Origin of the sequence: Parabacteroides sp. PH5-46 (assembly GCF_029892785.1) — a bacterium.
Classification (GTDB): Bacteria; Bacteroidota; Bacteroidia; order Bacteroidales; family Tannerellaceae; genus DFXE01.
Window position 1 is genome coordinate 57,672 of record NZ_JARXXA010000007.1, and the last position, 57,671, is coordinate 115,342.

45 protein-coding genes and 2 pseudogenes (2 of these 47 cut by a window edge) are annotated in these 57,671 nt (G+C 42.4%); 22 read left to right on the forward strand and 25 right to left on the reverse strand.

The genetic code is table 11. The features are described from left to right. Positions 1-1,094: the 3' portion of a penicillin-binding protein 2 gene (gene mrdA / locus M2470_RS09155; RefSeq protein WP_280744796.1), read on the forward strand. 763 nt of this gene lie to the left of the window's left edge; 1,094 of the gene's 1,857 nt are visible here — the last part of the coding sequence; its start codon lies off the left edge, out of view; it ends in the stop codon at positions 1,092-1,094. Then, positions 1,084-2,541 carry a rod shape-determining protein RodA gene (gene rodA / locus M2470_RS09160; protein ID WP_280744795.1) on the forward strand — a complete coding sequence of 486 codons (1,458 nt, stop codon included), beginning with the start codon at positions 1,084-1,086 and terminating at the stop codon, positions 2,539-2,541. The genes mrdA and rodA overlap by 11 nt, the downstream gene beginning before the upstream one ends. Here rodA and gldH read toward each other — a convergent pair. The 3 genes and pseudogenes from gldH to M2470_RS09175 form a co-directional block, all read right to left on the reverse strand. After that, the gene (gene gldH / locus M2470_RS09165; protein ID WP_280744794.1) at positions 2,538-3,008 is read right to left on the reverse strand and encodes a gliding motility lipoprotein GldH; all 471 of its coding nucleotides are present in this window, start codon (positions 3,006-3,008) and stop codon (positions 2,538-2,540) included. The two genes, rodA and gldH, sit on opposite strands and share 4 nt — an antisense overlap. Positions 3,009-3,078: 70 nt before the next feature. Continuing rightward, positions 3,079-4,203: pseudogene (gene ricT, locus M2470_RS09170) on the reverse strand (regulatory iron-sulfur-containing complex subunit RicT); the annotation flags it as partial. 128 nt (positions 4,204-4,331) lie between these two features. Continuing rightward, positions 4,332-5,519 carry a pyridoxal phosphate-dependent aminotransferase family protein gene (locus M2470_RS09175; RefSeq protein ID WP_280744844.1) on the reverse strand — a complete coding sequence of 396 codons (1,188 nt, stop codon included), beginning with the start codon at positions 5,517-5,519 and terminating at the stop codon, positions 4,332-4,334. 211 nt (positions 5,520-5,730) lie between these two features. Between M2470_RS09175 and M2470_RS09180 the strand changes: the two genes are divergently transcribed. Continuing rightward, on the forward strand, positions 5,731-6,699 hold the full coding sequence (locus M2470_RS09180) for a diacylglycerol kinase family protein (protein ID WP_280744793.1): 969 nt from the start codon (positions 5,731-5,733) through the stop codon (positions 6,697-6,699). 13 nt (positions 6,700-6,712) lie between these two features. Here M2470_RS09180 and M2470_RS09185 read toward each other — a convergent pair whose 3' ends face one another. Continuing rightward, positions 6,713-7,432 carry a methyltransferase gene (locus M2470_RS09185; RefSeq protein ID WP_280744792.1) on the reverse strand — a complete coding sequence of 240 codons (720 nt, stop codon included), beginning with the start codon at positions 7,430-7,432 and terminating at the stop codon, positions 6,713-6,715. 91 nt (positions 7,433-7,523) lie between these two features. Between M2470_RS09185 and lon the strand changes: the two genes are divergently transcribed. Next, a complete protein-coding gene (gene lon, locus M2470_RS09190; protein WP_280744791.1) occupies positions 7,524-9,983 on the forward strand; it encodes an endopeptidase La in 2,460 nt (819 codons plus the stop codon). A 94-nt stretch (positions 9,984-10,077) separates the two neighbouring features. Here lon and M2470_RS09195 read toward each other — a convergent pair whose 3' ends face one another. The 4 genes from M2470_RS09195 to M2470_RS09210 form a co-directional block, all read right to left on the reverse strand. Further along, positions 10,078-10,521 (reverse strand): DUF5606 domain-containing protein, encoded by a 444-nt coding sequence (locus M2470_RS09195; protein WP_280744790.1) that lies wholly within the window; start codon positions 10,519-10,521, stop codon positions 10,078-10,080. A gap of 92 nt (positions 10,522-10,613) precedes the next feature. Next, positions 10,614-10,961 carry a 50S ribosomal protein L19 gene (gene rplS / locus M2470_RS09200; RefSeq protein ID WP_280744789.1) on the reverse strand — a complete coding sequence of 116 codons (348 nt, stop codon included), beginning with the start codon at positions 10,959-10,961 and terminating at the stop codon, positions 10,614-10,616. 138 nt (positions 10,962-11,099) lie between these two features. Beyond that, positions 11,100-12,323, reverse strand: coding sequence for an acetylxylan esterase (locus M2470_RS09205; RefSeq protein WP_280744788.1), 1,224 nt, complete (start codon positions 12,321-12,323; stop codon positions 11,100-11,102). Further along, entirely contained in the window at positions 12,320-13,084 is a 765-nt protein-coding gene (locus M2470_RS09210) for an NIPSNAP family protein (protein ID WP_280744787.1), read from the reverse strand. Before M2470_RS09210 ends, M2470_RS09205 begins: the two co-directional genes overlap by 4 nt. A 92-nt stretch (positions 13,085-13,176) precedes the next feature. On the opposite strand from M2470_RS09210, the gene M2470_RS09215 reads away from it, so the two are divergent. Both M2470_RS09215 and M2470_RS09220 read left to right on the forward strand, forming a co-directional pair. Next, complete coding sequence (locus M2470_RS09215) at positions 13,177-16,080, forward strand: glycoside hydrolase family 3 N-terminal domain-containing protein (RefSeq protein WP_280744786.1); 2,904 nt, start codon at positions 13,177-13,179, stop codon at positions 16,078-16,080. A gap of 36 nt (positions 16,081-16,116) precedes the next feature. After that, positions 16,117-17,145 (forward strand): aminotransferase class I/II-fold pyridoxal phosphate-dependent enzyme, encoded by a 1,029-nt coding sequence (locus M2470_RS09220; RefSeq protein WP_280744785.1) that lies wholly within the window; start codon positions 16,117-16,119, stop codon positions 17,143-17,145. A 102-nt stretch (positions 17,146-17,247) separates the two neighbouring features. Here M2470_RS09220 and M2470_RS09225 read toward each other — a convergent pair whose 3' ends face one another. The 12 genes from M2470_RS09225 to M2470_RS09280 all read right to left on the reverse strand — a co-directional run bounded on the left by M2470_RS09225 (position 17,248) and on the right by M2470_RS09280 (position 33,491). Then, positions 17,248-19,230, reverse strand: a complete 1,983-nt coding sequence (locus M2470_RS09225) for a hypothetical protein (RefSeq protein WP_280744784.1) — start codon at positions 19,228-19,230, stop codon at positions 17,248-17,250. Between the two features lie 66 nt (positions 19,231-19,296). Next, a complete protein-coding gene (locus tag M2470_RS09230) occupies positions 19,297-19,947 on the reverse strand; it encodes a zeta toxin family protein (protein WP_280744783.1) in 651 nt (216 codons plus the stop codon). 277 nt (positions 19,948-20,224) lie between these two features. After that, positions 20,225-20,788 carry a hypothetical protein gene (locus tag M2470_RS09235; RefSeq protein ID WP_280744782.1) on the reverse strand — a complete coding sequence of 188 codons (564 nt, stop codon included), beginning with the start codon at positions 20,786-20,788 and terminating at the stop codon, positions 20,225-20,227. Then, a complete protein-coding gene (locus tag M2470_RS09240; protein WP_280744781.1) occupies positions 20,785-21,459 on the reverse strand; it encodes a Gfo/Idh/MocA family oxidoreductase in 675 nt (224 codons plus the stop codon). Before M2470_RS09240 ends, M2470_RS09235 begins: the two co-directional genes overlap by 4 nt. Beyond that, a complete protein-coding gene (locus tag M2470_RS09245) occupies positions 21,438-21,635 on the reverse strand; it encodes a hypothetical protein (protein ID WP_280744780.1) in 198 nt (65 codons plus the stop codon). The genes M2470_RS09240 and M2470_RS09245 overlap by 22 nt, the downstream gene beginning before the upstream one ends. A 1-nt stretch (position 21,636) precedes the next feature. Beyond that, complete coding sequence (locus tag M2470_RS09250) at positions 21,637-22,944, reverse strand: Gfo/Idh/MocA family oxidoreductase (RefSeq protein WP_280744779.1); 1,308 nt, start codon at positions 22,942-22,944, stop codon at positions 21,637-21,639. A gap of 6 nt (positions 22,945-22,950) precedes the next feature. Next, positions 22,951-23,736: a DUF1080 domain-containing protein gene (locus tag M2470_RS09255; protein WP_280744778.1), complete on the reverse strand. Its 786-nt coding sequence runs from the start codon at positions 23,734-23,736 to the stop codon at positions 22,951-22,953. A gap of 81 nt (positions 23,737-23,817) precedes the next feature. Beyond that, complete coding sequence (locus tag M2470_RS09260) at positions 23,818-25,485, reverse strand: DUF5597 domain-containing protein (protein ID WP_280744777.1); 1,668 nt, start codon at positions 25,483-25,485, stop codon at positions 23,818-23,820. Positions 25,486-25,508: 23 nt separating this feature from the next. Then, entirely contained in the window at positions 25,509-27,140 is a 1,632-nt protein-coding gene (locus tag M2470_RS09265; protein WP_280744776.1) for a DUF5597 domain-containing protein, read from the reverse strand. Positions 27,141-27,179: 39 nt separating this feature from the next. Continuing rightward, positions 27,180-28,784 (reverse strand): RagB/SusD family nutrient uptake outer membrane protein, encoded by a 1,605-nt coding sequence (locus M2470_RS09270; protein ID WP_280744775.1) that lies wholly within the window; start codon positions 28,782-28,784, stop codon positions 27,180-27,182. 11 nt (positions 28,785-28,795) lie between these two features. Beyond that, a complete protein-coding gene (locus M2470_RS09275; protein WP_280744774.1) occupies positions 28,796-32,167 on the reverse strand; it encodes a TonB-dependent receptor in 3,372 nt (1,123 codons plus the stop codon). 265 nt (positions 32,168-32,432) lie between these two features. After that, positions 32,433-33,491 (reverse strand): FecR domain-containing protein, encoded by a 1,059-nt coding sequence (locus tag M2470_RS09280; RefSeq protein ID WP_280744773.1) that lies wholly within the window; start codon positions 33,489-33,491, stop codon positions 32,433-32,435. Between the two features lie 418 nt (positions 33,492-33,909). Between M2470_RS09280 and M2470_RS09285 the strand changes: the two genes are divergently transcribed. Then, complete coding sequence (locus M2470_RS09285; protein ID WP_280744772.1) at positions 33,910-34,455, forward strand: RNA polymerase sigma-70 factor; 546 nt, start codon at positions 33,910-33,912, stop codon at positions 34,453-34,455. 1 nt (position 34,456) lies between these two features. Here M2470_RS09285 and M2470_RS09290 read toward each other — a convergent pair whose 3' ends face one another. Further along, the gene (locus M2470_RS09290) at positions 34,457-34,912 is read right to left on the reverse strand and encodes a hypothetical protein (protein WP_280744771.1); all 456 of its coding nucleotides are present in this window, start codon (positions 34,910-34,912) and stop codon (positions 34,457-34,459) included. 196 nt (positions 34,913-35,108) lie between these two features. Between M2470_RS09290 and M2470_RS09295 the strand changes: the two genes are divergently transcribed. The 12 genes and pseudogenes from M2470_RS09295 (at position 35,109) to M2470_RS09350 (ending at position 49,475) form a co-directional block, all read left to right on the forward strand. Beyond that, on the forward strand, positions 35,109-35,771 hold the full coding sequence (locus tag M2470_RS09295; protein ID WP_280744770.1) for a vitamin B12 dependent-methionine synthase activation domain-containing protein: 663 nt from the start codon (positions 35,109-35,111) through the stop codon (positions 35,769-35,771). Positions 35,772-35,800: 29 nt separating this feature from the next. After that, entirely contained in the window at positions 35,801-36,397 is a 597-nt protein-coding gene (locus M2470_RS09300; protein WP_280744769.1) for an RNA polymerase sigma-70 factor, read from the forward strand. A 73-nt stretch (positions 36,398-36,470) separates the two neighbouring features. Then, entirely contained in the window at positions 36,471-37,397 is a 927-nt protein-coding gene (locus M2470_RS09305) for a FecR domain-containing protein (protein ID WP_280744768.1), read from the forward strand. A 203-nt stretch (positions 37,398-37,600) separates the two neighbouring features. After that, positions 37,601-40,762: a TonB-dependent receptor gene (locus M2470_RS09310; RefSeq protein ID WP_280744767.1), complete on the forward strand. Its 3,162-nt coding sequence runs from the start codon at positions 37,601-37,603 to the stop codon at positions 40,760-40,762. Between the two features lie 19 nt (positions 40,763-40,781). After that, positions 40,782-42,332 carry a RagB/SusD family nutrient uptake outer membrane protein gene (locus tag M2470_RS09315; RefSeq protein ID WP_280744766.1) on the forward strand — a complete coding sequence of 517 codons (1,551 nt, stop codon included), beginning with the start codon at positions 40,782-40,784 and terminating at the stop codon, positions 42,330-42,332. 36 nt (positions 42,333-42,368) lie between these two features. Continuing rightward, complete coding sequence (locus M2470_RS09320) at positions 42,369-43,532, forward strand: Gfo/Idh/MocA family oxidoreductase (RefSeq protein ID WP_280746474.1); 1,164 nt, start codon at positions 42,369-42,371, stop codon at positions 43,530-43,532. Between the two features lie 9 nt (positions 43,533-43,541). Further along, positions 43,542-44,759, forward strand: coding sequence for an MFS transporter (locus M2470_RS09325; protein WP_280744764.1), 1,218 nt, complete (start codon positions 43,542-43,544; stop codon positions 44,757-44,759). A gap of 10 nt (positions 44,760-44,769) precedes the next feature. Then, a complete protein-coding gene (locus M2470_RS09330) occupies positions 44,770-45,645 on the forward strand; it encodes an ROK family protein (protein WP_280744763.1) in 876 nt (291 codons plus the stop codon). 20 nt (positions 45,646-45,665) lie between these two features. Next, positions 45,666-46,403, forward strand: a complete 738-nt coding sequence (locus M2470_RS09335) for a glucosamine-6-phosphate deaminase (protein WP_280744762.1) — start codon at positions 45,666-45,668, stop codon at positions 46,401-46,403. A gap of 2 nt (positions 46,404-46,405) precedes the next feature. Further along, positions 46,406-47,809, forward strand: coding sequence for a trimethylamine methyltransferase family protein (locus tag M2470_RS09340; protein ID WP_280764365.1), 1,404 nt, complete (start codon positions 46,406-46,408; stop codon positions 47,807-47,809). Between the two features lie 45 nt (positions 47,810-47,854). Beyond that, a pseudogene (locus M2470_RS09345) lies at positions 47,855-48,475 on the forward strand (corrinoid protein); the annotation flags it as partial. Position 48,476: 1 nt separating this feature from the next. Beyond that, positions 48,477-49,475: a uroporphyrinogen decarboxylase family protein gene (locus M2470_RS09350; protein WP_280744759.1), complete on the forward strand. Its 999-nt coding sequence runs from the start codon at positions 48,477-48,479 to the stop codon at positions 49,473-49,475. Positions 49,476-49,573: 98 nt separating this feature from the next. On the opposite strand, the gene M2470_RS09355 is transcribed toward M2470_RS09350, so the two are convergent. From M2470_RS09355 to M2470_RS09370, 4 genes are read right to left on the reverse strand one after another with little or no spacing between them, the layout of a single operon-like run. Next, positions 49,574-51,544, reverse strand: a complete 1,971-nt coding sequence (locus M2470_RS09355; RefSeq protein ID WP_280744758.1) for a glycoside hydrolase family 97 protein — start codon at positions 51,542-51,544, stop codon at positions 49,574-49,576. A gap of 12 nt (positions 51,545-51,556) precedes the next feature. Continuing rightward, positions 51,557-52,396 (reverse strand): sugar phosphate isomerase/epimerase, encoded by an 840-nt coding sequence (locus M2470_RS09360; protein ID WP_280744757.1) that lies wholly within the window; start codon positions 52,394-52,396, stop codon positions 51,557-51,559. A gap of 28 nt (positions 52,397-52,424) precedes the next feature. Then, the gene (locus M2470_RS09365; RefSeq protein WP_280744756.1) at positions 52,425-53,903 is read right to left on the reverse strand and encodes a Gfo/Idh/MocA family oxidoreductase; all 1,479 of its coding nucleotides are present in this window, start codon (positions 53,901-53,903) and stop codon (positions 52,425-52,427) included. A gap of 13 nt (positions 53,904-53,916) precedes the next feature. Further along, positions 53,917-54,693 (reverse strand): DUF1080 domain-containing protein, encoded by a 777-nt coding sequence (locus M2470_RS09370; RefSeq protein ID WP_280744755.1) that lies wholly within the window; start codon positions 54,691-54,693, stop codon positions 53,917-53,919. 137 nt (positions 54,694-54,830) lie between these two features. On the opposite strand from M2470_RS09370, the gene M2470_RS09375 reads away from it, so the two are divergent. The 3 genes from M2470_RS09375 to M2470_RS09385 form a co-directional block, all read left to right on the forward strand. Beyond that, positions 54,831-55,730, forward strand: coding sequence for a helix-turn-helix domain-containing protein (locus M2470_RS09375; RefSeq protein ID WP_280744754.1), 900 nt, complete (start codon positions 54,831-54,833; stop codon positions 55,728-55,730). 214 nt (positions 55,731-55,944) lie between these two features. After that, positions 55,945-56,772 (forward strand): endonuclease/exonuclease/phosphatase family protein, encoded by an 828-nt coding sequence (locus M2470_RS09380; RefSeq protein WP_280744753.1) that lies wholly within the window; start codon positions 55,945-55,947, stop codon positions 56,770-56,772. Between the two features lie 122 nt (positions 56,773-56,894). Next, positions 56,895-57,671, forward strand: the 5' portion of a protein-coding gene (locus M2470_RS09385) for a SusC/RagA family TonB-linked outer membrane protein (RefSeq protein ID WP_280744752.1). The gene runs 2,427 nt beyond the window's last position; 777 of the gene's 3,204 nt are visible here — the first part of the coding sequence; it begins with the start codon at positions 56,895-56,897; its stop codon lies off the right edge, out of view.

The following is a 57,671-nucleotide window of genomic DNA, read 5'->3' on the forward strand; positions in this document are numbered from 1 at the left end:
AGTTATTATTACATAACAAAATAGGTTGTATAGTGATGACTGAACCCTCCACCGGAGAAATCCTCTGCATGGTATCGACTCCAACATATGATCCCAATATGCTTGTAGGCCGCCAACGGGGCAAGAACCATGCCATGCTGGAAAGTGATCCGCTTAAGCCTCTGTTTGATCGCGCAATTATGGCTGGTTATCCGCCCGGTTCAACTTTCAAGCCCGCAATGGGACTTATCTTTCTGCAAGAAGATGTTATTACACCCGAGACATCTTACTCCTGTGGACATGGTTATCCGCCACTGGGAGGAAAGCCAGCCTGCCATTCCCACTTCTCACCCATCAGCCTGGTTCCGGCTATTGCGACTTCGTGTAATGCCTTTTTCTGCTGGGGGTTACGTGATATGATTGACAGTCGTAAACGCTATCCGAAAGTACAGGAAGGCTTTGATATATGGAGAGATCATATGCTGAGCATGGGATACGGAAGACCCTTAGGAATTGACCTTCCTTCAGAAAAAGGAGGTTCCATCCCCACCAGTAAAATGTATGACAAATTCTATAAAGGCAGATGGTCGTCCAGTACCATTATCTCCATCGCTATCGGACAGGGAGAAGTATTGGCTACTCCTTTGCAAATCTGCAATCTGGCTACAACAATAGCTAATAGAGGATTCTTCTACACACCACATATTGTAAAGGAAGTACATGGTGGAGAAATGGACCCTCGATTCTCTGTCAAACATTATCCGACAATCGATAAAAAGAATTATGAATATATTGCTGAAGGAATGCGGAATGCCGTAACGGGAGGTACATGTCGTAGAGCCGCTTTGCCGGGTATTGCCGTTTGTGGTAAAACAGGTACATCCGAGAATCCACACGGAAAAGACCATTCTATTTTTATGGGATTTGCTCCGTACGAAAATCCGCAGGTAGCTATCTCTGTATTTGTTGAAAATGCGGGCTTCGGGGCAACATACGCAGTTCCTATAGCTAAACTGATGCTTCAAAAATACCTGAAAGGAGCTATTCAAGAAAGCGATAAATACCTGGAAGATTATATTATAAATACAGCTATATTACCAAGAGATGCCTTATAAGAAAATAAGCATATGGAGAAGCATTGACTGGATAACAATTCTATTATACGTTATCATGATTGTGGCCGGATGGTTCAGCATCTGTGGTGCCAGCTATGAATACGACAATGTAGGCTTGTTTGATCCGTCAGGCCGTCCTGGCTCTCAGCTGATCTGGATCGGGCTTTCTTTTGTACTGATCTTTATCATCCTGATGCTGGATGCCGATTTTTACAGTGTCTTTTCTTATCTTATATACGGAATGATCATTCTGTTGCTGATTGCTACAGTTTTCCTGGCACCGGAGATTAAAGGTTCGCGCTCCTGGTTAGTCATTGGACCTCTGCGATTACAACCAGCAGAATTTGCCAAATTTGCCACAGCTTTGGCATTGGCTAAGTGCATGAGTTCCTATGGCTTTAAGCTGGTTTCGTTTAAGAACTTTATGCTCTGTATGCTGATTATATTCCTGCCGATGGTCTGCATTTTGTTGCAAAAAGAAACAGGCTCAGCATTGGTCTATTTAGCATTCTTTTTGGTACTGTATCGTGAAGGTATGTCAGGCTATGTTTTATTGGCGGGGATTTGTGCAGTTACCTTCTTTGTCCTTAACATGAAATTTACCGGTATATTGGTAGGAGCAACGCCTATGGGAGAGTTGATAGTCTTAGTAATTATCCAACTCATACTAACCGGATTGACATTTCTTGTACAACATAAGAACAATACTTTGCCGGCCAAAATAATAGTAGTAGCTACTGCTGCTGTTTATTTGGTAGCATATCTTGTGCTTTTACTATTCTCAATTCCGATCAATTTTGTACATATCTCCTTAGGTATAATAGCTGCGAGTTGCTGTTTTCTGATTTTCTTAGCTATTAAAAATTGGGTTTGGCATTATCTTCTGATAATCCTTTTTGCTCTGTTATCTGTGGGTTTCCTGTTCTCTGTAGATTATGTTTTCAACGAAGTATTGGAACCTCACCAGCAAGTACGTATCAAGGTTTCTTTAGGCTTGGAAGATGACCCCAGCGGAGCCGGATATAACGTAAACCAATCCAAAATAGCTATCGGATCAGGAGGATTGTTGGGCAAAGGGTTTCTGAATGGAACACAAACCAAGCTGAAATATGTTCCGGAACAAGATACAGACTTTATCTTCTGCACAGTAGGTGAAGAGCAAGGATTTATAGGGTCTTCACTAACCCTAATAGTTTTCGCGATCTTTATTATTCGGTTGATCATTCTCTCTGAAAAACAAAAGACAGCTTTTAATCGTATTTATGGCTATAGTGTGGCCTCTATTTTCTTTTTCCATCTGGTGATTAATATAGGTATGGTAATCGGACTTACCCCCGTGATAGGCATCCCGCTACCGTTTTTCAGCTACGGAGGGTCTGCACTCTGGGGATTTACTATTTTACTCTTTATATTCTTACGCTTGGACGCTACACGAAAGGAACGCTAAGGCTGCGCTTTCTCAATCCGGAGACCTATTTCCTGAATCCCCTTGAGGGCATCATTTCTCATTCCTTGCCTAAAACTCAAAGTATATTGTCCTTTATTCGGAAACATATAGTTTGTACGAACCGGAAAGCCAGACTGGTATAATGAGATCCCACGCCCCACCCATTTGCCATATTCATTGGCCAGTAAACACTCGATTGTATCTCGTTTGAGTGAACCGATAGGCTGTTCTTCACTCAGAAAAACCCACAGATTCTGGTAAGGATATAAATTATTATTCCGCGTTTCGAACGTAATATCATATGGTATAGATACATCTTCTATCTGAAACGTGAAGTAATATTCTTTATCCTTTTCCCACGAAACATTATCTATCGCCTGATATTGGTTATATACGATATTACTTTCGCAAGATGAGAAGAGGAACGAAATAAGACAAACAAGAATACAAACAATACTATTTCGCATTCGGCTGAGATTTTTCGTTATTTATCGGCTTCTGTCTGTTTTCTTTCTGTTTCTGCGGAGCATTATTCCTGTTTTCCGGATTATTTCCGTTTACAGGCAAGCGTTTTTTCTTCTTTTTCTTCTTTTTTGATGCACTATTATCAAAGCGGGTAAGGCTGTCCTGTCCCAAAATATCATGCGAATCACGTTTGGGTGGTTGGGGCTTTTCGTCTGCTTCCAATGAAATGGGTTTCATCCCTCTCTTATTCATATTAATTACATCAAAAGCACGCTTAGCCGGGATCATAACCAGATTAGAAGCAAAAGACTTGTCAGTAGAGTATGTAATCTCACGTTTGAATATATCAGTCTTGAAATGGTAATAGGTATTATCTTTCGTTTCTAATACTATTTCTCGTGAAGGCAAACGCTTCTGAGCTTCTACATACGCATCTACTTCATAGTTGATACAACATTTCAGCTTGGCACATTGCCCTGCCAGTTTTTGAGGATTCATAGAGATGTCCTGATAACGGGCTGCACCTGTTGCCACAGATACAAAACTTGTCATCCAGCTTGAACAGCAGAGCTCACGTCCGCAAGGGCCAATCCCTCCGATACGACCTGCTTCCTGGCGAGCACCTATTTGCTTCATCTCGATCCGCACACGAAATGCGTCTGCCAATACTTTAATTAACTGTCGAAAGTCAACCCTTTCGTCAGCTATATAATAAAAGATAGCCTTATTGCCGTCGCCCTGATATTCTACATCTCCGATTTTCATATTTAAGCCTAGGTCTGCAGCTATCTGGCGGGAGCGAATCATGGTTTCATGTTCTTTGGCCTTTGCCTCTTCGTACTTTTCAAGGTCATTTGGCTTAGCTTTGCGGTAAATACGTTTGATTTCCACATCTGTACGGGTATTGTTCTTTTTCATTTGCAAAAGAACTAACTTACCGGTAAGCGTAACACTACCTATATCATGACCAGGAGTAGCTTCTACAGCTACCACATCACCTTTTTCGAGAGGGATTTTTGCACTATTTACATAATATCCCTTACGGGTATTCTTGAATTGGACTTCTACATAGTCTGTTGCATTTTCTGCATCAGGTACGTCGCAAAGCCAGTCGTATGTGTTGAGTTTATTGTTTTGCACTTTGCTGCATCCTTTCCTTCCCATGCAACAACTGCCATTATTTAGTTTAAAATTCATTTCAGATTAATAGTTTATGTCTAATAACTATAAAGTTACAAAAATAGGTAATTATTCTTAGATGTATGCATCTTAACAAAAAAAACCGCCTCTGCAAGGAGACGGTTCTTTATATTATGAAATAGTACTTAAGGTACTAATTTATGTTTCCTAAATACTTTATGAATAGCTTCCAGTGCATAATCCAATTGCTCTTGCGTATGAGTAGCCATCAACGAGAAGCGGATTAGAGTATCATCCGGAGCAACAGCCGGAGATACAACCGGATTCACAAAGATTCCCGCGTCAAACAATTCACGGACAATAAGGAATGTCAGGTCATTATTACGTATAAATAACGGAATAATAGGAGTAGATGTATTTCCTATCTCACATCCGATATTACGGAAGCCATCCAATGCATAGTTGGTCAACTTCCACAGATGCTCAATACGTTCCGGTTCATTCAACATAATATCCAAAGAAGCATTCACTGCAGCAGTAGCTGCCGGTGTATTACTTGCGCTGAAAATATATGAACGAGAATTATGGCGGAGATAGTTGATAGTATCCTTGTCTGAAGCGATAAACCCTCCGATAGATGCGAAAGACTTACTGAAAGTTCCCATGATAAGGTCAACGTCTTGTGAAACCCCAAAATGGTTACAGGTACCGCGTCCTTGTTTTCCCAGAACCCCAATACCATGCGCTTCATCAACCATGATGCTGGCATTGTATTTTTTACTCAAGGCTACAATTTCAGGGAGGTTTGCAACGTCACCTTCCATACTGAATACACCATCTATAACGATTAGCTTCACCTTGTCCGGCTCGCACTTCTGGAGTTGTTTTTCCAGAGACTCCATATCGTTATGTTTGAATTTCAGCTTTGTGGAATAAGATAGTCTGTGTCCTTCAATAATAGATGCGTGATCCAATTCATCCCATAAGATATAGTCTTCACGTCCGGTAAGGCAAGAAACAACGCCTAAGTTAACCTGAAAACCGGTAGAATACACAATTGCATCTTCCTTTCCTACAAAATCAGCCAGCCGTTCTTCAAGCTGCACATGTAAGTCCAGAGTTCCATTGAGGAAACGAGAACCGGCACAGCCTGTTCCATACTTCCTGGTAGCTTCAATGGCAGCTTCTTTTACTTTCGGATGGTTGGTTAATCCCAGGTAGGAATTTGATCCAAACATCAAAACTTTTTTCCCACTGATCTGGACTTCTGTATCCTGATCGCTTTCAATCATGCGAAAATAAGGATATATTCCTGCAGCCATAGCTTTCTGCGGAGCATCATACTTGGCTAGTTTCTCTTGTAAAAGTTTCATATTATCAGAAGAGACTAATTCCTTCGCTTGTTTATTTTTTATCAAAGAGTTCGGATTCGTTATCATATAAATAAATAATTTGATCGGGTAAATCCAGCCGCAAAAGTAGTAAAAAAATCACTTATAGTAGTTGATATGCTTTAAAAGTTTCGTAAAAGCATTATTTTTGTTACTTTTATTGTCAAACATTAAAGGAAATACCCTTAGTAAGATGAGTAATAATTGTGATGTTCAAGCGATAATCAACCCGATATCCGGTGTTGGTTCCAAACGTAAGATTCCGCAGATGATAGAAGAGGCTTGTGCTAAGGGGGGATATTCCCTTTGTATTTCTTTTACCGAATATGCCGGACATGCGAGTGAACTGACAAAGCAAGCGATAGAAAACGGCGTTAAACTAATTATAGCTGTTGGCGGAGACGGTACCGTAAACGAAGTGGCCAAGTCGATGATACATTCGGATGCTATTTTAGGTATAATACCTAAAGGCTCAGGGAACGGTCTGGCGCGTGAATTGCATATACCGATGGATACCAAGCGCGCCTTGGAGATGATCACAAAAGCAAATATCACAACTATTGATTGTTGCAAAGCTAACGACCGGGTTTTCTTCACTACCTGTGGTGTCGGGTTTGATGCAGCAGTAAGCAAAAAATTCGCCCGGGAGAAGCGGAGAGGCTCTATAACATATGTAAAAAACATCCTGGACGAATATCTCAGTTACCAACCCGAAGTCTATGAACTACAGTTTGATGATCAGTCTATCAAGGAAAAAGCCTTTCTGGTAGCCTGTGCCAATGCTTCACAGTACGGAAATAATGCGTTCATTGCTCCACATGCTAATATTCAGGACGGAAAAATGGATGTAACCATCCTCTCGCCTTTTACTCCTTTAGATATAGCTCCGCTAGCCATCCAGTTATTCACCAAACAAATAGAACGCAACAGTAAGATTAAATCCATACGTGCAAGCCAACTAACAATCATCAGACAGAAGCCGGGGATTATGCACCTGGATGGTGAACCAATAGAAGTAGGAAATCGCATAGAGATCTCCGTCATACCTAAAGCACTAAAAGTGCTCACGCCTGAAAAAGTTTCCTTTACAAAAGAAGTAAAAGATGTCTTTGATCAGGTAACGCGCTTTTTGGACAAGAGAATTCCTTATATTTTCAAGTAAAACGGGAGAAGCACTATGTTTTTTCCAGGTAGAAATCATGGGTAAGCTGCTTGTATTCGGCAGTATACTGATGGCGGCTCACTTCAATAATCAAATGATCTTTTACACAAGGGATCGAATGGTCTTCCGAAAGCTCTACCAGCAAACGTCTAGGCGTTGCAGACTCCGGTGTAGGATAAACGTCTGTCTGTCGTATTATATGCAGTTGATTTTGCAGAGCTGTTGCTTTTAAAATCGGTTCTTGTTCGTACGGAATAATGAAGGCAATGCGCCCTCCCGGAAGCAGTAGTTTCTTACCTTTCTCCATCAAGTCAGTAAAAGAAAAACCAGATGTATGCCGTGCCGTATTGCGTTTGCTTTCCGGACTTTTAAGTGACTGAATAAAATAAGGTGGGTTTGAAACGATCAGATCATAGCCGGATTTACCGAGAGAGATAAAGTCCTCAAACGAATGATGGAATACCTTAATTCTGTTGACAAAAGGAGAATTATCTATATTTTCCGTTGCCTGTATGCATGCATCCGCATCAATATCAATAGCATCCACCGAGGCTTTGCTTCGCTGGGCCAGCATTAAAGCGATCAGGCCTGTCCCCGTCCCTACGTCCAGAATGCGTTCACAATTGCTCACGGATACCCAGGCTCCCAACAGCACTCCGTCGGTCCCCACTTTCATAGCGCATTTTTCTTGTTGTATCGTGAATTGTTTGAAACGAAAGTAACTGTTAGGCATACTTTATAGACAAATAAACAACAAATGTACAAAAAGAATTCATAACTTTGGCACGTTTATTGTAATATACTTAGCAATTTTAAAATGCTGTATGAGGAAAAAAACAAGTTTTTTCAGCCAGGAATCCTTTGACGATTTAGATGATAACCTGGGTATTGTTATGCCTATCTTAGCAGAATACGATGCGGATGAAGACTTTACGGATGGTATTGATAAACTAGGAAGTTCTATTCCTATACTACCTCTTCGTAACATGGTGCTTTTTCCCGGTGTTGCTATGCCTGTTATTGTAGGCCGGCCAAAATCGATGCGTTTAATTAATGATGCCGTAAAAAAGAAGAAGTTAATTGGCGTTGTTTGCCAAAAAGAAGTCAACACAGAGGAGCCTCTACTGGACGATTTATATACCACCGGAGTGATCGCAGACGTGGTCCGCGTATTGGATATGCCCGATGGAACTACAACCGTTATCCTTCAGGGAAAAAAACGCTTTCTATTAGATGAACTAACGGAAACAGAGCCTTACCTGAAAGGCTCCATCTCTGTACTGGAAGATAAAATCCCCGAAAGCGGCGACCGTGAGTTCGAAGCGCTCATTTCCACGATAAAGGATTTGACCATCAAGATGCTGGGAGCTGTATCCGAGCCTCCGCGCGACTTAATCTTCTCAATAAAAAATAATAAGAACGTTCTTTATCTGGTAAACTTCTCCTGTAGTAACATTCCTAACGGAGCGGCAGAGAAACAAGAGCTTCTTCTGATTGGTGACTTAAAAGAGCGATCCTATCGCCTACTGTTTATCCTGAACAGGGAATATCAGTTGGTAGAGCTAAAGAACTCTATCCAAATGAAAACCCACGAAGATATCAACCAGCAGCAGAAAGAATATTTCCTACAACAACAAATCAAAACAATTCAGGAAGAATTAGGTGGGAATATCAACGAAATTGAAATAAAAGAGCTTCGCGAAAAAGCGGCTAAAAAGAAATGGCCCAAATCCGTAGCTGAAGTATTTGATAAAGAGATACGTAAACTGGAACGTTTGCATCCTCAATCTCCCGATTACTCTATCCAGACACAATATGTCCAGACGATTGTAAATCTTCCTTGGGAGCATTACAGCAAAGATAACTTCAACCTGAAGCATGCCCAGAAGGTACTGGATCGTGATCACTACGGACTTGAAAATGTAAAGGAACGTATCATAGAACACCTGGCTATCCTGAAACTCAAAGGGGATATGAAATCTCCTATCATATGTCTTTACGGACCTCCGGGAGTAGGGAAAACTTCATTGGGTAAGTCCATAGCCGAAGCCCTGAACCGCAAATATGTACGCATCTCCTTAGGCGGATTGCATGATGAAGCTGAGATCAGAGGGCATCGCCGAACATATATCGGCGCCATGACAGGCCGTATCATTCAGAACCTAATGAAAGCCGGCACGTCTAATCCTGTGTTTGTTTTAGACGAGATCGACAAGGTAACGAACGACTTCAAGGGAGATCCAGCCTCGGCTCTGCTGGAAGTGCTCGACCCGGAACAAAACAATGCCTTCCACGATAATTATCTGGACATTGATTACGATTTAAGCAAAGTACTCTTTATCGCAACGGCTAACAGCCTGAATACTATTTCCCAGCCACTACTCGACCGTATGGAACTAATCGAAGTAAGCGGCTACATCATGGAAGAAAAAATACAGATTGCCGCCAAGCACTTACTTCCCAAACAACTCGAATCTCACGGTTTGCCCAAGAAGAAAGTAAAGTTCCAGAAAAAAGCCTTGCAAGAGCTTGTTACGTCTTATACCCGCGAAAGCGGAGTGCGTGAACTAGACAAGAAAGTGGCCAAGGTTATTCGTAAACTGGCTCGAAAGATCGCATCCGACGAACCTATACCCGAAGAAATAAAGGTAGAGGACCTGAAAGAATATCTCGGAGCCGTTGAATATTCGCGTGATAAATACCAAGGAAATGATTACGCCGGAGTAGTTACAGGATTGGCCTGGACAGCAGTAGGCGGTGAAATACTTTTTGTAGAATCCAGCCTGAGCCGGGGCAAAGGCTCGAAACTGACACTGACAGGCAAGCTGGGGGATGTAATGAAAGAATCTGCCATGTTGGCACTCGAATACATTCATTCGCACGCTTCGTACTTTAATATTCCGGAGGAAATGTTTGAAAACTGGAACGTGCATATCCATGTGCCCGAAGGCGCCATCCCTAAAGACGGGCCAAGTGCGGGTGTTACAATGGTAACGTCCTTGGTTTCGGCATTCACACAGCGCAAGGTAAAGAAAAGCATCGCCATGACAGGGGAAATTACCTTAAGAGGCAAAGTACTGCCGGTAGGCGGAATCAAAGAAAAGATACTGGCTGCCAAACGGGCAGGAATTACAGAAATCATTCTTTGTACTGCAAACAGGAAACATATCGAAGAGATTAATGAAGAGTACCTGAAAGGACTGGTCTTCCACTATGTGGATGATATTCGTGAGGTAGTAAACCTGGCATTGCTGAACAAAAAAGTGGACAACCCCTTATTCTAAACAGGACGCGTCCGAAGAAAAATAGCTCACGTCTCAAAAAAAATAGCACCCGTCTGAAAATAAATCAGACGGGTGCTATTTTTATATACTTTACTTACTCAGCCGAATCGGCTTTTGCTTCTTCTTTTTCTTCCGTTTCTTCCTTTTGAGGGGTAAAATCGGTAATATCATTTGCAATCAACAAATTATACCAGGATAGTAACTTCTTTATATCGCTAAGGTAAACACGCTCCCGATCGAAGTTAGGTAGGATTTCCGCGAAATAAGCGCGAAGATTATCCGGCTTACCGGCAATTAAGTCGGCAGCAACCTTTTCTCCGTTCTCTTTGTTCTTTACACTCGTAAGTACCTCGTGCAAAGGAATTTCTCCTTCCTCGGTATAGATTGCAATATCGCCCAGGGAGATTACCTTATCTTTCGCATATGCCGGGATTCTTTTCTTTTCGGTTAAAGATTCTACAATCAACATGCTCTTTCCCTGCGAAACTAATTTATAAAGCCCGGGTTTTCCTGAGATAGACAGAATAGTCTTCAACATAATCTTTGTGTTTGAAAATAGAGTTAAACTTTTAATAAAAAAGCCACCCGGTTATCAGATGGCTTCTGTATGGCAATAGAACCGAAGAGTTATTAATATCTTCTTTCTTTGATTCTCGCTTTCTTTCCGGTAAGAGCGCGTAAATAATACAACTTAGCTCTGCGAACTTTACCGCGTTTGTTTACAGTAACGCTTTCGATGAATGGTGATTCGATCGGGAATATTCTTTCCACGCCAATGTTTTCCGACATTTTACGTACGGTAAAGCGTTTTTTGTCTCCGTGTCCTGAAATACGGATCACAACGCCTCTGTACTGCTGAATACGTTCTTTGTTACCTTCTTTGATACGATAAGCTACGGTAATTGTGTCACCACTTCTGAATGCGGGGAACTCTTTTTTGGTAGCAAACGCGTCTTCTGCAATTTTAATTAAATCCATTGTTTATAGCTTTTTATAATTATTTTTGAACGAAACGCAATGTAACGGGCAACTAATCCCGACAGAGATTACGTAAAGCGGATGCAAAGTAACGAAAGATTTATCGAATACGCAAATGATTATTTAAATATTTCCTCCTTACTTCAACCACTTGTCTGCGAATCGAATATAATTATCCCAGTCAAAATCTGTCACGTCATGCACCCCGGAACGGATATGATAGCCTATACGGTTCATCACCGGTTTATTAATTCCGGGCATATCCGGTTTTTCCAAACCTTTCATACCATATAGTTCATATACCTCTCCGGCATAACAAGCGGAAAGGTATTCGCCTTTCGGATCGGCCCACTGGTCTTCTTCGGCACTGGCTACATACAAAGGACGGGGAGCCATCAGGGCAAGAAATTGGTGCTGATCGAACGGTAGCTTCTCTTCATTATTGGCATACTGCCCGAAAGCCTTGCAAAACCAGTGAGGAAAGGCGGTCGTAATAACACCGACTGTTTCGCCAAAGGTTCGCTTGGAAAGGGCTGCTCCTCCGCAACCGGAGTTGTTCGAGATAACGACTGCAAAACGTTCGTCTTGCGCTCCCGCCCAAAGAGCGGCCTTCCCATTGCGGGAATGTCCCATCAGAACGACCTTTGATTCGTCTATGGCATTATCTGTCTCAATATAATCCATGACACGACTCAGCCCCCATGCCCAGGCGCCCATCGCCTGCCAGGAACTAGCTGCTATATCATTGCCCGATTGGTAACCAAAAAGCGGAAGAATGCTTTCGACATGTTTATCTTCGGCATCGGGGAATATATCATAATACCAGATCGTGCATAAACCATAGCCGGAGGAGATGAGTTTTTCTACCGCCCAGCGCGATTTACTACTCCCGCGTTCTGCCTCCGAAGAGGGAATAATGTCCTCGTCATCAGCTATTGTTTGATTTCCGCTAAAGTTGTAGCCGAGGAAAAGAGGCGCCTTGCCCTTCACCTGATTGGGCAAATAAATCAGCATCAGCATACTTCGCTCGATTGCTCCGTTACTGAAGGTTACTTTCACCTGTTTGCAGGTGGCCTTTCCGCCAAGGGATTGCGGATGGGTCTTCAATACTTCGTAAGAGGTCTTGATCGCCCCTTCAGGTGTTTGCCCGAACATTTGTGTAGCAAAGGTATTCAGCAGTTCCAGGCGCCTTACCTTCTCCCACTCTTTTGCCGTTGTTATCTTTTTTCCACTTTCGCTAATAAGCAAGGGAGGCAAGGTAAACTGAGGCACTTGCATTTCATCATAAATGACAGGCTTCTGTTGTGCCCGGACTGACAACAAAATAGCAAACAGGATTAATCCTAAAAATACCTTTCTCATATCTGCGAATAATCAAGAGGAAGCAAAATTCGGTTTGTATTATTAGTTGCCGTATGGGCATACTCGGGCAAATCTTTAATAGCAAGCCAGCCAGGATGTTTTCCAAAGGCTCCCCAGGAAGCGTCATGCGTGGCCTTGTCTTTATACCAGGTAAGATACATCAATGCAGGCATGTGAGGACCGGCCAGCACGTCACCGTAACATACGGGATGGATTCCTACTTTGTCGAAGACATCCATTTCAGCCTCATTGAACATTTTCACCTTGCGCTGGTTGGCCTCTTCGTTCGGACTCCAATAGTGGCGAAGATGGAATAAGCCACGATCTTTGTCTGGCATCTTCAGCTGCGGAATTTTGTCGAATGCTTCGCAAAGGTACGACTCAAACTCCTTGTAAACGGGATTCACTGCCGATTTGTCATAGAAAGCTTGTGCCGCTTTCCGGAAGGTTTTGTCTTCCCAAATCGTGCGTTTCACATTATAATAAGTAGTAATATCCGGATAAACGAAAAGGTAAAAGCGCTGTGCGAGGTCTTTTTCTTCATACAGTTTAAAGGCTCCTACTTTAATTTTTTTCCGGTTGTAAGCAGGGATTAATACCTCTCGGTAAAAGGTGTCAAGCACATCATCATTAGTAGTAAGCGTATAGATACGCCAATCGTAAATTTCTTTTTTTACATGAGTCGCTGCCGGAAGCATTCCGTTAGCCATCGGAACTGTAGCCAGCAAGCCGGCAGATTTAATAAAATGTCTCCTTTTCATAATAATTTGGGATTAGATAGATGTTAAAGACATCAAAGATAAAGATATCAGCTTAATTTTCGTATTTTTGATGAAAATTTGAGATAGTGAGGATGAGAAAATTTCTTTTTTTTATATTTTGCAGCTTTTATACGTTATCTGCTATTAGCCAAACGGAACCAACTCTTTACCGGCAAGTAGACAAAGATAAAATGAATCACTGGGCCGACTCAGTTTTCGATACAATGAGTTACGACGAGCGGATAGGGCAACTCTTCATGGTCATAGCCAATCCGAAGTCTGACAGCAGGAACATGCAAAAACTAAGCAAGTATATCAGCGACATCAAGATCGGTGGCGTTTTATTCGCCAAAGGGAGTCCTGAGATGCAGGCCGAAGTAACAAACCGCCTTCAGAAAGAATCGCGCGTACCTCTGTTTATAGCCCTTGATGGAGAGTGGGGATTATCCATGCGCCTGAGCGGGACTACCCGCTTCCCTCGTAATATGATGTTGGGAGCCATTGAAAACGACACCCTGATTACCCAGTACGGAGAAGAAGTAGGCCGCCAATGCAAGGAGATGGGTATCCATATAAACTTCGCCCCCGCTTTAGACGTAAATAGCAACATGGATAATCCGGTGATTGGGAACCGCTCCTTCGGCGAAGACCCCGACCTGGTTTCCGACAAAGGTATTGCTTATTCCAGAGGACTGGAAAAAGCCGGGATAATCTCTGTTGCCAAGCACTTCCCGGGGCACGGAGATACCTCTGACGACTCACATCATACACTCCCCGCCATTTATCACAGCCGGAGTCGACTAGACAGCATTGAACTGCTACCTTTCAAACGTTATATATACGACGGCTTTTCCGGAATCATGACTTCTCACCTGTATGTACCGGCCTTGGATAAAACCAAAGACAAGCCCGCTTCATTCTCTCCGCTTATAGTAACAGATCTTTTGCAGAAGGAAATGGGCTTTCAGGGGCTGCTGTTTACCGACGCACTGGCGATGAAAGGTGCCTCAACAAAAAACTCTGAAAACCCGTCTGTGCAGGCACTATTGGCCGGTAACGATTTTTTGGTATCATCGGCCACTCCTATTACAGACTTCGACGCAATTAAAAAGGCCATAGAGGAGGGTACGCTGGACTTGAAAGAGATCGAACGTCGCTGCCTGAAAATATTGCGCTACAAGTACATAGCCGGGCTAAATAACTATCAGCCCATCAAAACAAAAGGCTTGGCGGGACGTATCAACTCTCCGCACGCTGCCTGGTTAGCTGCCAAGCTAAATTCGGAAAGTATCACCTTGCTGAAGAACATCTCAGACTACCTACCACTCAAAGAGCTGGATAAAAAGAAGATTGCCGTTCTTTCACTGGGAGACTCCAAAGGTAACGAGTTTCAGAAGGTGCTAAACCGCTATGACAGCGTAGCCTGCTTTAGTATCGGGCGAAATGAAAAGGCAGCCGAAATAAAGAAAGTATATGCCGAGTTGGAGAAGTACGACCTCATCCTATGCGGAGTACACACCATCCGGATTCCCGAGAGTGAGGAGCTACGCCAACTGGCAGCAAAGAAAGATGTTGTTTTCTCCTTCTTCACCCTACCTTACTTCTGCAAAGATTACAAGCAGTCCACCAACAAAGCTAAGGCTATTGTGATGGCTTACGAAGCAACTCCCTTAGCACAGGAATATGCCGCCCAATTAATTTTCGGAGGCATTCCAGCCAAAGGTAAACTGCCTGTTACCATCCCCGGTTTATACTTTGCCGGAAGCGGTATCTTTACCGAGAAAACCCGCTTAGGCTACCACGAGCCGGAAGAAGTAGGTGCAAACAATACCCGCCTGGATGTGATCGAAAGTATCGTAAAAGAAGGCTTAAAAGAAAAAGCCTTTCCCGGCTGTCAGGTACTGGTTGCCCAAAACGGGATGATCATATACAACAAAGCCTTTGGACACTACGACTACAACAAGAAACAAAAAGTAACAGAAACGTCTGTTTACGACCTGGCCTCTGTAACAAAGGCCGCCGGAACGTTGCTGGCTGTCATGAAATCATACGACGAGAAGCTGTTTACATTAACTAACAAGATATCTGATTATATCCCGGAACTGCTGGACTCAGACAAGAAGGATATTATTATCCGGGACATGCTCTATCATCAGTCCGGACTGGTACCAACGATCAACTTCTACAAGCACGCTACTGCCGACTCGGCTCTGGTGTCGGATACATCAAGGAACGGATTCCGGACAGAAGTAGCCCGCCACTATTTCATCAGCGACTCGTTTAAAGACTCAATCATTCAGGATATCAAAGACTCCCGTCTGGGAACCAAAGGCAAGTATGTGTATAGCTGCATCAACTTTATCTCGCTACAAAAGATGGTGGAAAACCTGACAAAGCAACCGATGGACAAGCTATTACGCACCGGGTTCTACGATAAGTTGGGCGCCCGCACCACCACTTATAACCCGCTAAAAACTATAGATACCTTGCTGATCGTACCGACAGAGAACGACCAGGAGCTGCGGAAGCAGTTGCTGCGAGGTTATGTGCACGACGAAGCGGCGGCATTCCAGGGAGGCGTTTCCGGTAATGCCGGCCTATTCTCCAACGCCAACGATCTGGCAAAAGTTTTGCAGCTATACCTCAACCTGGGGGAATATGGAGGCGAACGTTACCTCTCGGCAGAAACAAGCCGGCTATTTACCCAAAGCAAGAGTCCGGTTTCCAGGCGTGGACTGGGATTTGACAAGCCGGCAATAGGTAGCCCTAAGTCTTCCCCTTGCGGACAATTCGCTCCCCCTTCTGTCTACGGGCATACCGGCTACACCGGCACCTGTTTCTGGGTGGATCCCGACAATCAATTGATTTATATCTTCCTGTGTAATCGCGTAAACCCGACTCGCTCAAACAACAAGCTGAGCTCCCTCGACATCCGCACGCGAATACAGGATGCAATATATAAGGCCATCGATAGGAAAAGCCAAAAAGATTTGTAATTTTGCGCTCTTTAGATTAATTAAATACTTATTACTATGCTATTCGGACACGGCGACGATTTTTATAACTACCAACAAGAAGTGAGAATTAACTTCAGCTCAAATGTTTGGCACGGGGCAAACCTAGATAAGCTGATTGATCATTTAAACACGCAGTTTAACAAGATAACCCGTTATCCGGATCCGGATGCTGCCAGCCTGAAACGAATACTTGCCCGTCGGTTTGAATTGAAAGAAGAGAATGTGGTAGTAACAAACGGTTCGGTTACAGCTTTCTATCTATTGGCGCAAGCCTGGAAAGGTGCCCGCTCTCTTATCTTTGAGCCTACCTTCTCCGAATACGAAGATGCCTGCCGCCTGCACGAACATACCATTACATACTTCTCCAACTCGGAAGACCTGACTGACCTTTCGCTGAAAGATCAGGACTTCTGCTGGATATGCAATCCCAACAACCCCGATGGTAAGTTCCTTCACCGGACAGAACTGTTAAAGCTGATTGCTGCCAACAAGCAAACAACCTTTATCATAGATCAGGCCTATGCTGCCTTTACAACAGAAGATATTCTGAAACCAAGTGACCTGAAAGCCAACAAAAACCTGGTATTGGTACAATCCATATCAAAGGCATATAATATACCGGGACTGCGTATCGGCTACATCATGGCCTCGCCCTCAATCACAAAGACAGTAAATAAATATCTTATTCCCTGGTCGGTAAACGCACTGGCCATCGAAGCTAGCAAATACATACTGATTCATCCGGCACAGTTTACATTGCCCATCCGCAAATGGCAACGCGAAACAGCCGAGTTAATCTACCAGCTCAGCAAGTTAGACGGACTGGAAGTAATCCCCTCCTCTACTACGTTCTTCCTGGTACGCCTGAAAAAAGGAACAGCTGCCGATCTGAAAAAATATTTGCTGGATACCTACGGAATCCTGATACGCGATGCCTCTAACTTCCACGGCCTCGACGAAACCTACTTCCGCCTTTCCAGCCAACTCCTACCCGAAAACCAAGAACTAATCAACGGCATCAAAGAATGGCTCGATAAACAGTAATCGTAAATCTCTCGGGAATATATACCATTGAGATATAATTCCAATCAATAGTTCATTGTTGTAAACGACATAAAGGCGTTTATATCATCATGGTATATTCCACTAAAAGCTATAATCTTCTAATACTCTTACCATTTCATCATAATAGTAAATAGTGTCATTCGTTTTTTCTTTTTTGTTCTCCATGCTTTTCTCCCAATATAAACAATATTCTTTACCTAATTTATTTTTACAATCTTTTATAAAATCATCTCTATTATAATTGTTTTTATCTATAACTCCTTCTTTGTTATATTTCTCTACAATATTGCCAATTTCGTATATCTTATAGCCCAAATAACAATACACAGTTTTATTTAGATCTACTTTATCACACATTGTTAACTTTATGCGCTCTTTTGAATCAACTCCATTTTTTAATAAATTATTGCAACAATCTTTATCTTCAGAAAGATAAACAAGTTCAGCTATTCCTTTGACTATGCCTAAATAACCTATTCGCAATTCTTTAAAAGCATTTTCATTTTTTTTATGAATATAACCCTTGTCATGTTTGCGATAAGAATATACAGGTTCATCAACTGCTGTAACTTTTATTTCATTCTGCAAGAAAACAAGATAATCCATAAAATCCTCAAAAGCAACAAGTTTTTCTAAAATTGGTTCTTTGATTTCTTTTGTAATATTATTCAATTGTTTGAGTAATTTTGCTCTATATATCTTTGTCCAGCTAATAGTACTAGCAAAATGCCACACAGACTCATCACCTTTTATTGTAATCGATTTATTATGCCTACTTAGCTTCTTTACTAATAAATTATGTAATCGTCCATTTTCTATAATCAAATTTTCATCTGTCTTACTATCAACTTTAAAAGCAGAAAGGCATAAATCAGCATTAAGACTATTCATACGAGAAACTATCTCTGAAATGGCATTATCACGACATAAAGTATCATCATCATTAAGAAACATTATAATATCATCATCATCAGCTATATCTAATATTTGGTTACGAATACTTCTTGACGAATGAGCTATACTTTCATTCTTCTCATAACAATATTGTATTGAAAGTTTACTTTTGTACTTCTTTGAAAGTTCTTTAACTTTTTTATCCACAAAGTCACAATAAGGATTCCCTAATAATAATACATTTATTTTATAATAATCTTGTATACCAACAGACTCTATAGCCTCTTCAAGATATTCTAATTGGTAATCTATTACATTTTCATATTTTGATTCTTTCAACTTTGGTCGATGAGTTCTTATTAAGACATGCACCTGTTGTATTCCTGTTTTTTTAATGTTCTTTGATATATCGATATTTAACGCTTCCTTCTTTATATCAAGAGTCATTATACCTCTTGTTGCATAAGTATAGCTCAAAAAGTATGACACAAATGCTGAAAGGGAAAAAGCTAATACTAGAAATATCAATCTTAAAACTAATTGATGTGAAGCGGAGAGTGGCATTACAATAAGAATTATCGCAGAAATCATAAGACTCAATATTGAAATCAGCAATAAAATTACTGAGGAGAGATAAATGCCTTGAAATAATTCACTAAAATGAAAATATTCATTTATATTAAGGGTAGTCTCTTTTAGTTTTGCCTTCTTTATTTCCATTTTTAATTTAATATGTTCCATTAACATAGAAGGATTCTTTGATATATTAATCCATTCCGGAACATTAAGTTTATCTTCTTTTTTCAACGAGACACATTGCGCTTCTGGAGTAATTTTATAGAAGAATGAATACAATAGATTTATAATAAATCGTTTACAAGAAGAAAATTTAATATCATCCCTTTCTTCTTGAATTTCAAGATCAACACAAAATGAAATAATCATTTTATTGACTCCTTGGATTATTATCCCTAAAAGATAAAAGATCAATAACAATAAAAACATTATTGAAAAATTGGAAACTTCGCCTAAAAAAAACAGCAAGTTTTTCAAATAATCTATCAATGAAAAATCAGAATATGCCCAATGAAGAAAAACAGCACTAAGTGTAAAAAATAGGCCAATAAGCATATAGCGAATAATATCTGATATATTAAATTTGCTTTCCATTATTATATAGTTTCAATGTCATTCCGAATTAAAAGCATGGTATTAAATAGATTATTTTTTTAGCCGCTATTTCACGACAATAAAAACATCAGCAATTTTACTATATTGTTTATTCAAATCCCTTAGTAATTTATAACGATCTCTAATCATCTGTTCTGGAACAAATCTTATTCGTTTTTTTGCTCGGTCTATTGCAAGGTCTACATCAACATCTAAAAAATGCATTTCAACAATATAATCCAACTCTTTTATTATTTCATAAAGTTTTATATGATCGAAAAATGCATTACTATGATCAAACAAGATGGAATATCTATTTTTCAAACCGAATTTCAACAGCTCATAGCCTAGATATCTTGCAGGAAGTTCCCATCTTTTAAAAGCTTCTTCAGCACCAAGCCGTTGAAAATCGAACTTATAAAATGATATATTTTCCATTATTTCATCAAATGACACATATAATAAATTTGAATCTTCCGACAAAATTTTTTTAGATAAAGTCGTTTTACCAGAACCAGGTATTCCATATACATTTATTAGATAAGGAATATTTAATAATTGAATATTTTTTATTTTTTCACCTATTAACAGCTGATATTCTTCTGTTATTTTTTTACAAATCTCTATATCAACAATTATATTTTCTAAAGTTTTTCCATTTAATATATGGTTAAACAATTCACTTAATTCTTGTATTAACACATTATAATTTTTCATATTCCAAGAACTGATCTATATATAGTTAAGGTACAAAGATAAATATAAAAAGAAACGAAAAGTTTTTTTTGTTTCTTTTTATTAGCATAGCCCGTAGCCATTCTTTGCATTTCAAGAAAAAAACGACACCCTACTGTTAGATTTCCTGTCTACATATAGGGTATCACTGCTCTTAAAAGAATCGCGCCACATATGTCACGCGATCAAACTACATCTGTGAAACGATCGAAACACAAATGTGAATCGATCACGTGACAATTGTCACGCGATTCTTTCGTTACATATTCCAGTCGCTTCGATAAGGTGGGGCTATCAACTGATTCGCCTCATTATCATTGGTAATGCGCATGGTCTTACTGTCCCATTTCAGTAGCTTTCCTGTGCGAAGCGCCAGAGAACCTAACAAGGCTACTTCTGTCATTTCACAGCCCAGTTCAACAGGGCAAACGGTTTTCTTTCCGCTTTTGCAGGCATCCGTCCATTCCTTGTAGTGATTCTCCTTTTCACATCGGAGAAGCGTTTGAGGGGGGACGGAGAAGTTTTTGAACGACTCTTCGGGGAGTAGCAAACCACCTTCATAGCCGCGTGTGATATCTGGATTGCGGCGTGAACGATACGGATTTCCTCCGTAATATCCGGACATTAGTTTCCCCTTATCACCAACGAAAAGGATACCGCTGTTTGGCATTGCCAGGTAGTGGCTTAACTCTGCGGGACGGAGCGGTTTGATGCCTCCGTCGTACCAATGCACTTTCAAGGGAGGAAGATTGCCTCGCGACGGATACTCCCAGGTAACGGTATTGGCGCTCGACTGACACTCTGGGAGTGAAAGTTTCTTCATAAAGCCCTCATAGCGGTAGACGAGCTACCATAAATAGTCTCCGGTGCTTCCAGTTGCAGCTCTTTAAAGAAGATATGAAACGAGTGGCAAGCCATATCTCCTACCGTTCCGGAACCAAAGTCCCACCAAGGCCTCCAGTTCTCCGGATGATAAGCCGAATGGAAGGGACGGTAAGGAGCCGGTCCGATCCACATATCCCAGTCCATACCGTCAGGAGGAGTTATCTTTTCCATCGGGCGCTGCAACGAACAAGGATAGATCGGATGATCCGTCCATATATGCAACTCCCGGATAGCTCCCAGCATACCGGAGTTTAGTATCTCAGTAGTACTTCGGGCAGCCGGAGTAGCGGAGTCTTGCACACTCGACTTTGTCACCAACCGAGGATGCTTCAACAGCTCAGACTTCACTCTTCGAGCTTCCTCTACAGTATGCGTAATGGGCTTGGCGCAATAGATATGCTTCTCCATCTGCATAGCTGCCATCAGCAGGTGTGTATGATGATGGTCCGGGACTGCAATAATCAAAGCATCAAAGGCAGAAGCTTCTTTCTCCAGCATTATACGATAATTCCGGTAACGGATGGCTTTGGGGTATTTATCAAAGACGCCTCGCGTATTTACAAAGTTATAATCCAGGTCACACAAGGCTACGATCCTCTCCTGTCGCAACCTTCCAGGTAATGACGACCCATTCCTCCCACGCCTACACAAGCTATGGCAAGCGTATCACTTGGTGCTTGAAAGCCTCTGCCCAAGGTGTGTCTTGGGATGATGAACGGGACAGTCAGGTTGCACATACTTACGGCAAGAAACTGCCGTCTGGATATTTGTTTCCGAGCCATCATACTACAAAGTCCAGGAGCCACGGCGAGGGTGTGTTAGCATCTTATTAGCCTCCGGATCATTGACAAAGGTCTCCGAAACAGGATCAAACTGAAGCTTACGTCCGAGCTTCATAGCTATAATACCGATATGCGCAAAGACCGACGCACGATGCCCGATCCCTTCATGCGAATAACACTTCTGCCTAGACTTGACGCAATCCAGGAAGTTCCGGTGTTCGCTTTCGGCTGTAAAGAGCTTGACGTCTCCGCTTCCCGTCCGGAAATCAAGTATAGATTCCGGATCAGCCGACAGTTTCCCCCAGCCTGTATTGGTGATTACTCCCTTCGAGCCTTCAAAGCGATGCCCGGTTCTACCAGACTTGCAGCGCATCGTTACACCATCGGCAAAGGTAAACAGACAGTCATAGTCGGTAGCTGTTGTATAGTAGCCCTCAGGAAAAGTTCCACTTCCCTCAACAGATATCGGCAGTATGTCTTCCGTACCATGCGCCCATTGGGCAATATCAATCAGGTGGTGAGCATAATCATTAAACTGGCCTTCAGCCAATTCCTCCACCCATCGCCAGTTCCAGTGTGTACGCCCCGGACAATATGGCGACATAGGAGCCGGACCTGTCCACATCTCATAATCAAAGCCTTCCGGAGGTGAACAAGCTTCCAGAGGCATACGCTTATCATTATAATTCTCACGGATAGGATGCCCGGACGGCATACCTACTTCGATATGCTTCAGGTCTCCAATAACCCCATTGCGCACAATCTCTGCCATTTTGTGGAATTCCGGGCGGCAGCGTTGTTCAGAACCAACCTGAACAACCCGCCCGGTTTCACGAATCACATTACAAAAAACTTTGCCCTCTTCAACGCTCACAGTTAAAGGTTTTTCAACAAAAAGATCTTTTCCTATCCTGGCAGCCATGACACCCATCTGGATATGCCAATGGTCGGGAGTACTTATGCAGACAGCATCAATATCCTTTCGGTTTATGACATCACGAAAATCATTCCCGGCAGACAAACTGCTGTATGATGTACCATATTTCTCCAGGATTGCTTCACGAGCCTTCTGCAACTGAACAGGATCTACATCACAGATAGATAGTATCTGGCAGTCATCGTGCTTGAGAAACCCCTTGATATTGGTACCGATACCATGTTCGCCACACCCGATAAAGCCTAAGGTAATCCGGTCTGATGGCGCTATGTAATAACCTCGTCCCCATGCAGTTGCCGGAATAATATACGGCAAGGCGAATGCGGCAGATAAACCTTGGATAAATCTGCGGCGGGTAACTTTTTTTCTATTCATATCCTTTTACTTAAGGGGTTTCACATAAATATTGCGAAAAGCAACAGATCCATGATCTCCCTGTAGCATAACTACCGGATTCTTTGCAGCTTCCGGTATTTCAAGAGCTGCTGTGGTTGCCCCGATCCGTTCCTGGTTTTCGTGAATTAACTCTCCGTTTAAGAGTACCTTGATGAATTTAGCATTCTCTATCTTTTTACCGGAGGCATCAAAACGAGGAGCCCGGAACCATATATGATAGGCATTCCATTGTCCGTGTGGCCTTTCAGCCCGCACCAATGGTATCACCTGCCCGTCTATACCGATCGTTTTCCGGTCGATGTAGTGGTATAATGCCCCGGTTTTGTCTGTTTGCAGGCGAGGTTCTTTGCCGTAACTGTCCCATATCTGCAACTCATACAAGCCGTGCACATAAACACCTGAATTAGAGCCTTGCGGAATCATAAACTCCACATACAACTCCATATCTCCAGCTGTTTCTGTTGATATGATATTCGCAGCACCTCCTTCACGCGGAAGGTTTACAATCCTGTCTCCCGAAGCGGATTTGGCAACCAGTAGTTTAGGGTTTTCCTTCTGATCCCAGTAGACTGCCTTCGTAGCCGTCCAAGTATTAGCCTTCTTCTCGTCCTGGTATTTCCAGCCCTTCATGTTTTTTCCGTTTATTAACGGTTTCCAACCATCTTCCAGTAGAAAAGATGGATCGCCATGATGCTGATTGTCAAGCACTGATTGAGCATAGATAAAAGCAGGAAGAAATAATAGACATATAATTGATATATAGTATTTCATAATCATACGGATTTAATCAGAGAGGAGCCCGTTCTTTCAACGAGCTTCCTCTCCATTCATTAATTTGCTAACCTGAAAAATTTATTTATACCTGTATAGTGAGATCTTTTGTATACTCGCTACCGGCATCTTTAATCCGGTTCCGGAGAAGGTACTGCAATGCGTCTCGTCTCCGTTCAGAAGCCTTCCGGGAACCCATTGCCCGTTTTTGAAGACTCCTTCATAGACTTGGTCAACTCCTACATACGGGAGATTTCCCGGTACTTTAGGTGCAAATCGCACATTCAGATTGCGTCCAAGTACAATGTATTCATCCTCCCCAAGCTGTATGATCAGTCCGCCGGCTGCTGAGTTCTCAAGAGCCGTTTTGTTGGAAGGATCAGCTGTCACGATGTAATTGCCTAGTTCAAAGGACTGAACAGGGTTTTCATTATCAACCAGTATACCCCGCATCGTACCCTTGCCCTGATGTTTAAGTATCAGTTCACTCATACCATCCAGCAAAGCATACACCTCAGCCAGGGGATCTGTACCGATGGCAGAAGGCGGAGGCGTTCCCGGACGATTCCTGATACGATCGATACCAAAGGGCGAGAATCCCATGCTATTATGCTCTCCGATAGCGAATAAAACGCGTGATGCACCTATGTCGCCACCCCGTGTTTCCGGAATAAATAAAGCATTACCCATCCGGTCGTAGTTCTCAACAATTTCCTTGAAGATAGGCAGATAGATATCCGGCGTAATGAAGTCGATAGCTGGTCCGCCGGCTCTCCACATGTCAATCACGTGAGGAAGTGGCCCGCCTCCGGGATGTCTTCCCGTCCAGGGATAATCCGGTCCTTTCAGCCAGGCATTTACAAACATTGGTATGTCATATTCCTTCTTTCCTTCCTGAGCTACGTACCCCATGTATTTGGCATAATGATAGGCCATGAAGAGCTCTTCGGTGTAGTAGGAAAGATCGCGCCAGTCTTTATGGTTGACATAGCTCTTGCCGAATACTTCTTCCCAGGTGCCGGATGTTTTAGAACCATTTGCTTTCCAAACCTTTGCCAGTTCCGGAGCCAGGTTATTCTTGTTCTTGCTCAGGTACGTACTCAGGTCCTGCGGAATATTACTATTGAATGCCTTATTGGCTGTAGAAGAGAAATCACGTACTGTATTCAGAATACCCACTTCATTCTCAACCTGCATCATCAATACAGTCTTGTTTTTATCAAATTCCTTTAGGTGCTTCATCAGAGCTGCAAAGGCTTTAGCGTCTGCTTTCATCGACTCTTCAAAGAAAGTAGAAAGAATCTCTATACTGTTTCCCAAGTGATCAACGGCACGGGGGAAACGCTGATAGTTCTTCTTTACCCAGGAAGGAATGTAAACAGAACCTCCGTTCTTCCAGCTTCCGAACCATAAGATCACCAATTTGATGCCCGACTGTTCGGCTCCACGGATCATGGCGTCTACCAATGTGAAGTCAAATTTACCTTCTACCGGTTCGATTAACTCCCAAGATACCGGAGCCAGAATGGTATTCATATTTAACTTCTTCATTCTCGGCCATACGCCATCCATATATTCAATGTTGGAACAAGCAGAGTTATGCAGTTCTCCTCCCAGCATCAGAAATGGTTTACCATCTACGATCAGCTGAGTAGCCGTCCCCTGCTTCTGCAATCTGGGAGTTGATTGGGCATTCGCTGTCAACTGAATGCCCAGAAACAATATTACTATAAAAATATGCTTCCACATAATGATACTATTTTATTCAAAAGTCAGCGCGTATACAGCGTTATATGTAGCAATGAGGGTTCATCTCCTATATAAGGGCCTCCCCAATCCGTTTGATCCCCATTGAGTACACGCTGCATCTGAAACTTTCCATTTTCATAATAGCCTTCCTCCACCTTCAGATACTGCCAATCTTTTCCCGCATTTTTTCCTTTTGTATTGAAGGTAAAACGGCAATTGCTTCCTACGGCTAAAAATTCATTTTCGCCCAGTTTAACGATCATAGCCTTGCCTGTAACGGGCCTTGGCTCCGCATTAGCCGGTGCAGCCGTACCTCTTCGTGCTGGGCCAAATGTCAGGACTGCTTCCCAATTTCCTAAATCAATCCGTTCATCCGAATGATCTTCCGGTTCCACAACCGAACGTATCTTCCCTTCATATCCCCACTGAGCCAGTTGTTTGGCCAATGGAGCTAATAATTTGTAATCACGTCCGAGCGGCGTTTCAGGAGTTTTAAAATCAACTCCCGGCCTATTGTTGCGATCAATCCCGAAAGGAGAAAAACCAATCCCTTTTTCTATCACTTTATATAGATAGATATTGCTTGCACCACTGATTTCGGGAACCATTAAGGCATTGTCATCCCGTGTATATAAATCAATAACCTTAAGCACTCTTTCATGTCCCCGTAAATAAATATCAGGAGCCACTAAGTCGATTGAAGGAGCAGCTACTTTCCAGATGGGGATTACATTGTCGGTTGCTCCGCCGCTTTCATAAGATGTAGCGGGAGGATTGGTCAATGGATCACGAAGAGCAACATTCACAAACATAGGCAGCGGGTAGACAGCCTTTCCGGCAGCTGCTACGTAATTGATATAGCTAGCAACATGCCATGCATGGAAGTATTCGTCCGCATCCTTGCCGAAAACCTCTTCCCAATTTCCTTTTGCAGTTGTCGGAACATTCAATTCTCGCAAGGTTTTCGAGTTCAGCAAAGCCGCAGGAACGGGCTGTTTAAATATTTTTTCAGCTGCAGGCGAATAATCACGTACACTATACCAGGAACCGGGTTCGTTCTGTACTTGCACCATAATTACCGTATATTGCGGATCTGCCTGTTTCAGATACTTCATGAATTCAGCAAATGCTTTGGCATCAGCTTCCATCGTTGCCTGAGCATGTGGTGATGGGGTATCAACATATTTGCCTTCTTCATTCATTACATTCGGATATTTTTTGGCATCCTTTTTCATCCATTCGGGCATATAGTGATTACTCCCGTTCTTCCATGTAGCAAACCATAAGATCACCAATCTTTTATTCCTTTCACGTGCCTGATCCAAAAGCATTTGAACCATTGAAAAGTCGTATTTCCCCGGTTGCGGTTCTACTTGTTCCCAGTAAATAGGGATCTCAAGTGTATTAGCATTCATTGATTCAATAGTATTCCACACATTCGGCAGCATAGCCGGCCATGTTGAAGAATTTCCGGACTGTCCTCCAAACATGAAAAAAGGCTCACCATCGACCAATAATGCAAAGCGACCGTCTTTTTGCACAAGTTTAGGTATTTCTCCCACCTTGGCTTGGCTATAAACCAAGCCTACATGGAGAAAACTGGCTACTATTATCATACAGACAATCTGTGCAATTTTGCTTAAAGAGCATTTCATTTTACTAATATTAAATTGTTTATAATTAGTGACTAAATATTACCACCCAGGGTTTTGAACAAGCATGCCTTCAGATATCTGTATCTGGCTTTCCGGTATACGCAAAAGCCCTTCTTTTATAAGCGGGAAGTCTATGTTCTTATACGCTTGCTGTTTCCCGTTCCATACGATATCGTTCTTTACATCCAGTATTTCTTTTGCTCTGGTAAGCCCCTGACGCAATACATCATGATAACGGATTCCTTCGAAAACGAATTCAAAGCCCCGTTCGTTGAAGATGGATTCTTTTGTTGCTGTAACGCGATGATTGCTGTCTTCAAATGCACGATCACGCACCATATCGAGGTATGCCTGCGCCTTAGGCTGATTGGATTCCAACTGTAGTTCGGCAGCCATCAGGAGGATATCGGAATAACGCATGAGAAACAAATCCTGTTCTTCTGATTGCCAACTGCTACCTCCTGAGCTTTGCGGATAAGAACTTGTTTTGTTATTCGGATCGGTTTGTGTCTGGTATTTTTTCTGCACATATCCGGTGAATTCGCGTTGATCGCTTCCATCATTGGGAATACCTTCTGTTTTCAGGTCAATAATAGATGCAAAGCGTCTCGTGTCGCCTTCAGCAAAGCTATTGAAACACTTTGAAGTAATGGTAGCCATCCCCCATCCCGGATAGAACGGATCATAGTCGCCTGCATTCGGGATACCACGCATCCCTGTATAGCGATGCAGCTGGTTCGGACGCTGTGTGGAGTGCCGGATGCTAAAGACGATTTCAGGATTGTATTCTCCGGCATACGTTAATGTGGGGTCGCCATGATAATCTGTCCGGCGAGACCAAGGCCACAATGAGCCATAGCGCGGCACCAATGCGTGCCCGCTGTTCTGGATACAGTCTTCTAAGTAAGCAATTGCTTCCTGTTTGGTAAGTCCCGGAGCATCACTCTTGCCATAATAGCCGGTATAGAACAAGTATACACGGGCGATATATCCTTGGGCTGCCCATTTGGTAACGCGTCCGAAGTTGTCTGCAGAAGCGCTCTGGAAAGACGTAGAAGGCAGATTATTGATCGCAAATTTCAAGTCTTCAATGATGTAGGCATATACCTCATCGGGATCAGTTTGCGGAATTAATTCGGAGTCGGACGACTTAATCAGAGGTATATGTCCGAAGAATCGCTGCAATTCATAGAAGAAGTATGCTCTTAACATGCGGCCTTCTGCTTCATACAAAGTACGCAGATGGGTGTCGCTGCCCCATTCTATATTGTCGAGCTGTTCACAGAGGACATGACAACGGCGTACAGCTCTGAATAAGCGATTACTCCAAGTATATCGATTAATTTCAAGGTCGTTATAGTCTGTCCACTCATCCCATATCTGGTTACCGTAAGCATCTGTATAGCCTCCGCCACCATAGCAATCGTCGGAAGCGATGTTGGAAACCACAAACAAGTCTCCATATCCGCCGGGCAACAGGTTATAGCATCCTACTAATGTCTCCCAGGCATCTTCAGGGGTTTTATAGTAGTTTGCATCCGTCTTTTGTGTCATGGGTTCGCTATCTAAGAAGCTATTGCTGCAGGAAGCCATAAAAAAGGCTACACAAAGCGACACGACAGTTATTACACTATGCTTTTTCATAAGTTGATCATTTAAAATTTAACATTCAATCCAAATAATACAGTGCGTGGACGCGGATAGAATCCCAGGTCGATACCTGATCCCCAGGGAGAAGTATCGTTCGTATACCCTACTTCCGGATCCATACCTGAATAACCGGTTATCGTTGCCACGTTCTGTACGGTTACGTAAAAACGCAACTGTCCGAGAGGGCTTCGCTTGATCAGGTTATTGAAATCATAGCCCAATGTAATATTATTGATGCGCCAGAAGTCGGCATCTTCAATGTATAATTGTGAACAGTACATCCAGTTTCCGTTTCGTTCGTCACCCTGTGTAACGCGAGGGATGGTGTTAGATGTTCCTTCCCCGGTCCATCTTCCCAATATCTTTTCAGGATAGTTGTACTGGAACCTGTCCATAGAACGATATGCTTGTGCAATCTGATGGCCAAACGAGCCATTGCTTGAGAAATAAAAATCAAATCCTTTATAAGCCAGAGAGAAAGAGAGCCCCATGGTAATGTCGGGATACGGATTACCCAGATCGATATTATCATTCATATCAATCTGCCCGTCGCCATTGTGGTCTACAAATTTCACATCACCCGGCAATGCATTCGGCTGAATGACTTTACCTTCCGCATTCTTATGATTGTCTATTTCTGCCTGGTTCTGGAAGATGCCTGCCATATCCAATCCCCAGAAGTATCCGATGGGATAACCTTCTTCCGCACGGTTCATTTCCTGCATTCCTTTGAACAATACGTCTTGTGCTCCATGAATAATACCTTCGGAGTTCGGGATATCCAATACCTTATTCTTATTATAAGCCAGATTTCCGTTGATAGAATAAGTTAATCCGGATATCTTATTGTTGTAGCTCAGCCCCAACTCTACCCCGCTATTCCGGATGCTTCCTCCGTTGATATACGGATTCGTAGCCGCTCCCAAAGCTGCCGCAACAGGCACCTGGATCAACCAGTCTTTAGTAGTCTTCCGGTAGTAGTCAAAGGCTACATTCAACTTTCCTTTGGCAAATTGTCCATCGAACCCAATATTCAACTGTTCAGACGTTTCCCATTTGATATCCGGATTGGGCATACGATTCTGGTACGAACCTACATGTGTTGTGTTGTTGTTATTGTTTGGTCCGAATTCATAATTGGCATTTGACAATATGGTGGCAAGGTATGAATAGGTCGTAATATTCTGATTTCCATTTTGCCCCCAGCTTCCTCTGAGTTTTAAGAAATCCATCCAGTCGCCACTAATACCAGAGAAGAATTCTTCATTGGTAAGTACCCAACCGGCTGATACGGAAGGGAAATATCCCCAACGATTGTTCGAACCGAAACGCGAAGAAGCATCAGCACGAAGCGTAGCATTCAGCATATACTTTTCCTTATAGTTGTAGCTGATTCGTCCGAAGTATGACAGCAGATTGTCACGGTCTTCGGGAGCTCCTTTCACCGTTATCTGTCCTGTATTCGTATTGGTTGCATTGTCTATCCAGGCATGATCGAAATCGTCAAAGATCAGGTCTCTTTTCAGCGCATAAAGGCTCGAACCATCCCGGCGGCGGGCCTGCATACCTAATAATACGTTGAATGAATGATCTTCTTTGATCTTGAAATCGTATGTCAAGGTATTTTCCCAAGAGAAACTGTAAACCTTTTCGGCTTCCTGTTCTACATAATCCATCTGATTCATATCTGAAGCACTTAACTGGTATTCCGGCAGATATTTTCGATAAGTCATATTGCGAAAATCTAATCCGAATGTACTCTTGTATTTCAAGCCTTTGATAGGCTGTATCTCGATGAATACGTCGCCAAGGAAACGATTTGTTTCCCGCATATTCTGGTTCTTAAGGAACAACGAACCTACCGGATTGCTTTCTTCAGGATACCATGAAAGCGCTTGGTGGAAACCACCGTTGGCATCGTAAACCGGCAGGAAAGGTGTAGCAGCCATCGCACTATGGATCAGATTATTGTACTGATTTCCGGTGGTAACACCATTTCTTTCCATGTAGGTAAACGAAACATGTTCTCCTACGCGGATAATATCTTTGTAGATCTTATGATCGCTGTTGACACGAAACGCATAACGATCGTTATTCGAGAACTTCGAACCACCCATTATACCTTCTTGCGAGCTGTACGACAAGGAGATGGCATATACACTTTGCTCTGTACCGCCGTTTACACCCAATACATGATTTTGTGTAAGAGCATTATCTTCCACCAACTGATCGAGCCAATCGGTTCCTTTGCCGATAGCGCTGAGATTAATGCCGAATTCATTTTGCCAGTCATAGGCCTTCTTGCCAGAGTTGACGGCAGCTTCATTCTGGATCATGGCATAATCTTGTGCGTTCAGCATTTTTGCCAGTTTTATGGGGTTCTGAATCCCTACATAGCCGTCATACGTTATGGATGCTTTCCCCGGTTTTCCGGTTTTCGTTGTAACAATGATTACACCATTGGCGGCACGAGCTCCATAAATAGCAGCCGAAGCCGCATCTTTCAATACATCAATAGACTCGATTTCCGTAGGATTGATATAAGATATATTATCGGTCTGCACACCATCTACAATGTAAAGAGGCGTGGCATCTCCAACCGTCCCCAAGCCACGGATATTCACCCTGAAATTTTCTCCGGGTTGTCCTGACGATTGTATGATCTGTACACCTGGCGATTGGCCGATTAAGGCATCCAGCACGTTTTGTGTATTTCTCTTTTCTATTTCATCTCCCTTTACTTGCAGGTTGGCGCCCGTTACCAATTTCTTTTTCTGTACGCCATAGCCTACTACTACAACTTCTTCCAGGGCTTTTGTGTCTTCTACAAGTCCTATCTGAAGATTCGTTTGATTATTAACATTCACTTCTTTGGAGATATACCCAATGTAGGAAACAATTAATTGTGAATTTCCGGATACGTTTTCCAACGTAAAGTTTCCGTTATAATCAGTAATTGTCCCGTTGGTAGTGTTCTTCACTACTACATTGGCTCCGATAATAGGCTCTCCGGCTTCGTCTGATATGGTTCCGGTAAGCCTGCGGTTTTGTTGTTGAACAGCGGCAGAAGCCATCTCCGGGAGGCTAAGTATAATGTCTTTATCTACTACTTTATACTTCACGCCTGAATTGCCGAATATCTGGTCCAGCACAACAAATACATCCTTGTTTTCTACCTGCACGGATACCCGGCGGTTCATATTGATCAGCTTACTGTTATAAAAGAAATTATAATCAGTCTGCTTCTCGATAAGGTCTATAACCTCCGCTACCGGTTTTTCTTTTATCTCGATAGAAATAAGAGAGGCTTGTCCATGAGTAGAAATTGCAAATATTGTTCCAATAGAAACATACAATAGTATTAGGGTCAATTTCATGGTTCTTAGTAGTTTTCTTTTCCAATCGGTAACATTATATGGCGCTGTCCGATTGGTAATAATAATATATTCCATATCTTTGGCATTGATTTAAGATAAAAAATAAATTCATAGAATCTCTGTGAATGCTGTGAGTTGGTTTCATGCGGGAAGTTGCTGGTAACAACTTTCCGTATGTTTTTTTAGGCTCAAGCATTTGTTTTTTTCTACATTATCCCATAGGCAATAGATTTACAGGGTTAAACATCCGTTACTTTACTATATGTTACTTTTTCTTCCGCAGAATAATCTTCTGGCGATTAATGCCTTCGCTGTCATCCTTATCCACTCTTGTAAATGAATACTCAATACCTGATGATATCTTCAGATACTCAAGTACCTGGCCAAGCTGTCTGTTATTAAATGTCCCGGTAAACAGATATGTTTCAATTACTTTGTCTGTTACCTGAAACTCTACATCATAAAAATGAGAGAGCTTCCTTAATACTTCCGGAAGAGGGGTATCCTTAAAGATTACCTTGCCGTTCATCCAACCTGTTTCCAACTCTGTATTTGCATCCTTTACCTGAAATGAGTTTGTCTTCAAATTGTATGTTCCCTTTTGGGATGGCTTCAGCAGATGCTCGGTAGTAACTCCGTTTTCATTTTGCAAAAGAATACTTACCTTTCCTTCTACCAACGTAGTATAGGCAGTCTGATCACTGGAATAGGCTTCTACGTTAAATTCGGTACCCAACACTTTTACCGACATTTTATTATCAAATGTATTTACAATGAAAGGACGTTCGGCATCCGGCGTAACTTTAAAGTAAGCCTCACCACTCAAGGATACAGCTCTTTTACTATCCTGAAAAGGAATGGTGTACGAAACAGTGCTTCCTGCATTCAGATAAACCATCGAATTGTCCGGCAGATTAAAATATGTACGCATACCAGGATTCGACTGTATGGTTATGAGTTGAGGAGTAACCTCCGGTGTATGAACAGTCTGTTTAGACAAAACAGTAGACAGTATTATGACACCCGCAATGCAGGCAGCAGCAACAGCTATCCGGTTAAGCCATATCCTGCGCTTTCGTCCTCTGATTTTTTGTTCAATCTTTCTGAAAACCAGAAGAGGGTCTCTTGCATCTATTCTGTCTTTTGCCCTTTGCGCATAATATATATGTGCTATCTGTAGCAGCTCCTCTTCATGAGATGGGTCTAGCTTTAGCCATTCCTCAATAGCCGTTGTTTCTGCCGCAGTAGCATTGCCTTGGATATATGCCAGAAGATTTAGTTCTTCAGACATCTCTTGTCCATACTCCGTTTTATCTTTCTCCATTTTTATTCGTTTCTATATATACGACAAAAGCGACAGGGGCATACCCTAAATAAAAAATACATTTTTGTGATAATTGACTGTTAAAAATTTCTACCCAACATAGTATACCTGACAATATCTTACATGAAGTAAAAAAAAGCATGTATGCGTTTGCAAAATTGCATACATGCGTTTGGGCAATCGCATGCATGCGATTTTCAAAAAGAACCCATGCGTTTTTCAAACCACTATAACCAACTGGTACACAACAATATGAAAACCTCATATTCTTATCGATCTTCTAATAAAAAAAGTACAATAAGTTTTTAGAAATTTGTTGTTAAAATCATTCTTAAACAAAATTTAAACAGACTCGGAACAAGCTTATTGGTAATTTAGTCCTATCTTTACTGTTGAGTAAGCCAAGAAGGATAGGAGCATGAGTGACGAACTAATACTAACTCTATTGCATGATGGAGATATGGAAGCCTACAAGCAGCTTTTCATCAAATACTATTCTCCACTAACGGAATACGCCTCTCAGTACATCTCTGATGAGGATGCAGAAGAACTAGTACAGGAACTGATGTTATTTATCTGGGAATACAGAAAAACTATATATGTGGAGGGAGCATTGAAATCCTATCTGTTTACAGCCACCAAAAACCGTTGCCTCAATGCTATTAAAAAGCAACAATACCATCAACGCATACATGGCATCATCTATGAAAAACTCAAAGAAAAATTTGAAGATCCGAACTTTTATATGGTAAACGACCTGTCTGAAAATATTCAGAAAGCCATACACAATCTCCCGGAAAAACAAAGGGAAGTTTTTGTCTTAAGCAGATTCGGAAACCATACAAACGTACAAATAGCCAATAAACTGGGAATTTCCGTTAAAACGGTAGAATACAGAATAAGCCAGGCGCTCCGGATATTGCGGATCAGACTAAAAGACTATTTTACTTTACTCTTCTTCTGATTTATTGAAAAACAGCTGCAGCAGGTGGATAGTTATTCACAGCCGGTGAGTTCACAGGTGTGATGCTTACGATCTCATACACAATATAATTGGAATAACCCCTCCAGGGTAAAGCGCCAAAATACTCCTTATAGCGAAGCTCTACAATTTGTCCGCCTACGCGCATTAACGAATCGGCAATTTGAGGGTCGGAGATAGAAAAATTAAACTCGTTCGATTGTATAGCGCCCGGTTTATTACTCTGGAAACCACTCTGTATAAGCTTACCTTCGTACGTTTTAAACAGTATACCTTTATATACAACATAATTAAGCTGACCGGTCTTAACACCCTCGCCAAACGGATAATAATAACGGATCCCCACAAAAAGGATCAACCCTAGGGCAATCAGTATCAATAATACATTCCGCAACTTCCTGAATCCACTCTTTATCGACGGTTTAATTGTTATAGCCATAATTATTTTCAAGTTTAAAGACTCGCCAAAGATACACTTTTTTATATTTCATTCTTATTCTTATAAGAACAGAAAAACACCAATTTTGTTTACACATGCATTAAGGTGTATATCTGGCGGCAAACAATAATAATCCATCTTTTTAGCCTTTTTAATCTATTTCAGAAAGAGACGTTAGAGGCTTAATTTGTACATAATGATTCCATTTAAACGACTAAACATTGAAAGCAAGCATATCTATGAAGCGATGGGCTATACGCCCGATCGTTTCCCCGACGCAGCTATAACCGAGTTGGTGGAGGAGTTGATGGTACAGTCGGCAAACTATTGCCAACCTGCATATTCTTATGTTGCCTTTAACGGACGGACGAATACCTCCGGTTTTCACATTGATCCTTACCGGTTTAAAACAGGAAAAACAATCGCAAAAGGCTTGGAAACTTGTGAACAATTTGTTTTATTTGTTGTAACAGCCGGAAATGAGTTTCAAGAATGGGCAAAGCAATATCAAACAGATATAATGGCGCATTTTGTTGTTGATAGCATCGGCTCGGTGATTGCAGAAGCCATTGCTCATTATATGCAGGAGGAAATATCTCTGAATTATAGCCAAAAGGGATTGAATTGCACCAATCGCTATAGTCCGGGATATTGCGGATGGAATATAGCGGAACAACAACAATTATTTTCTTTACTGGAGGGCAAAACTTGCAATGTCCGCCTAACCGCTTCAAACCTGATGCTTCCGGTCAAATCTGTTAGTGGTGTAATAGGAGTAGGCAAACATGCCGTACGAATGGAATATGGTTGTAGTATATGCTTCAACGTTTCTTGTTTCAAAAGAAAAGTGGTCAAATAACATGACTAAAAACAGGAGAGAATGTTTATATGAATAAAGAGAACCGATTTCCGGAACATATTATTTCCCAGATATCCGAAGGAGATTGGAGTGCTTTTGCCCAATTCTATAATACTTATTACAGCCTGGTTTTTCGTTCAGCTTATTATTACCTGAAAGACAAGGAAGGCTGCCGTGAAGTAGTTGCCGATGTATTCTTATCTGTATGGCAATCCAGGCAAAAGCTAAAAGAAGTAAAAAACATGCCTAACTACCTCTATATTGCTACCCAACATGAAAGTAACCGCTATTTAAAAAGAATATCCCATCACCATATTTCCTTTGATGAAATACCTATAGAATTAGAAGATAATAACTCGACCTCACCTGAGAATTTAATCATTACACAAGATATGGAGAAACTACTCTCGCAGGTTGTAAGTAGCTTACCGGATAAATGTCGACAGGTGTTCTTGTTCGTCCGTCAGGAAGGATTAAGTTATCAGGAAATAGCAGAGATCCTGTCCGTTAAAGAAAGTACTGTAAGAGTACAGCTTAAAATAGCCATTGAAAAAATTACCGACAACCTCAAGTCTCACTATCCGGAGCTTTTCACCTTCTTTTTGTTTTTTTTCTCTGATCTATAAAAATAATTCAAATTCTTTTAAACAAAACAAATGCTTTGTTACTCTCTAATTATATCTAACATAAAAATAACAGATGAATAAAGAGATACAGGACTTATCTGAAGGAGCAAATGGTGGGTTGGATAATAGGAACTGTGAGCAAATTGTCAACCGCATCAAAGTTTCCCCTCGCATGGCCGAGCTGGAAGAACAAATGCGAGAGAGCATTTGGTTGCAGATAAACAGGCAACGGGATAAAGCCACGAAACGCACGTATCTGTTTAAACTGACAGCTATTGCCGCATCGATAAGTATCCTGATTGGGATAACGACTTATGCCGCTTATCAATTAGGGTATCAAAACAGGAACACACAACTCGTCCGGCTGGATAATCCGGCTGGTATGAGATCTTCCATAAAGCTACCCGATGGATCAAGGGTAACCATGAATGCAGGATCTACTCTTATTTATCCGGCAGAATTCGTTTCAGATACGCGCGAAGTCGAAATTCAGGGAGAAGCATACTTTGATGTTGCTTTCGATAAAAAACATCCGTTTGTAGTAAAAGCAGAAAACATAAAAGTACATGTGTTAAGCACTTTGTTTAATGTAAAAGCCTATCAGGATGATCAAACAATCGAAGTTACATTAGATGAAGGATTAATACAAATAGAATCAGACGATTTAGCAGAAGCAATCCTCATTAAACCCGGAGAACAAATGCAATATAACAAAGCTACCCGGCAATTCATCCATCAGAAAGTAAAAACTAAAAACTTTACAGGATGGCGTGATGGCAAATTATACTTTGTAAGTTCCCCCTTAGCTGACATTGCTAAAGAATTAGAGCGGAAATTTAATGTACACATAACCATCGAGTCGGAGGACTTAAAGAATACAGCTTTTACGGGTGACTTCATCCGAGATGAAAGCCTGGAGCAGATTCTTCGGGTTATGACTATGGATAACCGGACCAGCTACAAGATTGAAGGAAGCCTGGTCCGTATATATAAGAATTAAAAAAACTAAAAAGAATATGCCTATGGAATACACACAGTAAAAGGCGAAACGGAAAATGCGCCAACATCTTCCGTTTCCAAGGATTTAAGTCTGAATTATAAACTTCACAAGTAACAAACATAAATCAATGCAAAAGTATGAAAATCATTCCACTTTTCGATTTTTTATTGTCTGAAATCAACTTTAAAAAAAGTTTTGCTATTATGAGAATAACCGTTATTTTATTCTTTGTATCCATGTTCACACTGTCGGCTGCTAATTCATATTCGCAGACAACCGAAATCTCGTTGAATCTGGAAAACGTAACGGTACAGGAGGCCTTTGATGCTATCAAGCAACAAAGCGATTTTTCGTTCTGGTTCAGAAACGAAGATGTCGACCTGAACAAAAAAGTATCTGCGCGCTACAATAACCAGAACGTAGATATAGTACTGAAAGGGATATTATCCAATCAGGATTTGTCTTACACGATAGACGATACCCATATTATTATTTATAAAAAGAATCCTCTGACAGGCCAGGCGAGAGTACAGATCATAGGAGAAGTTCGCGATCAAAATGGCGAGCCCATCATTGGTGCAAATATCATACAGAAAGGCGATAATGCCAACGGTACGATCACTGACATTGATGGAAAATTCATGTTAAGCCTACCTGAGAATGCGACATTAATTGTCTCATACATTGGATATATTACACAAGAAGTTCAAGTAGGGCGTAGAACAACACTCCGTATTACTCTGGAAGAAGATACCAAGTCTTTGGAGGAGGTAGTAGTTGTAGGCTACGGGAAACTCTCTAAAAGGAAAGTTTCCGGTGCTATAAGCAATGTCCGCCAAGAAGATTTCAACCAAGGCGTTTCACAGTCTGCTTCAGATCTCCTGCGGGGAAGGGTAGCCGGCTTAGTGATTACCTCAAGCAGTGGTGATATTACAAGTGAGCAGACAATCCGACTGAGAGGAACTTCTTCTCTGACCGGTTCAAGCGCACCTTTTGTTGTTATTGACGGAATTCCGGGCATGTCATTAGATGCAGTATCGCCCGATGATATCGAATCCATCAGCGTATTGAAGGATGCTTCCGCTTCTGCTATTTACGGTTCGCGTTCTGCGAGTGGAGTTATCCTCATCACTACCAAGAAAGGGATGGCCGGTACTATTAGTGTAGACTATCAGGGATACCTGTCTGCTGATCACATCTCTGCCAAACCAAATTTGCTGACTGCAGATGAATGGAGAGCATATGCTAAGGAAAAAAACTTAGATATTACAGGTTTGGATATGGGAGCAAATACTGACTGGATTGATGAAATTACACGTACAGGCTTCTCGCATAATCATAACCTCTCAATCTCCGGAGGACTGAAAAGCGGTTCTTTTCGCATTGCTATGAACTATATGGACCGGAAAGGAATTATGAAAGATAACTATCGGGAACGTTATAATGGTTTAGTTTCATTCAACCAACGTTTCTTCAAAGATAAGCTTAATCTATCCATGATGGCAGGATTGACACAATCGGATTATTCTCCGACCAACTCTACCAATGTACAGTATGCTTACAATATGCTTCCTACCTATCCTGTAAAGAATGCAGACGGGTCTTATTATGCCGTCAACCTATTCGAAATGGGAAACCCGGTACACAACATTAAAGAGAATCTAAGGGAAAACAAAGCCAATGATAACTTCCTCAACCTGAAAGCAGATATAGAGCCTATCTCAGGGCTTGTAGGATCAATCAGCTTGTTTAAGCAACGAAACTCATTCGATGGTGCACAGTACAACTCCAAGAAATCGCCTGCCGGACAGGAAACCAACGGATATGCGTATCGCAAATCTTCTACTACAGACAAAGAATTGATGGAGCTGACAGCTACCTATACAAAAGAAATCAACAATCATCAATTCGATGTACTGGCTGGTTATTCTTATGAAGAGAATGAATACCGCTCACACTCCGCCGCCAACCGCGACTTTCTAAGCGATATGTTCACCTATAATAATATCCAGTTAGGCGAAGGGCTTTTACGTTCGGATATCGAATCCTACAAGCGTAGCGACAAACTTATTTCGTTCTTCGGACGGGCGAACTACAGCTTTGGCGAGCGATTCATACTCTCTGCCACGGTACGCCGCGATGGTTCTTCCAAGTTTGGAAAAAACAACAAATGGGCTACGTTTCCCTCCGTATCAGCCGCCTGGCGTCTTTCAGACGAAAGTTTTATGAAAAACATTGACTTTCTCGACGATCTGAAGATACGTGTCGGTTACGGTATTGTAGGTAACCAGTCGGGTATTGATCCTTACCAGTCTATTGCCCTCTATGGCAGTGGAGGACAGTATTATGACAACGGCGACTGGCATACTGCTTATCAGTATTCCCAGAACAATAACCCCGACCTAAAATGGGAACAAACCTCCTCTTTCAATCCGGGTATTGACTTTACCTTGTTTAACGGACGCCTTGGCGGTTCGTTCGATTACTACATCAAAGAAACCAAGGATTTGCTCTATTATTATACCGTTCCCGTACCTCCATTCCTATACAACTCTATGTTAGCTAATGTAGGAGACATGAAAAACAAGGGTTTCGAGATCGAATTACATGGCAAACCCATAGAAACAAAGGATTTTGAATGGAACGTTTCCTTCAACCTTGCCCATAACAAAAACAAGGTTGTACGCCTCTCTAATGAAGAGTATTCTACTGAGAAAGTTTACCTTGGCGGCGTATCCGGAAGAGGAATGGGATACATCACTTCATGCATTCTCGAAGAAGGACAGGAAATTGGTACCTTCTACAACTACAAACACCTGGGCTTTGATGAAAACGGAAGAATAATCATATGGGATAAGAACGATGATGGGGAGCTTAACTCGGAAGACTATACCTACATCGGACATGCACAGCCTGACTTTACGTATGGTATCAATAATTCTTTCCGTTATAAGAACATTGATCTATCCTTCTTTTTCCGTGGTGTACAAGGGAATGATGTGCTGAACTCTCCGAAAATACAATATACGAACCCTAATTGGCTACCGGGTATTAATGTCTTCAAGGAAGCGCTGACTTCTAAAATACATCCTGCAGATGCCAATATCTTTTCGGATTATTACCTGGAAAACGGCTCCTTTCTACGCCTTGAGAATATTACACTGGGCTACACTTTCAAGCTGAATCCGGCATTGATGATCAAGAAACTCCGGGTGTATGCCACAGGACAGAACCTTTTCGTCATCACCAAATTCAGCGGTATGGATCCCGAAGTGAATATGGATGGATTGGCACCGGGTATTCTTGATGTACATTACATTCCACGTGCCCGTACGTTTACCTTTGGAGTTAACCTGAGTTTCTAACTGTTAAATTGCATATATTATGAAGATTAAAAAAATATCAACAATTTTATCTGCTGCATTACTTGTCCTTTCTTCCGCATGTACAAACCTAGATGAAAAGGTATATAGTGAAGCGCCCGTAGACCAGTTCGGGCTGACGATAGAAGAAGTAGAAGCGCTTATAGGTCCGTTATATGCCACTTTACGCTCTTATCAGATTGACTGGGACGGCTATACCGGACTTTGCGAAATATCTTCCGACGTATGGGAGAGTCCGGGTTTCAAAGGGGGCGACTGGGGAGAACCTATGTTCCACCACGCTATGCTACACACTCTCACCCCTATTAATACTGAATGGAACCGTGCATGGGAAGAGCCCATGGGAGCCATCTCGCAGTGTAACCAGTTGTATTACATGGTTAGCACGAATGAGATTATTCCTGAAGCAACTAAAAGTCGTATCCTTGCTGAAATCAGGGGTGTACGTGCCTTTTGGTATTACTGGCTATGCGATATGTTCGGCAATGTACCTATCGTTACCGACTATCTTGACAAGTCATTGCCTTCTACTAACTCCCGCTCCGAAGTATTTAACTTCATTGTAAGTGAGTTACTGGATATCGTTGATGAGCTGCGGACAGACGTGGCTACAGCTGGAAGCTATGGGAAATTCACTCAAGGCGTAGCTTATACCCTGCTTGCCAAAATGTATCTGAATGCCCAGGTATGGAATCCGTCGGGGGGTACTAAATGGCAAGAGTGTATAGAAGCCTGCGATAAAGTAATGGACATGGCCTATTTACTGGAAAATAATTGGAAAAACAACTTCTCAGTTAATAACGACAGCTCAAAAGAGGCCATTTTCTCTGCTATTTATAGTTCGGAAGGTATTGGCGGACGTACCAACGGTATCTACCTCTATTTACATTACCTTACAGCTAAAACGTTTGGCATCAACGTTTCTACATGGAACGGGCCTTTTGCTAATCCTGATTATGTTAAAGCCTTTGACACGGAAGATATCCGTTATGAAGGCTCTTTCCTGATCGGCGAGCAAATAGATCCAGAAACCGGAGAAGTCTTCATGACACAGCATGGACGCCCTCTTATACATACGGTAGAAGCAGAGATGAAAGAGATTGGCGAAAACGGTCTGGGTTGGGTAGAACAGGAAGAAGGTGCCCGGATCAGTAAATGGGAATATCAACCCGGATTAACGTATAGCATGGAGAATGACATTCATATTTTCCGCTTGGCAGATATTTACCTGATGAAAGCAGAAGCTATCTTGCGCAGTAATGGAGATGTAGCCGAAGCTACACAGTTAGTTAATCGCATACGCCAGCGTGGATTCCCCAATAGTCCGGAAAAATTGTATGATTCCGTAACCTTAGAGGAAGTATACAAAGAACGTCGGTTTGAGTTTGCTTTTGAATGTATGAATCGTCAGGACATGATTCGCTTTGGTACTTATCTGGCAGCTCGTCCTCCGTTCAAACCCAAAGAGAGTGATCCTGCCAAGCTGTTATTCCCTATTCCGCAAACGGTAATCAATGCGAATCCTAATATCAAACAAAACCCTGGTTATTAAGCAATTTTATAAATAAATTAATCTGATTTTAATATCATGAATAGAAAAGAATTTTTACGTATGACAGCAACTGCTAGTGTGGCAGCTTTAATGTCTCCATTATCTGCTTGGGCAGAAAGTTCATATGCGTCTGATGGCAAAAAAATCAAAGTTGGAGTTCTTGGTTGCGGAAGTGTCTCTAATTCATACTTTCCACATATCACAAAATGCCCTTATATCGAGGTAGTAGCTTGCTGTGATATCATCCCTGAGCGTGCAAAATCCCAGGCTGAAAGATTTAATGTTCCTAAATGGTATAAGCATATTGATGATATGCTGAAAGGCTCGAAGTTTGACCTGATGCTGACACTGACCGATATGCAAATCCATGGCGAATTGAACCGCAAAGCGTTGGAAGCCGGAAGAAATGTATGGAGCGAAAAGCCTATGGCAAATACATACAGAGAAGGGAAAGAGCTTATGGATCTGGCTACAGCCAAGGGATTACGTATATGGGGAGCTCCTGCCGTTGTTACCAGCCCGCAGTTTGAATATATGGCTAAACAGGTTAAGAATGGCGCTTTAGGAAGCCTAGCTTGTGCACATGGACATTATGGACATGAAGGTCCCAACTGGGCTTCTTTCTTCTACGAAAAAACCGGTGGAAGTATGCCCGACCTTGGCGTGTATAATATCGCAACATTAACGGGTTTGTTAGGACCGGCAAAATCAGTGGTGGCCATGCTTTCTATCGTTACTCCGGAGCGTGATATCGTAGGCAAAGGCAAGATAAAAGTAGAAGAAGAAGACAATGCCATGATCCTTATGGAGCATGACAAAGGGGTGCTTTCACATATCCAGTGTGGCTTCAACTATCATGATCCCTACGGACATGCCGGTACAGGACAAAGCAAAAGTACCATTTCGCTCTACGGGTCGGAAGGTAATATGCACATGATCGGCTATGACTGGGCTCCGGGTGGTGTAGAAATTACAACCATGAAGGATAAGGCACCGAGAATTGTAGAAAAGGACACCAAAGGCTATGTTTGGCCGGAAGGAGCATCTGACATCAGTAAACACATGGTTCTTAATACAGAGCCTCGTATCAATACGGAACATGCACTACATGTGTTGGAAATCATAGAAGCTGCCAGACTTTCACAGGAGCAGGGAAAACGGATTCAGCTGAAATCTACCTTCCCCTGGCCAATGGTATAATGCGCAAAAATGTATAAGAAAGCATTATCCATACTTCGTAGTCCGGCAACCAATCTTCGGTTGTTGTATATATTTACCTATGCGGCCTGGGCCGCATGGGTACCTTTTTTCAGTGTCTTTCTGAAAGATAGCGGGTTTAGTGGTAGCCAAATAGGTGTCATATCAAGCCTCATCTGGTTAGTCATGTTAATCGTACAACCACTTTGGGGTATCAGGGCCGATCACACGGGGCGATCCGCCTGCTACAAGATATCCGTTATCTTCGCTTCTCTCTTTCTGTTCCTTTTTTATTTCTTAGGATATTCGCTTGTCATGGTGGTTGCCTGTACCTTGTTGTGTTCCCTCTTTTATGTAGCTATACAGCCACTGCTGGATACACTTGTATTGGATCATATCGACCGAGAGAAAAGTAGTCTTACTTATGGGAATCTACGATTTTGGGGGGCTTTGGGTGCTAGTATCGGCTCACAGAGCAGTAGCCTGATATCTACCTGGTACTCTTCCAACACGATCTTTATTACAGCTGCACTGTTTCTACTCTGCTGTATTCCGTTCGCTTTCAGGTTAAAAGAAAACAAGGCGAGTCACAATTCTATGAAAATGGACTTTAAAGACCTGAAATCAATTATTGGAGATAAAATCGTCTTAATATTCTTATTGATTATCATACTGATATCTATTGCGCAAACATCTATCTGGTACTATCTAACAGTCTATATGAAAGATATCGGAGCTTCCGATTACATGGCAGGGACGGCTATTACAATTGATGGGCTGGTAGAGCTTCCTTTTTATATTCTTGCCGCTTACTTTTTCCGTAAGATAGGATTGAGAAAAACAATATTATTCACATTTATCATTACTGCTATCCGCTTATTTATCTATGCGTTAAACGATGTTCCCGCTGTCGTACTGGTTACGGAATGTACCCATGGTATATCCTGGGCGTTGATGTGGGTAGCTATTGTAGAATATACGAATTATCTAGTAAAAGCAGAATGGCGTGCCACCGGGCAGGCGCTGATATGGGCCGCCTATTACGGAGCCGGACAAATCATCGGAAATATATGGACCGGTGTATTATACGAGCATATTTCTATGCAGAGCATCTATGCCATTAATGGTGTAGTAGTACTCTTACTAAGCGCATTAGCGAGTGTAATATTCTTTATTACAGACAAGTCAAAAAAAGAAATCAAAACAACAGAACTCGGATATAAAATATAACATTACAAATATGAATAACAGAGCTTTAGGTATTGACATCGGAGGTACACATATTAAGTCGGGCATTGTTTCCGGAAATGGAGAGATATCCTCTTATCAATCCGTGTCTACAAAAGAGTGGATAGAATCAGGGAGCTTTATCGACAGACTGATAGAGCATATCCGGCAGTACATAACAGAAGGTATCACAGGCTGCGGTGTTGCTATACCCGGCACGATTGATGTAGTCGATAACCGAGCACTGTTTGTTCCGGCCGTACCTTGCCTGGAAGGTGTTCGCCTGAAAGATGTTCTGCAAAGCGCTTTTCCACAACTGACTATCTCGGTTGAGAATGATTCAAATGCTGCTTCTTTTGGCGAATACAGCCTGCGCAATGAAAAGCCATCCAACGGCATGTTCCTGATAACACTAGGAACGGGCGTAGGATGTGGTCTGATACTGGACGGAGAAATCTTTAAAGGAGGAAAGGGGAATGCCCTTGAACTAGGCGAGATATTAACCGATAAAAAAGAGCGTCTGGAAGATGTGATCGGAGTAAAAGGAATTGCCACAATGGCTAACTCCATACAGGAGCTCAAGGGTTTAACAGTCCCGGAGATAATCCGTCTGGCAAACACAGGTAATCCTACAGCCACTCAACTGATGCATACTGTCGGTCAATTGTTAGGCAAAGCTATTATCCACTTAGTCTGGCTATTTGATGTATGGAATATTATATTAGGGGGTGGCGTATCCGAAGCTTTCGACTCAATTAAAGCGGGAGTGGAAAAGGAATTTCAGGACTCATTACCACAGGATATCCGTGCAGGTATTCACATAGAGAAAGCTGTGCAGGGCAACAATGCAGGGCTGATTGGCATAGCTATCAAATGCTTAAAAAAGTAACTAAATAATACATAGAAAACATGAAACTAATTGTATCTGATACCTATCAGGAATTATCTGAGAGAGTAGCTTCCGTTGTTATCGAACTGGTAAACAACAAGAAAAACGCTGTATTAACCTTTCCTTCAGGCGATAGCCCGCTGGGATTGTTTCAAACATTGGTTCGCATGGCAAAGGAAGGAGTAGTTGATTTCTCCTCTTGCCATTTTGTAGGCTTAGACGAATGGGTTGGCCTGGATATTAATGATGAAGGTAGCTGCCAGCATTTTATTCATAAAGAGCTGTTTAAGCCCTTAGGCATACGACCAAAACAAATCACCTTTTTCGATGCAAAACAGAGTGATCTGAAAGCTGAATGCAAGCGGGTAGACAGCAAAGTGGATGCTCTGGGAGGTATCGACCTCGTCGTGTTGGGTATCGGAATGAATGGGCATCTCGGATTCAACGAACCGGGCGCCAGTGAGGAATGCAACTCCTTAGTTATTGATCTTGACAGTGTTACAAAAACAGTTGGGCAGAAGTACTTCGCCAAAGAAATGCAACTTAGCCAAGGGATCAGCCTGGGATTAAAGCAGATCATGACAGCTGGCAAGGTTATCCTCATCGCCAATGGAAAGAAAAAAGCACCGATTATCAAACGAACAGTTGAAGAAGCAATCAGCAACAAGGTTCCTGCTTCCATCGTTCGCAAGCATAAGGATTCCTACCTCTACATTGATGCAGAAGCCGCTTCCGAACTAACCGATAAGAACGCGTAAAGATGAAGCAACTCCGATCGCATATCGAACTGCTAAGTCAGCCGGAGATCGAAATGATCTACGCAAAGACCCTTCTGCTGCTGGAGCGTACCGGACTTAAAGTGCCCAACGATGAGATTCTAGATATCTGCCATAGCCTGGGATGTGTTGTAGATAAAGCAACTCAAACGCTGTATATCCCTGCTGCACTGATTGAAGATATGATCCATAAAAACCAGGCACCACGGGATAAAGAGGACTTTACACCCCGTAAACTGACAGGTGAGATATCTACACAAGTCTTTTTAGTAGACCTTTTGACAAAAGAAAAACGATACGGATTGATGGATGATATCCTGAAAGGTATCGTTCTGGTAGAGAAACTGCCTTTCATCCGGGAAGCCAACTCTGTTGTTATTCCGGCTGACATACCAAGCGAAATGGCTGAGGTTGAGGCTTTCAAAATGATCTATACGTATTCAAACAAGCCCGGAGGAACCTATGTACTGACGCCTTTCTCTGCCCGCTACATCCTCCCCATGGCCGACCAGATGGGACTGAAGCACACCTATCTGTTTGACACCATCAGCCCTTTGACGTTCCGCAAGGAGACATTGGAAATCGCCTTGATTTATGCAAAACACGGACACCCCCTCCGCTGCGGCCCTCTACCTATGGCAGGTGCTACAGCCCCCGTCAGTGCTGCGGGAACCATCCTTCTGACTAACGCAGAAGTGCTGGGGTCTATGTTTCTGATTCAAGCGTTAACCAACAGTCTTTGTCCTTTTGATGCCTTGGCGCATAGCGTGGATATGCGCACGATGCTCTGTTCCTTTGGCGCTCCCAATCAGGCTTTGTTCGGTATGGCAATGGCACAAATGGCACGATATTATGGATTCACAACTCTGACCAATACAGGCCTCTCAGACGCTATCCTACCCGACTTTCAAAGCGGTTTTGAAAAGGGTGCTACAGCTATTATGGCGCATCTTACCGGAAGCAACAATATAGGTTGCCAGGGTATTGTTGGTGCCGACCAGGGATTCAGTTTCGAACAACTTGTCATTGATAATGAATGGCTAAGCTATTACAACTTTATACTCAAAGGTATAGAAGTTACAGAAGAGTCTCTTGGGCTCGATGTGATCGAAAGAGTGGGATTCGGAGGAAACTACCTAGCTGAAGAACATACGATTAACTATATGCACGATAACTACTGGAACTCTAAGTTATTCAAAAAAGATACCTGGGAACAATGGACAGCCGGCGGACAAAAAGACATCCTGAGCAATGCCCATGATATCGTAGAAAAAGTAACCTCTGATTACCGCTCAGCCGCTCCGGCAATCGATAAGAGTAAGCAGGAAGCACTGAACGATATTGCCGCTGAAGCCTGGAAAGAATACGAAACTTCTTTAAAAAAATGATCAAACGATACTAAAAGCATACGCATTATGGCAAATTTAGATAGCCTGTATCAGGCCGTACTTTCCGGTAATCTACAGGATACCATTGAAATAACAAACGAAGCTGTGGCAGAAAATATAGCTCCCGACAATATCATCAATCAATACATGGTACCTGCCATGAATGAGATAGGGCGCCGCTTTGAAGAAGGTGATGCCTTTGTCCCGGAATTACTAATGTCTGCCCGGGCAATGAAAGGCGCTTTGGAAATACTAAAGCCCCTAATGAGTGGAGAATCAGCTACTTCACTCGGAAAAGTAGTGATCGGAACGGTAAAAGGAGACTTGCACGATATTGGAAAAAACCTGGTTGCCTCTATGCTGGAAGGCTGTGGCTTTGAAGTGATTAACCTTGGGATTGATGTACCCGACGAGGTGTTTGTTTCGGCTGTAAAAGAGCACAGTCCACAAATCGTATGTATGTCGACATTGCTTACTACAACCATGAACCAGATGCAATCGGTTATCGAAGCTTTGAAGAATGCCGGCATACGCGAACAGGTGAAAGTAATGGTTGGAGGCGCTCCTGTTTCCGAGCAGTTTGCCTTGCAGATCGGAGCCGATGGCTTCAGTAGCAACGCCAACAGCGCAGTATACAAGGCGAAAGAACTATTAAATTGCGTGTAATATGAAGAAATGGATTGAAGAAGTCATTCGTTCGCCACATCGTGTTGCCGTCCCAATAATGACACATCCCGGGATTGAAATGATAGGTAAACAGGTGGTAGATGCCTGTAAAGACGGACAAATACACTTTGAAGCAATACAGGCATTAGACAAGACCTGGCCGGCAGCTGCCACAACTGTAATCATGGACTTAACAGTTGAAGCAGAAGCATTTGGTGCAAACATCATCTTCCCTACAGAAGAGGTACCAAGCGTTACCGGACGTTTGCTTTCAAACAAGGCTGAAGTAGAAGCCTTACCCATACCGTCCGTTGATGCAGGACGTATCCATGAATACCTGAAAGCCAATCAACTAACAGCAGAATCCATACAAGACAAACCCGTTTTGGGAGGTTGCATCGGCCCCTTTTCATTGGCAGGACGCTTGTTTGACATGACAGAAATCATGATGGCTATCTATATTGAGCCAGAGACAGTTGAGCTGTTACTTGAAAAATGTACAACATTCCTCCTCTCTTATCTGCAAGCCCTGAAAAAGACATCCATCGATGGCGTAATGATGGCCGAACCGGCTGCCGGCCTACTATCTAATAAGGATTGCCTGGCATATTCTTCCCGCTATATCCAGACGATTGTGGATGCCGTTCAGGATGAGTCTTTTTCCGTCATTCTTCATAATTGCGGGAACAAAGGGCATTGTACGGATGCCATGATCGCTACCGGAGCTGCCGCTTACCATTTCGGCAATAAAGCCTATATGGTTGAAGCTCTGCAAAAATGTCCCGAAAATACACTTGTAATGGGTAATATCGACCCGGTTTCGGTTATGAAACAAAGCAGCCCTGAAGAAGTAGAACAAGCTGTCAACAAACTACTTATAGAAACAGCCCCCTATGCAAACTTCGTTTTATCTACCGGATGCGATACGCCTCCCCAGATTCCGCTAAAAAACATCGAGGCTTTCTATCAGGCTTTAGACCGCTATAATACAAAGATGTAGTTTGATCTTTGAAATCCCACAGTTGTTGAACATGAGTTCTACATATGTAGAACATAAGTTCAACAACTGTAGAACTCATGTTCAACTATTGTGGGATTTTACTTTATTGGTGAGATTTGAAACACGCAGCCTCCGTCTTTGGCTAACTTAACCGTTAATTTATCACGGAAAGTGACGGCTTGTGTTTTCTTAACCAGCTTATTAGGATGGATATCCGAATCGGGAGCATCAAGATAGATAGTAGCCATATAGTTTCCTTCTCCCAGGAAATCCAAAGGAATATCCAAAGTGCGGGGAGTACTATTGTTGATCGTACCTACAAACCACTCATTATCTTTCTTTCGGGCAATCGTTACGTATTCATTGACAGATGCTTCAGGAACTACAGTGGCATCCCATACGGTCGGCACGGCCTGCAGAAATTCAAAGCCCGACTGGCCTTCATACGCTTCCGGTGTATCGCAAACCATTGCTAAATAACTTTCCAGCACAACATACATAGCCAGCATGTGGCAACGAGTACTACTCACTCGGGGATTGGCAAATTGCGCCCAATGCTGATCATGAGGAACCGAGCGGAAACCACCCAGATGATAGTCGGCCGGACCTGCCAGCAAGCGGGTAAACGGCATGGAGATATCATGATCGGCATTGATATCACTACCCCATTTGTAGATCTCGTAATTGTATGTTCCTTCACGCGTAAACTCATTGGGGTAGGTACGATGCAAGCCTGATGGCTTACTGGACCCATGGAATTGGACAAACAGATGATGTCTGGCGGCTTTTACCAGAAACTCTTCCTGTATGCGGATCATCTCCTGGTCGTCGCGGTCCATAAAGTCAATCATCATCCCTTTGATACCCCACTGTTCAAACAGGGGAAAGGCTTCGTCTATCTTTGCGTACAAGGCTTTCCAGTTGGTCCACACGTGTATATCAACTCCCTGGCTTTTAGCATAATCACAGATATACTTCATATTCAAGGGGGCAATAGGTTTGGTGATGTCTACATTCTTTCCGGGAGCCCCGAAATCAAAGCCATCATCGGTATACCAAGGTTGTTCAGCATAGCCGTAAATGGAGTGATATTCAAGCTTATTACGTGCTGCAAAATCAATATAATACTTGTTGGTCATGAAGTTATTTCCCGCCATAAAAGAAGTGTCGGGAACTACATTGCCGTTCCACCAGGTGAAAGTTGTTTTACCCGGTTTCAACCACGAAGTATCCTCTATTTTGCAGGGTTCATTCAGGTTTGTAAGGATATTCGATTCAATCAATGCCCCTACCCTGTCGCTGATCATACATACCCGCCAGGGAGATTGGTGGGGAAGCTCTGCCACTACTTTAACCCTCTCATCTTTAAGCGAAGGCGAAAGTTTACCAATCATGCCGTTTCCCTCTTTCATCAGGTACATACCAGCATAATCACGAACTGCTGCCTCTGTTATAGACAAATAGATACCCTCCGGATATTGAAACAATGCCGGCATATCCATTAACTGATTGGACTTTAGTTCCTGGTAGTTGGCTTTCGTATACAAACCCTCATGGGAGGAGGTATAGGAAGGCAGGCACAAGACTGTAGAAGCCGGATTCCCCTTAATGTTGAATGCCGTTTTTTCATCATACATCACATAAGACTTCCAGGCGGATTGCTGCGGAAATTCATAGCGAAAGGCGATCCCATCATCAAATGCCCTGACAATCAGGTTCACCTTCCTTTTCAATCCTGCTTTTTCTTCCAAAGAAATAATGACCTCCTTGTAATGGCTATGTACCGTACTGGCCTTACCTACAAGTAAATTGTATGTCTCCTTTCCTGTCCGGAAAAGAGGTTTATTCATTTTCAAACCTGACATCCACAGACCGTTATCAAACTCAAAGCCAAGGGCTGAACGGTCTATCAACAGCTGTTTCTTAAATGAAATGGAGTAGCTAGGTTGTCTTTCGTCTAAGGTAAAATCGAACTGCAAAGCCTTGTTGGGCGATTGAAGGCGAACGCTGTTCTGAGCCAGCAATGGCAGACTACAAAAGAACAGGAACAAGAATAGGTGTTTTTTCATACAATTAGTCAGTTATTTAATTAGCAGATTATAATATTCCAGACTTTTCTTAATATCATCCAATTGCGAATCGCCATAGTTTTCATACTCTACAGAGATTAAACCGCTGAATTGCTGGGCTTTCATCTCCTCTATCACTTCCTTTACCGGCAGGATACCTGTGCCCCAGGTCGTATCATCCATTTCCCGGCTCAGGTCTTTCAGATGGACTACTTTCACACGCCCCTTGAATTTTTTCAAGGTTTCTACCGGATCGTTATTGGTTCGTTTCCAGTGGCCTATATCGGCACATACGCCTATGATAGGGTCTCTTCCTTCCAGGGCTTTCAGCAATACGTCGGGATCGGCATACACCGAAGGGCTGGGATGGTTGTGGATGGCCACTTCTATACCATATTTCAGGGCCAGTTGCTCCACAAAATCCAGGTGTTCCAAACGGGGTTCCGCCGTTACGGTATGGATTCCCATGTCTTTGGAAAAACGAAAGAACTTCTCCCAGTCTTCTGTTGTATCATAAAAAGCTACACCAAAGCTATACAGTTTTATGCCTCGCTTGGCAAACTCATCCAGCAGTCTCTTCCGGTCTTCGGCGGGTAGATCCTCTCTCAGCCAGTCTCCTTCGGTAAAGCCTTTTCCCAATTCCTGTGTAAAATAGGCCTCTGCGTAATGCAAGCCCAGGTCTTTACTTTTGTCTAAGGCTTCCATTAAGGTAAACTTATGGAAGGTATAGGTCTGGATACCCACCTTCCACTTTGAAGTAACAGACTCTTTTTCAGACTGCTTTGTCTTAGAGCCACAAGCCGTTGCACCCAACAAGAGCGAGAGTACGAATAATAATTGAAGTTGTTTCATGTTATCAAGTACGCTTTTCTATTGTCCTTTAAGGCATGGAGGGTAATGACCATCCCTCGCGGTAATTATGCTTGATATATTCCGTTACAGCCTCTAATGCATTGAATTTTTCGTATTTAACATCCGAGTAAGGATGTCCGTCCCTAATCGTGAATTCATTCTTGGAAATAATGCGTAATTCTTCTGTCGGAGAGATATTTGTGAAACGCATATTCTCGCCATCCCAGTTCAGAATCTTTCTCAATCCTTGCAGACGAATCGCCAATACACCCAACAATACCATCTCGTTAAACGGCCCTGCATAGGCAAAGTTTCCGGTGGTTTCCACCCGGTTTGCAGGGGATTCTTTACAAGCTCTCACCCAGTCTTGCTCATGATATCCATCATGGTATCCGGTAGCTCCCGGTACGCGGCGCAGGGTTTGCGGCACATTCGGTACTCTTCCCGACAGCAAACGTGGATTATATCCGCCACATTCCGTAAGAATTGTATCTTTTGAACCTACGAAAAGGCATCCTCCTAATCCATCCGGCATCAGATTGGTTCCATCCGGCAGAATATCCGGGCGATTCGGCATCAGGCCTCCATCGTACCAATGAACCTTCACTTCCGGCATCATTACCTTTGGTAAATTATCACGCGCCGGGAAGCGGAATTCCACAATCTCCGACTGAGGAGGTGATTCGGTATTGATTTCTGACGAACTTCCCTGTATTTGTGTAGGATAACCCAGTTTTAAAGACTGATAAATAGGGTCAAGCACGTGGCAACCCATATCGCCGAAAGCACCTGTTCCAAAATCCCACCATCCGCGCCAGTTCCACGGGGTATAGACCGGATTATACGGACGCCAGGGTGCCGGGCCTAAGAACAAATCCCAGTCCAGTGTAGAAGGTACTTTCACTTTATTAGTAGGACGTTGTAGCCCTTGAGGCCATAGCGGACGGTCTGTCCAGGCGTGTACTTCACGTATTTCGCCTATTTCTCCGTTCCATATCCACTCGCACAACTGGCGTACCCCATTACCGGAGTTCCCTTGATGCCCCATCTGGGTGGCTACTTTATGCTTCGCGGCCAACTTAGTCAGCAAACGGCTTTCATAAATAGAGTGTGTTAGTGGTTTTTGGCAATATACATGCTTATCCATCATCAATGCCTGTGCGGCAATCATGGCATGTGTATGGTCTGGTGTAGCAATCATTACGCCGTCTATATCCTTTCCCATCTCATCAAACATCCTTCGCCAGTCTTTGTAGCGTTTTGCATCGGGAAATTCCTTAAAGCAATGGTCGGCATATTTCCAGTCTACATCACATAAGCCGATGATGTTTTCGGTATTCATACCTACCAGATTCGGATGTCCTTTTCCTCCGATACCAATCCCTACAATATTCAGTTTGTCACTTGGTGTACGATGCCCTAATCCGCTGATAACTTTAGAGGGCAAGATGTAAAGACCGGCGGCTGCCAGTCCCGATTTTTTGATAAAATTTCTTCGTGTATTCATAATTGTATATTGTTTATAGCTCCTTTAGTTTAATATTCCTGTACCATACCTTCGTCCCATGGTTTTGTAAAGATATATGCCCTTCATCATACTTACTATAATCGGGAAAAGCATTCCACTTGCCGCTATTGCGCAATTTAGTCCATTCGTCCGAATATTTGGTATACTTTACAATAATTTTACCATTCAGTATGTGTGTCACTTCATTTCCGTTTACAACCAACATAAGCTGATTCCATTCACCAATCGGCTTATACGGACGCTCCATCGGAGGATACATCGCATAATTGCCTCCATTGATCTGTACATCCTCCAGAGGGTCAGGCCAGTTTTCATGGTCTATTACCTGAAACTCAGGCCCCGTCTCGTAAGCAAACGTATATTTCGGATCTTCCTTGATATGGAAAAGGATCCCGCTATTAGCTCCCGGTGTCATTTTATAATCCAGTGCCAATACAAACTTTTTATATACTTTATTGGTAATCAAGTCTTGTTCTTCGTTTCCTCCTACGCTTTTCATTGTCAGGCAAGCGTCTTCTACTGCCCAACATTCGGGTATACCTTTTTGGTTGTATCCGTGCCATCCATTGCCGGTTGATCCGTCGAACAGCAGTTGCCATCCGGCCGACTGTTCTGTTTCCGTCAAGGTGTTTGCTTTTGCCTTCCAGTCAATCTGGCCAAACAGCGTCATAGGATCGGTAACCGTAAGTGCTTCACTTTTCTTGTTATTACATCCGGTTAATCCTATCAAAACCATACATATAGCCAAAGAATAAATCGTGTTTCGCATATTATATTTCAATTTTTAATGAACGTCAATGAGCCGAAACAAAAATAGGTTACAGAAATAAACCACATAATAGAGTAAACAGACAAAAAAGATGGACTATATTTGCATCTAGCAATTAACCTTTAATCTACAGGGATATGACACGAATTAAACATGGATTCCATGGCGAGCGCCTCATCGTTCTACCATTCAATATAATTGAGAAGGCATTACAGAACCAGCTTACTGCCGACCTGGCAATACACTCCATGGGTTTTTTCCCTAAAGCAGAGAATCATTATATCGACCGGGAGACAGGTTGTGGCGAATATCTGCTCATTTATTGCACAAAAGGGGAAGGTTGGTACCGGCTCAATGGAGAATACCATGTGGTACCGGAAAATCATTTCTTCATCCTGCCTGCCGAACAAGCTCACCAATACGGTTCAGGCCCGGAGAATCCCTGGTATATTTACTGGATACATTTCAAAGGGGCAAAAGCCCGTTACATCTACGAAAAGCTGCAAGGCTTACAGAAAATAGAAGTCGGCGACTCGTCGCGTATCAATGACCGGATCTCTTTTTTCGAAGAACTGATCACCGCTTTGGAGATCGGACATGATGAAGAAATTATAACGTACGCGAATCTCAGCCTGAACCATCTGCTCAGTACGTTTCTCTATGTAGATTCATACAGAAGCGTCAAAATCCGCAAGAAAGGTATACCCAACACCTTCTTTATAAGCTTAGCTACACATTATATGAATGAAAACATAGAGCGTAAGCTGAAACTGAAAGACATAGCCTCCCACTTCGGCTATTCCGAATCGCATTTCTACCGCTTGTTTATGAAAGAGGTCCATTACGCCCCTATGAATTATTTCCTGCACCTCAAGATCGAACGCGCCTGCCAATTACTGAAACATACCAATATGAAAATCAATCAGATTACATACAAACTTGGGTTTGAAGACCAGTATTACTTCAGCCGGATATTTAATAAAATCACAGGAATGTCGCCCCGGAAGTTCAGGGAAGAGCATAAAGAGAATGAGTAATTCAAACACCTGCGATACCGTACGCAAAGAAAATCCATCTTTTTAGCATTATTTGTCTATTCTTTCTATATCTTCCTCCACCTACTTTTGCATTATATATCTAATAATTATGACACTAACCTGCAAATACTCAAAAGGAATAATAAACGCTATCTGTTTGTTGCTACTTCTATTATTTACAACATGTTCTCCTGCGCCAAAAGAGCTTCGTATCATGAGTTTTAATATTTGGCTGGGAGGAGGAAAATCTGTTCAGGAAACAGCCCGTGTAATACTTGAAAGCAAGGCTGATATTGTAGGAATACAAGAATCCTCGCGTGACGATGTAAATACAGCCATAAACATAGCAGACAGCTTAGGTTGGTATTCTTATGCGTCTACAGGAAGCCCTACAATTATAAGCAAATTTGCAATAACAGACACCTCTACATACGGGCATGGGGTAAAAATACAAATAGACGAAAAGTATTTTGTATGGATGTTCAACATTCACCTGATGTATTGTCCTTATGAACCCTATCAGCTGAATGGAATTCATTACTGTGGAGGGCCTTTGCTAAATACAGCTGCAGAAGCGATTGCTTCTGCAAGGAATACACGAGGCAAAGAGGTCGCTGAGATAATCCTTGACATGAAAGAGGCACAAAAAGAAGGATATCCTCTATTCCTTACAGGAGATTTTAATGAACCATCTTGCCTGGACTGGACAGAAAAGTCCGCTAAAGCTGGATTATGTAAAATGCCGGTATCCTGGCCTTCAACCTTTGATTTCATGTATCAGGCAGATATGAAAGACTCATATCGTATGCTTTATCCGGATGAAACTGCTAACCCTGGCTACACCTGGACTCCACTACCCGAATCCGAGTCCTACACAGAAGTTCTGGATCGGATAGACTTTGTTTTCTTTTGGGGAAATATCCATCCGGTAAAATCCGAAATAGTTGGAGAGGTTAACCCAGCCTCCGATATTCAATTCGCAAATTACCCGTCTGATCACCGGGCAGTTATATCCACATTTACATTTAACAGTCATCACTAATTCAAACGATTCAGCCTATGGAATAGCTTCAATAGCTCACACCTGATTATTTCTTATGGTTTTATAAGAAAGAGATTTTGTTTTCAAAACAGACTTCATTAACTATTAATTCAATTCTATTCATGAAAAAGATAAATAGAAGGAAGAAAAATTCTTCTTCCTGTGTCATTCATTGTGTTTTAAAAAGCCTGGCTTTGGCTATATTTCTCTTTTCGGGCATTACCTATGTAATGGCCGAAAGCTCTACTGAACTACCCAATACTCAGCAAACAGGAAAAATCGTAAAAGGTACTGTAACAGATGAGAGTGGGAATCCGTTAATTGGTGTAACGGTCTCTATACAGGGAACTTTTATCGGAACAATCACGGATGTATCTGGGCAATACAGCATCAATGTACCGGAAGGTGAAAAACATCTTCTGTTCTCATACGTTGGCTTCATGAGCCAAAGTGTTGAAATCAAAGGACAGTCGGTTTTAGATATCCGACTTCTGGAAGACAGCAAGCAACTGGAAGAAGTTGTAGTTACGGCATTAGGTATCAAACGTGAGAAAAAAGCTCTCGGATACGCTGTACAAGAACTGCAAGGAGGTGTATTGACAGAAGTTAGAGACCCCAATATGCTGAACTCATTAGCAGGGCAGGTAGCCGGAGTACAAATAAGCAATGTCTCTACCGGTGGTATCGGAGGTTCTCCTAAAGTTAGTATTCGTGGGGAAACCTCCCTTACCAATAACGAACCTTTATTTGTTATTGATGGTATCCCGGTAAGTAACATGAAGAGCGATGCCGATGGAGTTGATTTCGGAAACGGAGCAGGAGATATAAACCCGGACGATGTAGAGTCAATCAGCGTATTGAAAGGGCCGACGGCATCCGCACTATACGGAAGCCGGGCT

Excerpts from the sequence above, each read along its gene's own strand:
- rodA (WP_280744795.1), top strand. The coding sequence starts at position 1,084 with ATGCCTTATAAGAAAATAAGCATATGGAGAAGCATTGACTGGATAACA.
- gldH (WP_280744794.1), bottom strand. The coding sequence starts at position 3,008 with ATGCGAAATAGTATTGTTTGTATTCTTGTTTGTCTTATTTCGTTCCTC.
- M2470_RS09175 (WP_280744844.1), bottom strand. The coding sequence starts at position 5,519 with ATGAAACTTTTACAAGAGAAACTAGCCAAGTATGATGCTCCGCAGAAA.
- M2470_RS09180 (WP_280744793.1), top strand. The coding sequence starts at position 5,731 with ATGAGTAATAATTGTGATGTTCAAGCGATAATCAACCCGATATCCGGT.
- M2470_RS09185 (WP_280744792.1), bottom strand. The coding sequence starts at position 7,432 with ATGCCTAACAGTTACTTTCGTTTCAAACAATTCACGATACAACAAGAA.
- lon (WP_280744791.1), top strand. The coding sequence starts at position 7,524 with ATGAGGAAAAAAACAAGTTTTTTCAGCCAGGAATCCTTTGACGATTTA.
- M2470_RS09195 (WP_280744790.1), bottom strand. The coding sequence starts at position 10,521 with ATGTTGAAGACTATTCTGTCTATCTCAGGAAAACCCGGGCTTTATAAA.
- rplS (WP_280744789.1), bottom strand. The coding sequence starts at position 10,961 with ATGGATTTAATTAAAATTGCAGAAGACGCGTTTGCTACCAAAAAAGAG.
- M2470_RS09205 (WP_280744788.1), bottom strand. The coding sequence starts at position 12,323 with ATGAGAAAGGTATTTTTAGGATTAATCCTGTTTGCTATTTTGTTGTCA.
- M2470_RS09210 (WP_280744787.1), bottom strand. The coding sequence starts at position 13,084 with ATGAAAAGGAGACATTTTATTAAATCTGCCGGCTTGCTGGCTACAGTT.
- M2470_RS09215 (WP_280744786.1), top strand. The coding sequence starts at position 13,177 with ATGAGAAAATTTCTTTTTTTTATATTTTGCAGCTTTTATACGTTATCT.
- M2470_RS09220 (WP_280744785.1), top strand. The coding sequence starts at position 16,117 with ATGCTATTCGGACACGGCGACGATTTTTATAACTACCAACAAGAAGTG.
- M2470_RS09225 (WP_280744784.1), bottom strand. The coding sequence starts at position 19,230 with ATGGAAAGCAAATTTAATATATCAGATATTATTCGCTATATGCTTATT.
- M2470_RS09230 (WP_280744783.1), bottom strand. The coding sequence starts at position 19,947 with ATGAAAAATTATAATGTGTTAATACAAGAATTAAGTGAATTGTTTAAC.
- M2470_RS09235 (WP_280744782.1), bottom strand. The coding sequence starts at position 20,788 with ATGAAGAAACTTTCACTCCCAGAGTGTCAGTCGAGCGCCAATACCGTT.
- M2470_RS09245 (WP_280744780.1), bottom strand. The coding sequence starts at position 21,635 with ATGATGGCTCGGAAACAAATATCCAGACGGCAGTTTCTTGCCGTAAGT.
- M2470_RS09250 (WP_280744779.1), bottom strand. The coding sequence starts at position 22,944 with ATGAATAGAAAAAAAGTTACCCGCCGCAGATTTATCCAAGGTTTATCT.
- M2470_RS09255 (WP_280744778.1), bottom strand. The coding sequence starts at position 23,736 with ATGAAATACTATATATCAATTATATGTCTATTATTTCTTCCTGCTTTT.
- M2470_RS09260 (WP_280744777.1), bottom strand. The coding sequence starts at position 25,485 with ATGTGGAAGCATATTTTTATAGTAATATTGTTTCTGGGCATTCAGTTG.
- M2470_RS09265 (WP_280744776.1), bottom strand. The coding sequence starts at position 27,140 with ATGAAATGCTCTTTAAGCAAAATTGCACAGATTGTCTGTATGATAATA.
- M2470_RS09270 (WP_280744775.1), bottom strand. The coding sequence starts at position 28,784 with ATGAAAAAGCATAGTGTAATAACTGTCGTGTCGCTTTGTGTAGCCTTT.
- M2470_RS09275 (WP_280744774.1), bottom strand. The coding sequence starts at position 32,167 with ATGAAATTGACCCTAATACTATTGTATGTTTCTATTGGAACAATATTT.
- M2470_RS09280 (WP_280744773.1), bottom strand. The coding sequence starts at position 33,491 with ATGGAGAAAGATAAAACGGAGTATGGACAAGAGATGTCTGAAGAACTA.
- M2470_RS09285 (WP_280744772.1), top strand. The coding sequence starts at position 33,910 with ATGAGTGACGAACTAATACTAACTCTATTGCATGATGGAGATATGGAA.
- M2470_RS09290 (WP_280744771.1), bottom strand. The coding sequence starts at position 34,912 with ATGGCTATAACAATTAAACCGTCGATAAAGAGTGGATTCAGGAAGTTG.
- M2470_RS09295 (WP_280744770.1), top strand. The coding sequence starts at position 35,109 with ATGATTCCATTTAAACGACTAAACATTGAAAGCAAGCATATCTATGAA.
- M2470_RS09300 (WP_280744769.1), top strand. The coding sequence starts at position 35,801 with ATGAATAAAGAGAACCGATTTCCGGAACATATTATTTCCCAGATATCC.
- M2470_RS09305 (WP_280744768.1), top strand. The coding sequence starts at position 36,471 with ATGAATAAAGAGATACAGGACTTATCTGAAGGAGCAAATGGTGGGTTG.
- M2470_RS09310 (WP_280744767.1), top strand. The coding sequence starts at position 37,601 with ATGAGAATAACCGTTATTTTATTCTTTGTATCCATGTTCACACTGTCG.
- M2470_RS09315 (WP_280744766.1), top strand. The coding sequence starts at position 40,782 with ATGAAGATTAAAAAAATATCAACAATTTTATCTGCTGCATTACTTGTC.
- M2470_RS09320 (WP_280746474.1), top strand. The coding sequence starts at position 42,369 with ATGAATAGAAAAGAATTTTTACGTATGACAGCAACTGCTAGTGTGGCA.
- M2470_RS09325 (WP_280744764.1), top strand. The coding sequence starts at position 43,542 with ATGTATAAGAAAGCATTATCCATACTTCGTAGTCCGGCAACCAATCTT.
- M2470_RS09330 (WP_280744763.1), top strand. The coding sequence starts at position 44,770 with ATGAATAACAGAGCTTTAGGTATTGACATCGGAGGTACACATATTAAG.
- M2470_RS09335 (WP_280744762.1), top strand. The coding sequence starts at position 45,666 with ATGAAACTAATTGTATCTGATACCTATCAGGAATTATCTGAGAGAGTA.
- M2470_RS09340 (WP_280764365.1), top strand. The coding sequence starts at position 46,406 with ATGAAGCAACTCCGATCGCATATCGAACTGCTAAGTCAGCCGGAGATC.
- M2470_RS09350 (WP_280744759.1), top strand. The coding sequence starts at position 48,477 with ATGAAGAAATGGATTGAAGAAGTCATTCGTTCGCCACATCGTGTTGCC.
- M2470_RS09355 (WP_280744758.1), bottom strand. The coding sequence starts at position 51,544 with ATGAAAAAACACCTATTCTTGTTCCTGTTCTTTTGTAGTCTGCCATTG.
- M2470_RS09360 (WP_280744757.1), bottom strand. The coding sequence starts at position 52,396 with ATGAAACAACTTCAATTATTATTCGTACTCTCGCTCTTGTTGGGTGCA.
- M2470_RS09365 (WP_280744756.1), bottom strand. The coding sequence starts at position 53,903 with ATGAATACACGAAGAAATTTTATCAAAAAATCGGGACTGGCAGCCGCC.
- M2470_RS09370 (WP_280744755.1), bottom strand. The coding sequence starts at position 54,693 with ATGCGAAACACGATTTATTCTTTGGCTATATGTATGGTTTTGATAGGA.
- M2470_RS09375 (WP_280744754.1), top strand. The coding sequence starts at position 54,831 with ATGACACGAATTAAACATGGATTCCATGGCGAGCGCCTCATCGTTCTA.
- M2470_RS09380 (WP_280744753.1), top strand. The coding sequence starts at position 55,945 with ATGAGTTTTAATATTTGGCTGGGAGGAGGAAAATCTGTTCAGGAAACA.